This window comes from Streptomyces sp. NPDC040589 (assembly GCF_055594445.1).
This window is the reverse complement of the sequence record NZ_JBVIWP010000001.1, coordinates 472,421-528,729: the sequence shown is the minus strand read 5'-3', so window position 1 is coordinate 528,729 and position 56,309 is coordinate 472,421. Positions and strand designations below refer to the sequence as shown.

General features: G+C 70.8%; 50 protein-coding genes, 1 tRNA gene and 1 pseudogene (2 of these 52 running past the window's edge). 26 read left to right on the top strand and 26 right to left on the bottom strand.

Features of this window, described 5'->3' with window-relative positions; all coding sequences use genetic code 11:
- Nucleotides 1-705, bottom strand: partial view of a DUF4097 family beta strand repeat-containing protein gene (locus ACZ58V_RS02310; protein WP_471287935.1) — the 5' portion only. 267 nt of this gene lie to the left of the window's left edge; the window shows 705 of its 972 coding nt (coding positions 1-705); the start codon lies at nucleotides 703-705; its stop codon lies beyond the left edge, outside the window.
- A 146-nt stretch (nucleotides 706-851) separates the two neighbouring features.
- Here ACZ58V_RS02310 and ACZ58V_RS02305 point away from each other — a divergent pair, with 146 nt between their 5' ends.
- Nucleotides 852-1,691, top strand: coding sequence for a hypothetical protein (locus ACZ58V_RS02305; protein ID WP_471287934.1), 840 nt, complete (start codon nucleotides 852-854; stop codon nucleotides 1,689-1,691).
- A gap of 24 nt (nucleotides 1,692-1,715) precedes the next feature.
- Here ACZ58V_RS02305 and ACZ58V_RS02300 read toward each other — a convergent pair whose 3' ends face one another.
- The 5 genes from ACZ58V_RS02300 to ACZ58V_RS02280 all read right to left on the bottom strand — a co-directional run bounded on the left by ACZ58V_RS02300 (nucleotide 1,716) and on the right by ACZ58V_RS02280 (nucleotide 8,741).
- Nucleotides 1,716-1,895, bottom strand: a complete 180-nt coding sequence (locus ACZ58V_RS02300; protein ID WP_003992906.1) for a DUF6104 family protein — start codon at nucleotides 1,893-1,895, stop codon at nucleotides 1,716-1,718.
- Nucleotides 1,896-1,981: 86 nt separating this feature from the next.
- A complete protein-coding gene (locus tag ACZ58V_RS02295; RefSeq protein ID WP_468188014.1) occupies nucleotides 1,982-5,797 on the bottom strand; it encodes a multifunctional oxoglutarate decarboxylase/oxoglutarate dehydrogenase thiamine pyrophosphate-binding subunit/dihydrolipoyllysine-residue succinyltransferase subunit in 3,816 nt (1,271 codons plus the stop codon).
- Between the two features lie 281 nt (nucleotides 5,798-6,078).
- Nucleotides 6,079-7,191, bottom strand: a complete 1,113-nt coding sequence (locus ACZ58V_RS02290; RefSeq protein WP_468188016.1) for a HAMP domain-containing sensor histidine kinase — start codon at nucleotides 7,189-7,191, stop codon at nucleotides 6,079-6,081.
- Nucleotides 7,188-7,928, bottom strand: a complete 741-nt coding sequence (locus ACZ58V_RS02285) for a response regulator transcription factor (protein ID WP_184590528.1) — start codon at nucleotides 7,926-7,928, stop codon at nucleotides 7,188-7,190. The genes ACZ58V_RS02290 and ACZ58V_RS02285 overlap by 4 nt, the downstream gene beginning before the upstream one ends.
- A 135-nt stretch (nucleotides 7,929-8,063) precedes the next feature.
- On the bottom strand, nucleotides 8,064-8,741 hold the full coding sequence (locus tag ACZ58V_RS02280; RefSeq protein WP_468188018.1) for a spermidine synthase family protein: 678 nt from the start codon (nucleotides 8,739-8,741) through the stop codon (nucleotides 8,064-8,066).
- 172 nt (nucleotides 8,742-8,913) lie between these two features.
- Here ACZ58V_RS02280 and ACZ58V_RS02275 point away from each other — a divergent pair, with 172 nt between their 5' ends.
- The 3 genes from ACZ58V_RS02275 (at nucleotide 8,914) to ACZ58V_RS02265 (ending at nucleotide 13,086) form a co-directional block, all read left to right on the top strand.
- Nucleotides 8,914-9,723, top strand: coding sequence for a rhomboid-like protein (locus tag ACZ58V_RS02275; protein WP_471287929.1), 810 nt, complete (start codon nucleotides 8,914-8,916; stop codon nucleotides 9,721-9,723).
- Nucleotides 9,724-9,992: 269 nt separating this feature from the next.
- A complete protein-coding gene (gene lon / locus ACZ58V_RS02270) occupies nucleotides 9,993-12,416 on the top strand; it encodes an endopeptidase La (protein ID WP_471287928.1) in 2,424 nt (807 codons plus the stop codon).
- 175 nt (nucleotides 12,417-12,591) lie between these two features.
- A complete protein-coding gene (locus ACZ58V_RS02265) occupies nucleotides 12,592-13,086 on the top strand; it encodes a MarR family winged helix-turn-helix transcriptional regulator (protein ID WP_468188026.1) in 495 nt (164 codons plus the stop codon).
- Between the two features lie 26 nt (nucleotides 13,087-13,112).
- Here the strand turns inward: ACZ58V_RS02265 and ACZ58V_RS02260 are convergent, their stop codons facing one another.
- Nucleotides 13,113-13,898: a protein phosphatase 2C domain-containing protein gene (locus ACZ58V_RS02260; protein WP_471287927.1), complete on the bottom strand. Its 786-nt coding sequence runs from the start codon at nucleotides 13,896-13,898 to the stop codon at nucleotides 13,113-13,115.
- Between the two features lie 356 nt (nucleotides 13,899-14,254).
- On the opposite strand from ACZ58V_RS02260, the gene ACZ58V_RS02255 reads away from it, so the two are divergent.
- The 5 genes from ACZ58V_RS02255 to ACZ58V_RS02235 are packed head-to-tail and all read left to right on the top strand — an operon-like array spanning nucleotide 14,255 to nucleotide 20,032.
- The gene (locus ACZ58V_RS02255) at nucleotides 14,255-17,188 is read left to right on the top strand and encodes a sensor histidine kinase (protein WP_471287926.1); all 2,934 of its coding nucleotides are present in this window, start codon (nucleotides 14,255-14,257) and stop codon (nucleotides 17,186-17,188) included.
- A complete protein-coding gene (locus tag ACZ58V_RS02250; RefSeq protein ID WP_468188032.1) occupies nucleotides 17,185-17,709 on the top strand; it encodes a roadblock/LC7 domain-containing protein in 525 nt (174 codons plus the stop codon). The genes ACZ58V_RS02255 and ACZ58V_RS02250 overlap by 4 nt, the downstream gene beginning before the upstream one ends.
- Complete coding sequence (locus tag ACZ58V_RS02245; RefSeq protein WP_003992921.1) at nucleotides 17,706-18,128, top strand: DUF742 domain-containing protein; 423 nt, start codon at nucleotides 17,706-17,708, stop codon at nucleotides 18,126-18,128. The genes ACZ58V_RS02250 and ACZ58V_RS02245 overlap by 4 nt, the downstream gene beginning before the upstream one ends.
- Complete coding sequence (locus ACZ58V_RS02240) at nucleotides 18,109-18,756, top strand: GTP-binding protein (RefSeq protein WP_471287924.1); 648 nt, start codon at nucleotides 18,109-18,111, stop codon at nucleotides 18,754-18,756. Before ACZ58V_RS02245 ends, ACZ58V_RS02240 begins: the two co-directional genes overlap by 20 nt.
- 13 nt (nucleotides 18,757-18,769) lie before the next feature.
- Nucleotides 18,770-20,032 carry a styrene monooxygenase/indole monooxygenase family protein gene (locus tag ACZ58V_RS02235; RefSeq protein WP_471287922.1) on the top strand — a complete coding sequence of 421 codons (1,263 nt, stop codon included), beginning with the start codon at nucleotides 18,770-18,772 and terminating at the stop codon, nucleotides 20,030-20,032.
- On the opposite strand, the gene ACZ58V_RS02230 is transcribed toward ACZ58V_RS02235, so the two are convergent.
- The 5 genes from ACZ58V_RS02230 to ACZ58V_RS02210 form a co-directional block, all read right to left on the bottom strand.
- On the bottom strand, nucleotides 19,996-21,153 hold the full coding sequence (locus tag ACZ58V_RS02230) for a C40 family peptidase (RefSeq protein ID WP_471287919.1): 1,158 nt from the start codon (nucleotides 21,151-21,153) through the stop codon (nucleotides 19,996-19,998). The two genes, ACZ58V_RS02235 and ACZ58V_RS02230, sit on opposite strands and share 37 nt — an antisense overlap.
- Before the next feature lie 107 nt (nucleotides 21,154-21,260).
- Entirely contained in the window at nucleotides 21,261-21,560 is a 300-nt protein-coding gene (locus tag ACZ58V_RS02225) for a hypothetical protein (protein WP_471287917.1), read from the bottom strand.
- 10 nt (nucleotides 21,561-21,570) lie between these two features.
- Nucleotides 21,571-22,224, bottom strand: coding sequence for a TetR/AcrR family transcriptional regulator (locus ACZ58V_RS02220; protein ID WP_471287916.1), 654 nt, complete (start codon nucleotides 22,222-22,224; stop codon nucleotides 21,571-21,573).
- Nucleotides 22,225-22,460: 236 nt separating this feature from the next.
- Entirely contained in the window at nucleotides 22,461-23,447 is a 987-nt protein-coding gene (locus ACZ58V_RS02215) for a DUF8094 domain-containing protein (protein ID WP_471287914.1), read from the bottom strand.
- Between the two features lie 87 nt (nucleotides 23,448-23,534).
- Nucleotides 23,535-24,473, bottom strand: coding sequence for an AurF N-oxygenase family protein (locus tag ACZ58V_RS02210; protein WP_471287913.1), 939 nt, complete (start codon nucleotides 24,471-24,473; stop codon nucleotides 23,535-23,537).
- 122 nt (nucleotides 24,474-24,595) lie between these two features.
- On the opposite strand from ACZ58V_RS02210, the gene ACZ58V_RS02205 reads away from it, so the two are divergent.
- Nucleotides 24,596-25,717, top strand: coding sequence for a ferritin-like domain-containing protein (locus tag ACZ58V_RS02205; RefSeq protein WP_471287912.1), 1,122 nt, complete (start codon nucleotides 24,596-24,598; stop codon nucleotides 25,715-25,717).
- A gap of 25 nt (nucleotides 25,718-25,742) precedes the next feature.
- Here the strand turns inward: ACZ58V_RS02205 and ACZ58V_RS02200 are convergent, their stop codons facing one another.
- The 7 genes from ACZ58V_RS02200 to ACZ58V_RS02170 all read right to left on the bottom strand — a co-directional run bounded on the left by ACZ58V_RS02200 (nucleotide 25,743) and on the right by ACZ58V_RS02170 (nucleotide 32,403).
- Entirely contained in the window at nucleotides 25,743-26,249 is a 507-nt protein-coding gene (locus tag ACZ58V_RS02200; RefSeq protein ID WP_468188048.1) for a DUF3291 domain-containing protein, read from the bottom strand.
- 44 nt (nucleotides 26,250-26,293) lie between these two features.
- Nucleotides 26,294-27,772 carry a penicillin-binding transpeptidase domain-containing protein gene (locus ACZ58V_RS02195; RefSeq protein ID WP_468188050.1) on the bottom strand — a complete coding sequence of 493 codons (1,479 nt, stop codon included), beginning with the start codon at nucleotides 27,770-27,772 and terminating at the stop codon, nucleotides 26,294-26,296.
- The gene (locus tag ACZ58V_RS02190) at nucleotides 27,769-29,133 is read right to left on the bottom strand and encodes an FtsW/RodA/SpoVE family cell cycle protein (protein ID WP_468188052.1); all 1,365 of its coding nucleotides are present in this window, start codon (nucleotides 29,131-29,133) and stop codon (nucleotides 27,769-27,771) included. The genes ACZ58V_RS02195 and ACZ58V_RS02190 overlap by 4 nt, the downstream gene beginning before the upstream one ends.
- 52 nt (nucleotides 29,134-29,185) lie before the next feature.
- Complete coding sequence (locus ACZ58V_RS02185) at nucleotides 29,186-29,587, bottom strand: SH3 domain-containing protein (protein ID WP_468188054.1); 402 nt, start codon at nucleotides 29,585-29,587, stop codon at nucleotides 29,186-29,188.
- A 114-nt stretch (nucleotides 29,588-29,701) separates the two neighbouring features.
- The gene (locus ACZ58V_RS02180) at nucleotides 29,702-30,967 is read right to left on the bottom strand and encodes an ATP-binding protein (RefSeq protein ID WP_468188056.1); all 1,266 of its coding nucleotides are present in this window, start codon (nucleotides 30,965-30,967) and stop codon (nucleotides 29,702-29,704) included.
- On the bottom strand, nucleotides 30,964-31,737 hold the full coding sequence (locus ACZ58V_RS02175) for a hypothetical protein (RefSeq protein WP_468188058.1): 774 nt from the start codon (nucleotides 31,735-31,737) through the stop codon (nucleotides 30,964-30,966). Before ACZ58V_RS02175 ends, ACZ58V_RS02180 begins: the two co-directional genes overlap by 4 nt.
- 162 nt (nucleotides 31,738-31,899) lie before the next feature.
- Nucleotides 31,900-32,403, bottom strand: a complete 504-nt coding sequence (locus tag ACZ58V_RS02170) for a protein-tyrosine phosphatase family protein (RefSeq protein WP_468188060.1) — start codon at nucleotides 32,401-32,403, stop codon at nucleotides 31,900-31,902.
- Between the two features lie 111 nt (nucleotides 32,404-32,514).
- On the opposite strand from ACZ58V_RS02170, the gene ACZ58V_RS02165 reads away from it, so the two are divergent.
- Nucleotides 32,515-33,318 (top strand): nuclease-related domain-containing protein, encoded by an 804-nt coding sequence (locus ACZ58V_RS02165; protein ID WP_468188062.1) that lies wholly within the window; start codon nucleotides 32,515-32,517, stop codon nucleotides 33,316-33,318.
- Nucleotides 33,319-33,897: 579 nt separating this feature from the next.
- Here ACZ58V_RS02165 and ligD read toward each other — a convergent pair.
- Nucleotides 33,898-34,779 carry a non-homologous end-joining DNA ligase gene (ligD, locus tag ACZ58V_RS02160; RefSeq protein ID WP_468188064.1) on the bottom strand — a complete coding sequence of 294 codons (882 nt, stop codon included), beginning with the start codon at nucleotides 34,777-34,779 and terminating at the stop codon, nucleotides 33,898-33,900.
- 63 nt (nucleotides 34,780-34,842) lie between these two features.
- Between ligD and ku the strand changes: the two genes are divergently transcribed.
- Entirely contained in the window at nucleotides 34,843-35,871 is a 1,029-nt protein-coding gene (gene ku, locus ACZ58V_RS02155; RefSeq protein ID WP_471287910.1) for a non-homologous end joining protein Ku, read from the top strand.
- A 25-nt stretch (nucleotides 35,872-35,896) separates the two neighbouring features.
- Here ku and ACZ58V_RS02150 read toward each other — a convergent pair whose 3' ends face one another.
- The 4 genes from ACZ58V_RS02150 to ACZ58V_RS02135 all read right to left on the bottom strand — a co-directional run bounded on the left by ACZ58V_RS02150 (nucleotide 35,897) and on the right by ACZ58V_RS02135 (nucleotide 38,841).
- A complete protein-coding gene (locus tag ACZ58V_RS02150; RefSeq protein ID WP_471288724.1) occupies nucleotides 35,897-36,772 on the bottom strand; it encodes a rhamnogalacturonan lyase family protein in 876 nt (291 codons plus the stop codon).
- A gap of 1 nt (nucleotide 36,773) precedes the next feature.
- Nucleotides 36,774-37,274: an Asp23/Gls24 family envelope stress response protein gene (locus ACZ58V_RS02145; RefSeq protein ID WP_468188068.1), complete on the bottom strand. Its 501-nt coding sequence runs from the start codon at nucleotides 37,272-37,274 to the stop codon at nucleotides 36,774-36,776.
- Between the two features lie 148 nt (nucleotides 37,275-37,422).
- Nucleotides 37,423-37,596: a Cif family virulence factor gene (locus tag ACZ58V_RS02140; protein ID WP_471287909.1), complete on the bottom strand. Its 174-nt coding sequence runs from the start codon at nucleotides 37,594-37,596 to the stop codon at nucleotides 37,423-37,425.
- A 339-nt stretch (nucleotides 37,597-37,935) separates the two neighbouring features.
- Complete coding sequence (locus tag ACZ58V_RS02135; protein WP_468188070.1) at nucleotides 37,936-38,841, bottom strand: NADP-dependent oxidoreductase; 906 nt, start codon at nucleotides 38,839-38,841, stop codon at nucleotides 37,936-37,938.
- A gap of 446 nt (nucleotides 38,842-39,287) precedes the next feature.
- On the opposite strand from ACZ58V_RS02135, the gene ACZ58V_RS02130 reads away from it, so the two are divergent.
- Nucleotides 39,288-39,644, top strand: a complete 357-nt coding sequence (locus ACZ58V_RS02130; RefSeq protein WP_037673837.1) for a MerR family transcriptional regulator — start codon at nucleotides 39,288-39,290, stop codon at nucleotides 39,642-39,644.
- 345 nt (nucleotides 39,645-39,989) lie between these two features.
- On the opposite strand, the pseudogene ACZ58V_RS02125 reads toward ACZ58V_RS02130, so the two are convergent.
- A pseudogene (locus ACZ58V_RS02125) lies at nucleotides 39,990-40,466 on the bottom strand (ATP-binding protein); the annotation flags it as partial.
- A 113-nt stretch (nucleotides 40,467-40,579) separates the two neighbouring features.
- Nucleotides 40,580-40,651: transfer RNA gene (locus ACZ58V_RS02120), tRNA-Arg, on the bottom strand.
- Nucleotides 40,652-40,767: 116 nt separating this feature from the next.
- Between ACZ58V_RS02120 and ACZ58V_RS02115 the strand changes: the two genes are divergently transcribed.
- The 13 genes from ACZ58V_RS02115 to ACZ58V_RS02055 form a co-directional block, all read left to right on the top strand.
- On the top strand, nucleotides 40,768-41,280 hold the full coding sequence (locus ACZ58V_RS02115) for a response regulator (RefSeq protein WP_468188072.1): 513 nt from the start codon (nucleotides 40,768-40,770) through the stop codon (nucleotides 41,278-41,280).
- A 105-nt stretch (nucleotides 41,281-41,385) separates the two neighbouring features.
- The gene (nrtL, locus tag ACZ58V_RS02110; protein WP_471287908.1) at nucleotides 41,386-42,447 is read left to right on the top strand and encodes an ArgS-related anticodon-binding protein NrtL; all 1,062 of its coding nucleotides are present in this window, start codon (nucleotides 41,386-41,388) and stop codon (nucleotides 42,445-42,447) included.
- Between the two features lie 11 nt (nucleotides 42,448-42,458).
- Entirely contained in the window at nucleotides 42,459-43,850 is a 1,392-nt protein-coding gene (gene lysA / locus ACZ58V_RS02105; protein ID WP_468188076.1) for a diaminopimelate decarboxylase, read from the top strand.
- A gap of 142 nt (nucleotides 43,851-43,992) precedes the next feature.
- A complete protein-coding gene (locus tag ACZ58V_RS02100; RefSeq protein ID WP_468188078.1) occupies nucleotides 43,993-45,285 on the top strand; it encodes a homoserine dehydrogenase in 1,293 nt (430 codons plus the stop codon).
- Between the two features lie 6 nt (nucleotides 45,286-45,291).
- Nucleotides 45,292-46,350, top strand: a complete 1,059-nt coding sequence (gene thrC / locus ACZ58V_RS02095; RefSeq protein WP_468188079.1) for a threonine synthase — start codon at nucleotides 45,292-45,294, stop codon at nucleotides 46,348-46,350.
- Nucleotides 46,351-46,690: 340 nt separating this feature from the next.
- Nucleotides 46,691-47,620 carry a homoserine kinase gene (gene thrB / locus ACZ58V_RS02090; protein WP_189723219.1) on the top strand — a complete coding sequence of 310 codons (930 nt, stop codon included), beginning with the start codon at nucleotides 46,691-46,693 and terminating at the stop codon, nucleotides 47,618-47,620.
- A 390-nt stretch (nucleotides 47,621-48,010) separates the two neighbouring features.
- Nucleotides 48,011-50,047, top strand: coding sequence for a transcription termination factor Rho (gene rho, locus ACZ58V_RS02085; protein WP_471287905.1), 2,037 nt, complete (start codon nucleotides 48,011-48,013; stop codon nucleotides 50,045-50,047).
- 130 nt (nucleotides 50,048-50,177) lie between these two features.
- A complete protein-coding gene (locus ACZ58V_RS02080; RefSeq protein ID WP_471288723.1) occupies nucleotides 50,178-51,965 on the top strand; it encodes a trypsin-like serine protease in 1,788 nt (595 codons plus the stop codon).
- A 210-nt stretch (nucleotides 51,966-52,175) separates the two neighbouring features.
- Complete coding sequence (locus ACZ58V_RS02075; protein WP_468188083.1) at nucleotides 52,176-53,312, top strand: LCP family protein; 1,137 nt, start codon at nucleotides 52,176-52,178, stop codon at nucleotides 53,310-53,312.
- A 171-nt stretch (nucleotides 53,313-53,483) separates the two neighbouring features.
- On the top strand, nucleotides 53,484-53,705 hold the full coding sequence (rpmE, locus tag ACZ58V_RS02070) for a 50S ribosomal protein L31 (protein ID WP_003992975.1): 222 nt from the start codon (nucleotides 53,484-53,486) through the stop codon (nucleotides 53,703-53,705).
- 108 nt (nucleotides 53,706-53,813) lie between these two features.
- Nucleotides 53,814-54,890: a peptide chain release factor 1 gene (gene prfA, locus ACZ58V_RS02065; protein WP_468188085.1), complete on the top strand. Its 1,077-nt coding sequence runs from the start codon at nucleotides 53,814-53,816 to the stop codon at nucleotides 54,888-54,890.
- 32 nt (nucleotides 54,891-54,922) lie between these two features.
- Nucleotides 54,923-55,768 (top strand): peptide chain release factor N(5)-glutamine methyltransferase, encoded by an 846-nt coding sequence (gene prmC / locus ACZ58V_RS02060; RefSeq protein WP_311127758.1) that lies wholly within the window; start codon nucleotides 54,923-54,925, stop codon nucleotides 55,766-55,768.
- Between the two features lie 70 nt (nucleotides 55,769-55,838).
- On the top strand, nucleotides 55,839-56,309 hold the 5' portion of the coding sequence (locus ACZ58V_RS02055; protein WP_382832890.1) for an L-threonylcarbamoyladenylate synthase. Its footprint extends 177 nt past the window's final position; 471 of the gene's 648 nt are visible here — the first part of the coding sequence; it begins with the start codon at nucleotides 55,839-55,841; the stop codon falls past the right edge of the window.

Sequence of the window (56,309 nt, the reverse complement as noted above, 5' to 3'; positions counted from 1 at the left end):
CCACTGGCCGTGTACCCGTAGTCCGTCGAAGGCGTTGGAGATGGCGCCGCTCGCCGTGTTGGCCTCGACCTCCGCGTCCGCCGGGTAGGGCAGGCGGATCGCGATCTCGCCCGAGACGCTGGTCAGCCGCACGTCCGTGGGGCCGTCGGGGTCGAGGTCGATGATCATGGAGCCGCTGACCGATTCGGCCCGCACGGAGGGGCCGGAGCCCTCGACCACCGTGAGGTCTCCGGAGACGGAGTTGAACCGGAGGTCGCCGGTCACGTCCTGGGCCTCCAGGCTGCCGGAGACCGTGTCGGCGCGGACCGGGCCGGAGAGCCCCACCAGGGTCGTGTCGCCCGTGACGCCCTTCACCACCGACGGTCCCTGGATCCCGGAGATCACGGCGGCAGCGCCGACCACCCCCACCTCCACCCGGGTGCCGACCGGGACGGCCAGGGAGACCACCGCGCTGCGGCGCCAGCCCTTGCGGTCCAGCCACTTGAGAAAGCCCTTCCAGGGCAGGTCCTCGTAGGCCACCGTGAGGGTGCCGTCCTGCTGGGTCACCACCAGGGGTGGGCCCTCGATCTCGGAGATCTCCAGGCGGGCGGAACCTTCGTCCGTGCCCACCACGTTCACCGTTCCGTTGACGAGTCGCACGTGCAGATCGCTCACGGACTCGTCGAAGGTGAGCTTCTTCGGTTCCGCGACGGACCACTCGGACATGGTGCAGACCTCCCCGACTCAACGCGCCATATCGCGTCTTCTCGTATTCACGATATATCGCGGAAGGGGAAAGTCAAGACACTCGTTGTGGGGTGGCGGGGTGGGTAAAAGTGTTCAAATGGGGTGAGTCGACCTAGCGTGTGACCATGCCGACGGAAGCTGGCCGTACCGGACCCGCAGGTCCCGCCCCTGGGGCGCTGCTGCTGTGCAGGCAGGCGCCCGGGGCCGTCGCCCCCGTCGCCCACCTGCTGCGCGAACCCGTGCAGCTCATTCGAGCGGGCGACGGCTGGAGCGTGCTCGTCCCCGAGGGCGGGCCCTGGCGGGACGGCGGCGAGCCCGTCGACCGGGTGGTCACCGGCTGGGCCACTGCCCTCGCCGTGGGGGCGCCCTGGCCCGTGCTCGCCCTGTGGTGGGACACCGACCACGCGGGGTTCCTGCTCGCGTCCGGCTTTCGCCGCCCGGTCGGCTTCGACTGGCTCGCGAGCGGCGTACCGGTGGGGGAGGACGAGGCGCTGCGCACCTTCGCAGCGCGCGTGGGCCTCGATCCCGTCCTGGACGTGCAGGCCCTCGACCAGCTGGCGAAACCCGACTCCGCGGCCGATGCCCGCACCCGGCTGCGCGGCCTGCTGGCGGTCCTCGCGCGCGTGGGCGTCGCACTGCCTCCCGAACTCGCCCCAGGCGAACCCGCCGACCGCCTCCGGAAAGCCGCCGCGCTCCGGCCGGACAGCCTCCCGGTCGCATGGCCGGGCCGGCGTGAGGCCGTCGGGGAACGCCACAGCGTCGGCCACAGCCGCCTCGGTCCCTGGACGCCCTGGACCGGCGGCCCCAGGGCCCGGGCCCTGGCTCTCGCTCAAGTGGCGGCGGGCGTACCGCTCCTGGCCTGGGGGCTATGGCGGCGCAGCGGGGGCTGGGTCGCGGCCGGAGGGCTGCTGCTGGCCAACGGCACGCTGGGCCTGGCGTACGGCATCACGTATCCACGCGACTGACCGCTCGGGCCCGGCGGCGGACTCCTACTCGTCGTCCTCGTCGTCCAGCCGTGCCAGCCACGTCGCCAGGCGCTCCACCGGCACCTCGAAGTCGGGGTTCAGATCGACGAACGTCCGCAGCTGCTCGGCGAGCCACTCGAAGGTGACCTCCTCCTCGCCGCGCCGCTTCTCCAGTTCCTCGATGCCACGGTCCGTGAAGTACATGCCGTCAAGGATATGTGCGCGCAAACGGCCGGGCCGCACCCCCGTAGCGGGGATGCGGCCCGGTCAGTTACGACGCGCGAGGGCGCTTACGCCTCGAACACCTCACGCACCAACTGCTCCTGCTCGGCCTGGTGCCGCTTCGCGGAACCGACCGCCGGGGACGAGCCGTGCGGGCGCGAGATGCGGCGCAGGCGCTCGCCGTGCGGGACGTCGGCGCCGACCGCCAGGTCCAGGTGGTCGATCAGGTTGAGCGCGATGAACGGCCAGGCACCCTGGTTCGCCGGCTCCTCCTGGGCCCACAGGTACTTCTCGGCGTTCGGGTACTTCTTGATCTCCGCCTGGAGCTCGGCACCCGGCAGCGGGTACAGGCGCTCGATGCGGATGATCGCCGTGTCCGTGACGCCGCGCTTCTGACGCTCGGCCTCCAGGTCGTAGTAGACCTTGCCGGCGCAGAAGACGACCTTCTTGACCGCGGCCGGGTCGACCGACGCGTCGCCGATGACCGGCTGGAACTGGCCCGTCGTGAACTCCTCCGCCTTCGCCGCCGCCGCCTTCAGGCGCAGCATCGACTTCGGCGTGAAGACCACCAGCGGCTTGTGGTGCGGGTTGTGCACCTGCCACCGCAGGAGGTGGAAGTAGTTCGACGGCGACGTCGGCGTGGCGACCGTCATGTTGTTCTGGGCGCACATCTGGAGGAAGCGCTCCGGGCGGGCCGAGGAGTGGTCCGGACCCTGGCCCTCGTAACCGTGCGGCAGGAGCAGGACGACGCCGGAGGTCTGGGCCCACTTCTGCTCGGCCGACGAAATGAACTCGTCCACGACCGTCTGGGCGCCGTTGACGAAGTCGCCGAACTGCGCCTCCCACATCACGAGCGCCTCGGGGCGGGCCAGCGAGTAGCCGTACTCGAAGCCCATCGCCGCGTACTCGGAGAGGAGGGAGTTGTAGACGTTCAGCCGCGCCTGGTCCTCGGAGAGGTACTGCAGCGGCGTGTACTCCTCGCCGGTGCTGCGGTCGATGATGACCGCGTGGCGCTGGCCGAACGTACCGCGCTGCGAGTCCTGGCCCGCGAGGCGGACCGGGACGCCCTCCAGCAGGAGGGAGCCGATCGCGAGGGTCTCGCCCATGCCCCAGTCGATCGTGCCGTCCTCGACCATCGCCGCCCGGCGCTGCAGCTGCGGCAGCAGACGCGGGTGGACGGTGATGTGGTCGGGGATGTTGACCTGGGACTCGGCGATCCGCTTGACGACCTCCGAGGTCACCGCGGTGTTCACGGCGACCGGGAACTCGGCCTGCGGGTCGGTGGGCTCCGCGGCGGCCGGCTGCGCTGTGGCCTCGCGGACCTCCGTGAAGACCTTCTCCAGCTGGCCCTGGTAGTCCTGCAGCGCCTGCTCGGCCTCTTCCAGGGTGATGTCGCCGCGACCGATCAGGGACTCGGTGTACAGCTTGCGCACCGAGCGCTTCTTGTCGATCAGGTCGTACATCAGCGGCTGGGTGAAGGCCGGGTTGTCCGACTCGTTGTGACCGCGGCGGCGGTAGCAGATGAGGTCGATCACCACGTCCTTGTTGAACGCCTGGCGGAATTCGAAGGCCAGGCGGGCAACGCGGACGACGGCCTCGGGGTCGTCGCCGTTCACGTGGAAGATCGGGGCCTCGATCATGCGGGCCACGTCCGTCGCGTACATGGAGGAACGCGAGGACTCGGGAGCCGCCGTGAAGCCGACCTGGTTGTTGATGACGATGTGGACCGTGCCGCCGGTGCGGTAGCCGCGCAGCTGCGACATGTTCAGGGTCTCGGCCACCACGCCCTGGCCCGCGAAGGCCGCGTCGCCGTGGATCGCCACCGGCAGGACCGTGAAGTCCGTGCCGCCCTTGTTGATGATGTCCTGCTTGGCGCGCGAGACGCCCTCCAGGACCGGGTCCACCGCCTCCAGGTGCGAGGGGTTGGCGGTGAGCGAGACCTTGATCTGCTCGCCGTCCAGGCCGGTGAAGGTGCCCTCGGCGCCCAGGTGGTACTTCACGTCGCCGGAGCCGTGCATCGACTTCGGGTCGAGGTTGCCCTCGAACTCGCGGAAGATCTGCGCGTACGACTTGCCGACGATGTTCGCCAGGACGTTCAGCCGGCCGCGGTGGGCCATGCCGACGACGACCTCGTCGAGGCGGGACTCCGCCGCGCTGTCCAGGACCGCGTCCAGCAGCGGGATGACGGACTCGCCGCCCTCCAGGGAGAACCGCTTCTGGCCGACGTACTTCGTCTGCAGGAAGGTCTCGAAGGCCTCGGCGGCGTTCAGCCTGCGCAGGATGCGCAGCTGCTCCTCGCGCTCCGGCTTGGTGTGCGCCCGCTCGATGCGGTCCTGGATCCACCGGCGCTGCTTCGGGTCCTGGATGTGCATGAACTCGACGCCGGTGGTGCGGCAGTACGAGTCGCGCAGCACGCCGAGGATGTCGCGCAGCTTCATCAGGGACTTGCCGGAGAAGCCGCCGACGGCGAACTCACGCTCCAGGTCCCACAGGGTGAGCCCGTGCTCGGTGATGTCCAGGTCGGGGTGCTTGCGCTGCTGGTACTCCAGCGGGTCGGTGTCGGCCATGACGTGGCCGCGGACCCGGTAGGAGTGGATCAGCTCGAAGACGCGGGCGGCCTTCGTGACGTCGTCGTCGTGGGACGCGTCGATGTCCTTGAGCCAGCGGACCGGCTCGTAGGGGATGCGCAGCGCCTCGAAGATCTCGTCGTAGAAGTTGTTCTCGCCGAGCAGGAGGTTCGCGACGATCCGCAGGAACTCGCCGGAGGCGGCGCCCTGGATCACCCGGTGGTCGTAGGTCGACGTGAGCGTCATGACCTTGGAGATGCCGAGCTTGTTCAGGGTGTCCTGGGAGGTGCCCTGGAACTCAGCCGGGTAGTCCATGGAGCCGACGCCCATGATCACCGACTGGCCGGGCATCAGGCGCGGCACGGAGTGGACGGTGCCGAGACCGCCGGGGTTGGTCAGGGAGACCGTCACGCCGGTGAAGTCGTCCATGCCCAGCTTGCCGTCGCGCGCGCGGCGGACGATGTCCTCGTAGGCCTGCCAGAACTCGAAGAAGTTCAGCGTCTCGGCCTTCTTGATGCCCGCGACGACCAGCTGACGGTCGCCGTTGGGCTTGACCAGGTCGATGGCCAGGCCGAAGTTGACGTGGTCGGGCTTGACCAGGGTCGGCTTGCCGTCCTTCTCCGCGAAGGAGTAGTTCATCGACGGCATGGCCTTGATGGCCTGCACCATCGCGTAGCCGATCAGGTGCGTGAAGGAGATCTTCCCGCCCCGGGCGCGCTTCAGGTGGTTGTTGATGACGATGCGGTTGTCGAAGAGCAGCTTCACCGGGACCGCGCGCACGGACGTGGCCGTGGGCACCTCCAGCGAGGCGTTCATGTTCTTCGCGACCGCGGCGGCGGGGCCGCGCAGCACGACCTGCTCGGGACCCGACGGGGCCTCGGCGGCGGGCTCGGCCTTCGGCTTCGCGGCGGCCGGCTTGGCGGCGGCCGGAGCGGCCTTCGCCGGAGCGGCGGCCTGGGCCGGGGCCTGCGCGGCGGGCTTCGCCTGGGCGGGAGCCGGCGCGGCGGCGGGCTTCTCGGCCGCCGGGGCGGGGGCCGCGGCCGGGGCGGGGGCGGCCTGGGCCGCCGGCTGGGCGGTGGTGGTCCCCCCGGCCCCCGCGGCCGCGGTACCCGCCGGAGCCGGGGCGGCGGCCGCCCCTGGCTTGTAGTCGGCGAAGAAGTCCCACCAGGCTCGGTCTACCGAGTTCGGGTCCTGGAGGTACTGCTGATAGATCTCGTCGACGAGCCACTCGTTGGCACCGAACGACGCGGCAGGGTTCTTCCCCGCTTGGTCGGTGTCGGTCGAGATGCTCGAGTTACTGGGGGACTGTGGCGACACGGCGGCAACCGCCCTCTTCCGCTTCACAAGATGATGGACAGCGGGAATCAAGGCTACGCCTCCCCGACCGCGAAGGTCAGGCCGGGCCCGTTCAACGTCACGCAAGTCACACTTCAGAGAGTGTTTCGGGGCTTGAAATGGCGGGAAACAAGCGTGGTTCCGCTTAAGGAGGGAAGGGTGGAGCGGCACCCGGGGCGCCGACGGCGCGGGTCTGTGCCTGATCACACGTGTCCGTCAGCGCGGACGCCCGTGGATCTTGAGGCTCCGCTTCGAACTTTACGTCAACTTGGCAGAGATGTAAGTCCCGGAAGAGTGACAAGAATCCGGCAACCTCGCTCGGATTCGGCCACTCCGATCCGACCGCCGTGCAGATCCACCGCCCAGCGGGCGATCGCCAGGCCGAGCCCCGTGCCGCCGTCGCTGCCCGGGCCCTGCGGCCGCTTGGCGCTGCCGCGGTTGAACCGCTCGAAGACGCGGTGCCACTCGGACTTCGGAATGCCGGGGCCCTCGTCCAGGACCTCCAGCTCCAGCGACTCCGGCAGCGTGCCGCGCCGCGCCTTGACCGTCACCCGGCCGTGCGGCGGGCTGTGCTTGACCGCGTTGTCGATGAGATTGGCCACGACCTGGTGGATGCGCTCCGGGTCGGCGTGCGCGGTCAACTCCGGCGGGGACACATCGAGGTGCAGATGGACGTCCGTACGGGTGTGACTGCCCGAGCCGGTGGCGATGCCCGCGCGCACGGAGGCGACCATGTTGGCCTCCTTCAGCACGCCCGACAGATAGGGCCACACCTCGAAGCGCCGCTGTTTCAGCGGTACGACGCCGTTGTCCAGGCGGGACAGGTCCAGCAGCGTCTCCACCAGCCGGCCGAGGCGCTCGGTCTGCTTCAGGGCCGTGCGCATCGTCTCCGGGTCGGCCTGGGTGACGCCGTCGACGATGTTCTCCAGCACCGCGCGCAGACCCGCGATGGGCGTGCGCAGCTCGTGCGAGACGTTCGCCACCAGCTCCTTGCGCTGGCGGTCCTGGGCCTCCAGCTCGTCGGCCATGGCGTTGATCGTCACCGCCAGGTCGCCCAGCTCGTCACGGCGGTTGTCCCGCACCCGGCGGGTGTAGTCGCCCTGCGAGATGGAGCGGGCCACGGCGGTCATCTCGTCCAGCGGCGCGGTGAGCGAATGGGCCACGAACTGCGTGATGAGAAGTGTGGCGATCATCGAGAAGACCGTGATGAAGCGCAGCTCCGTCTTCGTGTGCACCGCGATCACCGACAGACCAGTGGTGATCAGCACCGAGATGACGACCAGCGCGCCCAGCTTGGTCTTGATCGAGAACGGGCTCACCCCGCCCCAGGGTTCCGGCTCCCCGGGGTTTCTCCGTGCGGCCGGTCCGCCGCTCATGGCGTCGGGGTCTCCAGGGCGTAGCCCACGCCGTGCACCGTACGGATCCGCTCGGCGCCGATCTTCCGGCGCAGCGCCTTGATGTGGCTGTCGACGGTCCGGGTGCCGGAGGCGTCCGCCCAGTCCCAGACCTCGGCGAGCAGCTGCTCGCGCGAGAGCACCGCGCGCGGGGTGTTCGCCAGGCAGACCAGGAGATCGAACTCGGTCGGCGTGAGGTGAACATCCTCACTCCGGACCCGCACGCGTCGCTGAGCGTGATCGATCTCCAGCTCGCCGAGGCGCAGGATGCCGCTGCGCGGCGTCGCGGCGGCCAGCGCGGCCCGCTCCACACGGCGCAGCAGCACGTGCACACGCGCAGCCAGCTCCCGCATCGAGAACGGCTTCGTCATGTAGTCGTCGGCGCCGACGCCCAGCCCGACCAGCATGTCGGTCTCGTCGTCGCGCGCCGTGAGCATCATCACCGGCACCGGCCGTGCGGCCTGCACGCGCCGGCAGACCTCCAGACCGTCGAAGCCGGGCAGCATGATGTCGAGGATCAGCAGGTCGGGCTGCCAGGCCTCGGCCGTGTCGACCGCCGCCGGACCGTCGCCCGCCGTTTGCACGAGGAATCCCTCGGCGCGCAGGCGGGTCGCGATGGCGTCCACGATCGTGGCGTCGTCCTCGACGACGAGAACCCGGCGCTGCGCGCCCGGGGTAGCCGTCGCCGAACCGTTGTGGGAGGTCTGTGTCTGCTCCATCGCCCGCCCCTGGGGTGTGCTTTCCGGAATCAGTGGGGTGATTCCTTCTGACTGGCTATGCCTGCGCATCGTTGCGATTGACGCTTGAATGATCGGCGTCAGGGGAGCAGCGTACGGGGAGTCAGCACACCTTTGCTATCCAGGGCGGATGCCGAGGTGTACGACGTCCGGAACGCCCCGGGCAACCGGGATCTCTTCGGTACGCACCCGCTGGAACCCGGCATTCCGCAAGGTTCCTTCGAATTCCGGCGAGGGCTGGGCGGACCAGACGGCGAGTACGCCACCGGGTCTCAACACCCGTGCGCAGCTTGCCAGTCCGGCGTCCGAGTAGAGATTTCCGTTGCCCTCCGTGACGGTCCAGCCGGGGCCGTTGTCGATGTCGAGGCACAGGGCGTCGAACGTGTTGGATGTCTCATTGACGTACGTCACGAGATCGGATTCGACGATTTTCGCGCGGGGGTCGGCCAAGGCCTCGGCGGAGAACGCGGAGAGCGGGCCGTCGAGGTGCCATTCGACAATCGCGTGCTCGCGTTCCACGACGGAGATCTCTCCCCAGCGGGGGTCCGCCGCCGCGTGGGCGAGGGAGAAGCCGACGCCGAGTCCGCCGATCAGCACGTCCGGGCGGGGCCGGCCGGCCAGGGCGTCCAGGGCCGCGTCGACCAGCCGCCGCTCCGAGCGGCCGTCGGAGGTGTCCATCAGGAAGCAGCCGTTCGCGATGATCTCCAGGCGGTCTCCGTGCCGCCGCAGCACGACCTCGCCGTGCGGGCCCTCGCGACGGTCCAGTACATCGGGCAGGTCGTTCGAGGTGGACATCCGGGCATCCTGGCAGGTGCGGGGTGTCCGGCGCCAAGCATTACGGAGCGGCCGGCGGGGGACGCGGGGCGCGCCTTCCGGGTTGCTGTGAATCGGCTCTCGCGTGGTGCCGGTCACAGACAGGGGGGTAGGAACACGCGAAGGCTGGGACATGACGGAAGGAGCGCCCGTTTTGGAACGCACCGCGCCGCCCGACGAGACGGCCGCGACGGCGTCGGCGGGCGCGCCCGTTTCCGACGGGCCGGGGCTGCTGGACGGGGTCCCGAGGCAGCGGGGCCCGCGAGAGAGCGGGGGTGCGGGCGTACGGGAGTCCGTCGCGGTGGAGGAGCCCCGCCTCCGGACTCCGCGACCCTGGCGGCTGCTGCCCACGCCGACGGGTACGCCGTTCACGTTCGGGTACGCGGTCGTGCTCTGTGTCACCTCGCTGATCTCCGCGTACGCGGACCCCGCACTGGTCCACGCCCTGCTCCAGGCCTCCAGTACCGATGTGGCGCACCTGGTGCGGACGCCGGGGCTGGTGCTGGTCGGCAGCGCGCTGTGGGTCGCGGGCGGGGTGGCCTCGCCGTTCACGATCGGGTTCGTGCTGGTGCTGACCGCGCTGGAACGGCGGATCGGGGGCCTGCGCACGGCCGGTGTCTTCCTGCTCGGACACGTCCTGGCCACGCTGGCGACCGAGGTCCCGGTGGGGCTCGCGGTGCTGGCCGGGCACCTCCCCGACAGTTCGCTGCACCGCCTCGACTACGGCGTCAGCTTCGGCGTCGCGGCCGGCACCGGCGCCCTGGCCGGCCTGCTGCCGCTCTGGCCGCGCGTGCCGCTGCTGGCCGTCTTCGGCGGGATGCTCCTCCAGGACCTCCTCGCCTTCACCGACCCGATGACGAACTGGGGTCACCTGATCGCCCTGGCCATCGGCATCGCGACCTGGCCGGTACTCCGGCGGTGGCGCGCGAAGCGCGCGGCGACCTCCCGGCCCGGCGCCTCGTAGAACCCTCGCCCCGCGGGTGTCGGCGACGGCGGTCGCGCCCGTCCGGCGCGGCGGCCACACCCGTGTCACCCCGTCGCGCGACCAGCCGCGCATCCGGTAGCCGGTAGCCGCCGGGAGCGTCCCCGGCCGCGCCCCGCGACACGACCATTCGTCCCCCCTCCTCCCCCTCCCCGCAGGTGATCGCTCACAGCGAACGGCCATCGGGGAACATCCGGCAGCTCCCGTGCATTGAGTCGGCATAGCTCAACTTGACTGCCAAAGGGGAGATCATGGCTGCTGAGTCCAAGGCGTTCACACCGCTCACCCTGCCCGTGCTGCCGCTCGACGGCGAGGTCGTGCTGCCCGGGATGGTGGTCCCGCTGGATCTGAGTGACTCCGAGGTCCGTGCCGCGGTGGAGGCCGCTCAGGCCGCTGCCAGGTCAACGCCCGGAAAGCCCCAGGTACTCCTGGTGCCGCGGATCGACGGGACCTACGCGAACACCGGTGTCCTGGGCACCGTCGAGCAGGTCGGCCGGCTCGCCGACGGCGACCCGGGCGCGCTGATCCGCGGCCGGGGCCGGGTGCGCATCGGGGCGGGGACCACGGGTCCCGGCGCCGCCCTCTGGGTCGAGGGCACCCGCCTCGACGAGACCGTGCCGGAGCCCCTGCCCGGCCAGGTCACCGAACTGGTCAAGGAATACAAGGCCCTCGCCACCGCATGGCTGCGCAATCGCGGCGCGTGGCAGGTCGTCGACCGGGTCCAGGCCATCGACGACATCTCGGCGCTCGCCGACAACTCCGGCTACTCGCCTTTCCTGACCACCGACCAGAAGATCGAGCTGCTGGAGACCACCGACCCGGTGGCCCGGCTGAAGCTCGCCGCCCAGCAGCTGCGCGACCACCTCGCCGAGCAGGACGTGGCCGAGTCCATCGCCAAGGACGTCCAGGAAGGCGTCGACAAGCAGCAGCGCGAGTTCCTGCTGCGGCGTCAGCTGGAAGCCGTCCGCAAGGAGCTGCGCGAGCTGAACGGCGAGCAGGACGGCGAGGAGTCCGACGACTACCGCGCCCGTGTGGAGGCCGCCGACCTGCCGGAGAACGTCCGCGAGGCCGCGCTCAAGGAGGTCGACAAGCTGGAGCGGTCCTCCGACCAGTCGCCCGAGGGCTCGTGGATCCGCACCTGGCTCGACACGGTCCTGGAGATGCCGTGGAACGAGCGCACCGAGGACGCGTACGACATCCAGGGCGCCCAGGCCGTCCTCGACGCCGAGCACGCGGGTCTTCAGGACGTGAAGGAGCGGATCACCGAGTACCTCGCGGTGCGCAAGCGGCGTACCGACCGGGGTCTCGGCGTGGTCGGCGGGCGGCGCGGCGGTGCCGTGCTCGCGCTCGTGGGACCGCCCGGCGTCGGCAAGACCAGCCTCGGCGAGTCCGTCGCCCACGCGATGGGCCGGAAGTTCGTGCGCGTGGCCCTCGGCGGTGTGCGCGACGAGGCCGAGATCCGCGGTCACCGGCGTACGTACGTCGGCGCGCTGCCCGGCCGTGTCGTCCGTGCCATCAAGGAGGCCGGGTCGATGAACCCGGTCGTGCTGCTCGACGAGATCGACAAGGTGGGCTCGGACTTCCGGGGCGACCCGGCCGCCGCCCTCCTCGAAGTCCTCGACCCGGCGCAGAACCACACCTTCCGGGACCACTACCTGGAGGTCGAGCTGGACCTTTCGGACGTGGTCTTCCTGGCCACCGCCAACGTCCTGGAGGCCATCCCGGAGGCGCTGGCCGACCGGATGGAGATCGTCCGCCTGGACGGCTACACCGAGGACGAGAAGGTCGTCATCGCCCGCGACCATCTGCTGCCGCGCCAGCTGGAGCGGGCCGGGCTCGCCGAGGGCGAGGTGACCGTCGACGAGGGCGCGCTGCGCAAGCTCGCCGGTGAGTACACGCGCGAGGCGGGCGTCCGCAATCTGGAGCGGTCCGTCGCACGGCTGCTGCGCAAGGTCGCCGCCCAGCACGAACTGGGCGAGCGGAAGCTGCCGTACACCGTCACGGACGAGGATCTGCGCGGGCTGATCGGCCGGCCGCACCACGTGCCCGAGTCCGCGCAGGACCCGGCCGAGCGGCGGACCGCGGTCCCGGGCGTGGCGACCGGGCTCGCGGTGACGGGAGCGGGCGGTGACGTGCTGTTCGTGGAGGCGTCGCTCGCCGACCCGGAGACGGGCGCGGCCGGGCTGACCCTGACCGGCCAGCTGGGCGACGTGATGAAGGAGTCCGCGCAGATCGCGCTGAGCTTCCTGCGCTCCCGCGGTGCCGAGCTCGAACTGCCGGTGGGTGATCTGAAGGACCGGGGCGTGCACATCCACTTCCCGGCGGGCGCGGTCCCCAAGGACGGCCCCAGCGCCGGCATCACGATGACCACGGCCCTCGCGTCCCTGTTGTCCGGCCGGCTGGTCCGCACGGACGTGGCGATGACCGGCGAGGTCTCGCTGACCGGGCGGGTCCTGCCGATCGGCGGCGTGAAGCAGAAGCTGCTGGCCGCGCACCGCGCCGGGGTCACCACCGTGATCATCCCCAAGCGCAACGAACCCGACCTGGACGATGTCCCGGCCGAGGTGCTGGACGGGCTCGACGTCCACGCCGTGACCGACGTCCGCCAGGTCCTGGAGCTGGCGCTCGCGCCCGCGACCGCGGGTGCGGCGCCGGAGGTTCCGGTCGCGGCGTGACGGACGTGACCGGATAGGGGAAGGCCCGGGTTCTCGTGAGGGAGGCCCGGGCCTTCACCGTGTGGTGGCCCTGTGTACGAGCGCGCCGTGACCTGCGGAATACTTGCCGAACTGCGGTGATGACGGCAGGTGACGGAGAATCTCAGTACGGGGCGAGATCGAGGCAGGGGCTGACGTGCAGGACAACGGGAACGGCGACGGGCCGGGAGGCGAATCCGCCCTGGCCGCGAGCGGTGTGGATCAGCCCGCCTTCCTCGCGCTGGAGCGCGAGCTGACCGTGCTGCTGCGGCGTGCTCGGGCCAACCAGGGCGAGATGGCCCGCGAGGTCCACCCCGACCTGGAGTCGTCCGCGTACGGGCTCCTCGTCCGGCTCGACGAGTGCGGCAAACAGCGGGCCACCGAGCTCGCCGCCTACATCGGCGTCGGCAAGGCCACCATGTCCCGCCAGCTGCGCGCCCTGGAGGAACTCGGGCTGGTGGCGCGCGAGCCCGACCCCGCCGACGGCCGCGCCTGGCTCGTCGCCCTCACCCAGGAGGGCCAGGACCGCGTCCGCCGGGTGCGGGAGGCCCGCCGCGCCCGTTACGCCGGCCGCCTTGCCGACTGGGACACCCACGAGGTCACGGAACTGGCCCGGCTGCTGCACCAGCTCAACCGGGGCATGGAGAAGTAGCTCCCGGCGCCCAGGCCGGACACGGCCTAAAACTCGACGAACACCACCGTCGCGTCGTCGTGCGTCTTGCTCCGGCCCAGGAACGTCCTGGTGGTGTCCCCCCGTTCCAGCGCCCGTACGCGGTCCACCAGTGCCTGGGGTCCCTCCTTGCGTACGAGCTGGAAGCAGTCCGTCCAGTCGCCCTCCTCGAACCTCTCCACCCAGCGGGTGGCGCCGTCCGTCAGGGCGGTCAGGGCGCGTACCTCGTGGCGCGGCACCGTTCCGGTCACCGCCCGCCGGGCCACCGAGGGGTCGGCGGCCGCGGTGAAGAAGCCGCCCTCCTTGTTGCGGACCGTGGAGTCCACCAGTGCGTCCGTGGCCAGGGCCGAGCGGGGGAGCAGGGAGAGGCGGTCGTCGAGGACGGGCGTCACCGCGCCGTCGGGGGACTCCAGGAGGAGGGCGGAGTCCGAGAGCACCAGGTACTCCACCGTGTCCGGGGTCCAGCGGGCCACGACCACCGTGGCCTGCGGTGTCCGGGGGTGAGAAAGGTCACAGGTTGCGGCGTGCGCCTCGGAGGTACGCGCGATGGCGCGGGACAAGGCGTCGACCAGGGGAGCATCCGGGAGTGAAACGGTCAGTTCGGTCAGAGCTCCGCCGAGGCGTGCGGTGAACCAGGGGACGGAATGCAGGCACCCCGTCCCGCCCTTCGGTGGCGTGACACCGTCCAGGACGACGACCGAACCGCCCTGTCCGGAGGCCGGTAGTCCGACACTGGTGAAGTCCTCGTTGGGGCGGTCGGCGTCTCCCGGCTCCGAGGCGAGTTCAGTGCGCATCCAGCCAGTCTGCACGAGCCCTTCACAAGGGTTGCAAAAGGCTGGCAATAGTTGCGGGGTCGGTGCGGCAGCGCAGGTCAGACGCCTGTTTTGGGAGGGAATGCTTTGTTCCGGGAAGGCGTGGTGGCGAATATTGCCACCGCCCGCCGCCGGCGTCCAACCGGCGTGCCGCGCAAGGCCGCTGCAAGGGCCAGCGGAACTTGCCCCTCAACTCTCGTCCGGGGTTCACTCCTTCGGGTGGCGGGTCAGGTGATGCGCGTGCGCTGCCCACCGGCGCTGGGAGGGTCGGGAAGTGTACCGGGAGTACGCGCCAGTTGACGGAGCGTCACCCGGGCCCATGGGTTCACGAGTCAGGAATGCGAGCACCGGTGCAGAAGACGCGGCCTCGTCGTACAGGCAAGCAGACGGCCCCCGCTCAGGGCACTGAGCCGACGCCCCCCACCGGCAAGGGCCGCCCCACGCACGTACGCAACCGGCTCATCGTCGCCGTGGCCGTGGTCGCCGCGGCCATCGCCGGAGCCGGCACCCCGTCCGTCCTGGCCGCCTCCGGGCAACTGCACGACTCGCAGGAACTGGTGACGCTCGCGGAGCAGACGCAGGACGCCCTCGGGCTCGCGCACTCCCTCGCCGACGAGCGCGACGACGTCACCTCCTACATAGCGGCCGGCCGCCCCAAGGCCAAGGCGCCCTCCGAGCAGCGCAGCGCCCGCGTGGACCGGCAGGTCGAGGAACTGCGGGCCGACACCGACACACCCGCCTCGCTCCGCTCGGACCTCGACGACATCGCCGCCGTCCGCCGGGCGGCGCTCACCGGCAAGAGCAGCGCGCTCGAAGCGCACCAGGCGTACTCCACCTCCATCACCCAACTCCACCGGCTCGCCGAGCAGCTTGCGCAGCAGACGCCGCCCCGCGCGGGCTCCGGCGCCTACGCCCGGGCCGAGCTGGACTCCGCCGTCCAGCAGGCCGCAGCGGCCCGCGGGCTGCTGCTCGCCGCCCTCAGCGTGCCGCGCGGCGAGACGGTCACCGACCCCGTCACCGGCCTGCCGGCCGAGACCTCCTCCGACGCCGACGCCCGGCAGCGCGACGCCCTGAGCGCCGCCGCCCAGCAGGCCCGGCTGCGCTCCGACGCGGCGCTGGCCGACTTCCGCGACACCGCGCCCAAGGCGGCCCGCACCTCGTTCGACTCCACGGTCACCGGCACCGAGGTCAACTCCGCCGAGAAGTACCTCGCCGCCCTCACCGACCAGCCGACGCTGGCGGGCAGCGAGCTCTCCGTCGACACGAAGCGGCTGGACGCGGCCCTCTCGGCCCGGGTCGACCTGATGCGCGGCGTGGAGTCCGCCCTCTACGACCGGAGCACCAAGGACCTCGAGGCGCTGCGCGACGACGACGTCACCGCGCTGGAGATCCGCATCGCCGTCCTCGGCGCCCTCATGCTGCTCGCCGTCGGCGTCGCCACGGGCATGGCCCGCAGCCTCACCCGGCCCCTGGCGGTCCTGCGGCTGGGGTCGAAGCGCCTCGCCGAGGCCGAGGACCCGGGGGCCGAGGAGCCGGTGAAGTTCACCGGCCGCAACGACGAGTTCGCCCAGGTCGTCCGCTCCGTCAACGCCCTGCACGAGCACGCGGCCGCCCTGACCGGGCGGATCGGCACGCTGGAGTCCGACCGCAAGCACCTCGTCGGCCAGCGCCAGAAGATGGCCGACGCACGCGAGGAACTGCGAGGCGAACTCGCCGAGTCCGTCGCCCAGCTGGAGCGGGTGCGCACGGCCATCGGCGGCACGTTCGTCAACCTCGCGCTGCGCACCCTCGGACTGGTCGAGCGGCAACTGGCCGTCATCGAGAACCTGGAGGAGCGCGAGCAGGACCCGGACCGGCTCGCGACCCTCTTCAAGCTCGACCACTTCGCGACGGTCATGCGCCGGCACAGCGAGAACCTCCTGGTCCTCGCCGGCACCGAGCACGTCCAGCACGCCGCCGGGCCCGTGCCGCTCGTGGACATCGTCCGTGCGGCGGTGAGCGAGATCGAGCGGTACGAGCGGGTCCGCATCGCCGCGCTGCCGCCGCACGCGCACATAGCCGGGTTCGCCGCGGACGACCTCTCCCACCTGCTGGCCGAACTCATGGAGAACGCCACCTCGTTCTCCCCGCCCGACCTGCCCGTCGAGGTCTCCGGCTGGCTGCTGGAGAGCGGCGAGGTCATGCTCTCCGTCCAGGACGAGGGCATCGGCATGACCGAGGACCGGCTGGAGCGCCTGAACTCCCGCCTCGCCGAATTCGACCCGGAGGCGCCCTACGACCAGGAGGGTGAGGACGGTCTCGGCCTCGGCCTGTACGTCGTGGCCCGCCTCGCCCACCGTCACGGGGTGCGCGTGCAGTTGCGCGAGCAGAAGCAGGGCGGTGTCGCGGCGGTCGTCGTCCTGCCCCGCACCCTCTTCGCGGCCGCCCCGCACACGGCCGTCCCGGCCTCCGGCCCGCTCTCCGGCACGACCCACACCGTCTCCTTCCCGGGCGCCGACGCCGAGGCCAACTCCAACGTCCTGCACGGCCGCGCCGGCGGTGGGGACCCCTTGGTGGCACTGGCGGAGAACGCCGTACGGCGGGAGGAAGCCGCAGAGCCCGCGGAGCCCAGGCAGGTCGCGCACGCTGCGGAGGCCACGGACGCCGCCGAGCACCCAGAGGCCGCGGAGCCCAGCGAGGTCGCGGAGGTGGCGGAGGCCGCGCGCGCGGCAGAGCACCCGGAGCCGGCGGCGGCGGACGTACCGGCGGCACCGGCGGAAACCCCTGCCGAGACCACGATGGAGCTGCTGCTCCCGGCGCCACAGGCGGAACCGGCCGCGGCACCGCTGGGAGCGACCCAGTCCGCGCCGCAGGCGGACCCGGAGCCGACGCAGCACGAATCCGCGGCCGCCGACGGCGATTTCGCCCCGCAGGGGCCGCCGGCACAGGACCAGGAAACCCGCACGGGGGGTGCGGGTGGGTACGACAGCGCCGACGGCGAAGCCGAGGCCGACGTGGAGCACGAGCGCGTCACCGACAAGGGCCTCCCCAAGCGCACCCCGAAGATCACCGCGCAGACCACCGCCCCGCGCCAGCGCAGCGGCTCCGTGGACGCCGCGGCCCTCCGCCGCCGCCTCGGCGGCTTCCGCCAGGGCGCCCAGGCCGGCTACCGCGAGGTGGAGGCGGAGATCGCCGAGCAGACGGCCTCGCACAAGCGGCCGGCCACCGGCACATCAGGACCAGCTGAATCCGAAGAAGCCACGGGGGGCACAGCCGAGGAGGCAAGCAGTTGACCGCTCCCAGTACCTTCGGACTGATCGGGCTGAGCAGTGAGGCCCGCAACCTGCACTGGCTGCTGACCAACCTCGTCGAGGAGGTGCCCGGCATCCTCTCGGTCGCGGTCGTCTCCTCCGACGGACTGCTCCTGCTCTCCTCCGACGACCACCGCAACCGGCAGGCCAGCGAAGCCCTGCAGGCCCGCGGCATCAAGCGGACCGGCCCGCGCGGCTCCGCCGCCGACCTGGCCACCATCGTCTCCGGCATCGGCAGCCTCACCGTCGGCGCCGCCAAGCTGATGGACTTCGGCGGGGTCAGGCACACGATGGTCGCGATGGACGAGGGCAGCCTGTTCGTGATGTCGATCAGCGACGGCTCGCTGCTCGGCGTCCACGGCTCCGCGGAGTGCGACATGAGCGTGGTGGCGTACCACATGGCCCTGTTCGTCGGCCGCGCCGGCCATGTCCTGACGCCCGAACTCCGCAGCGAGCTCCGTAGTTCCCTGGAGCGGTCCCAGACGACGGGGAGTGCCCGATGAGCAGTACGCCGAAGCACCACCTCCCGGTCCGCGGCGGTGGCCGCAAACCCGCCCGGGTCCGCCCCTACTCGCTCACCGGCGGCCGCACCCGGTTCGGCCACGTCCTCCTGGTGGAGACGTTCGTGGCGAGCACGGCCGCGCTGGAGGCCCCGGAGGAGCGTAAGGAGCTGACGAACGGCTCCCTCTCCACCCGCGTGATGCCGGAGCTCCAGGCCATCGTCGAACTGTGCCGCCGGATGCGTACGGTGGCCGAGATCGCCGCGCTGCTGAAGATGCCGCTCGGCGTGGTCCGCGTGCTCCTCAGCGACCTCGCGGACCAGGGAAAGATTCGTGTGTACGGAACGGGAACCGGCCACGGCACGGGCCGCCCGGACCGAGCTCTGCTGGAAAGGGTGCTGAGTGGACTCCGTCGTCTCTGACGCCGCTCACGGCGTCTCCGTAACATCCCCGTCCGTTCAGCCCGACGCGAGCATGCACGCCTGGGAGACGGACCGCACCCGCGCCCCCATCGCCACGAAGATCGTGGTGGCGGGCGGCTTCGGCGTGGGCAAGACCACCCTGGTCACCGCCGTCTCGGAGATCACGCCCCTGCAGACCGAGGCGCTGATGACCGAGGCGAGCGAGGCCACCGACGATCTCACCGCCACACCGGGCAAGACCACCACCACCGTGGCCATGGACTTCGGGCGCCTCACGCTCGACGACGACCTGGTGCTCTATCTGTTCGGCACGCCGGGCCAGCAGCGGTTCTGGTTCATGTGGGACGACATCGTGCGCGGCGCGATCGGCGCGGTCGTCTTGGCCGACACACGCCGGCTGAAGGACTGCTTCCCGGTGCTGGACTACTTCGAGAGTTCCGGGCTGCCGTACGTGGTCGCGGTGAACCACTTCGACGAGAGCGAGCTGTTCGAGCCGGAGGATGTGCGGGAGGCCCTGACCATCCCGCGACACATACCTGTCATGATCATGGACGCGCGTCGCCGGATCTCCGTGATCGAGACCCTCCTGGCCCTGGTGGGCCACGCGCTCGACGAAACCCCCGAGTAGAGGACAGCCCCGCATGCGGAAGATACTCGTCGTCGGAGCCGGTCAGTCCGGGCTCCAGATCGCTCTCGGCCTCCAGTCGCAGGGGTACGAGGTCACCCTGATGTCCAACCGGACGGCGGACGAGATCCGCACCGGCCGGGTCATGTCGACGCAGTGCATGTTCCACACGGCACTGCAGCACGAGCGCGATCTCCAGCTGAACTTCTGGGAGTCCCAGGCCCCGAAGATCCAGGGACTCGGCGTCTCGGTCGCCGCCCCCGGCTCCTGGGCCGAGGGTCCCGCGGCGCGTGCCATCGACTGGCTGGGCAGGCTCGACGGCTACGCGCAGTCGGTCGACCAGCGCGTGAAGATGGCCGGCTGGATGGAGACGTTCGCGCAGCGCGGCGGGCAGCTCGTCATCCATGGCGCGGCCGTCGGTGACCTCGACTACTTCGCCCGCACGTACGACCTGGTGCTCGTCGCGGCCGGCAAGGGCGAGCTGGTCCAGATGTTCGGCCGGGACGCGGAGCGGTCCCCCTACAGCGAGCCGCAGCGCGCGCTGGCCGTGTCGTACGTCCACGGTCTGGGGCCGCGCCCCGAGCACCCGGACACCGAAGGGGTCCGCTGCAACCTCGTGCCGGGCGTCGGCGAACTGTTCGTCATGCCCACGCTGACCACCTCCGGCCGTGCCGACATCCTGTTCTGGGAGGGCATACCCGGCGGCCCGCTCGACGCCTTCAACGGTGTCAAGGACCCGGCGGAGCACCTCTCCCTGACCCTGGAACTCATGGAGCGGTACGTCCCCTGGGAGTACGCGCGGGCCACCAAGGTCGAGCTGACCGACGCGGGCGGCACGCTGGCCGGCCGTTACGCCCCCACCGTCCGCAACCCCGTCGGCCGCCTCCCCGGCGGAGGTCTCGTGCTGGGTGTGGCGGACGTCGTCGTCGCGAACGACCCGATCACCGGGCAGGGCTCCAACTCGGCGTCCAAGTGCGCCGCCGCGTACCTCTCCTCGATCGTCGAGCACGGCGACAAGCCGTTCGACGAGGAGTGGATGCGGTCCGCCTTCGACCGCTACTGGGACACCGCCCAGCACGTCACCAAGTGGACCAACGCGATGCTCGCGCCGCCGCCGGAGCACATCCTGAACCTGATCGGCGCCGCCGGTGAGCTCCAGCCGGCCGCCGACCGCTTCGCCAACGGCTTCAACGACCCGGCGGACTTCGAGAACTTCTTCTACGACCCGGAGAAGACGCAGGCCTACCTGGCCGAGCTGTCCGGGGCTGGCGCGGCGTAGCCGTTGTAGCCTTTGTCCGACCCGTCCGTAACGCCCCTGGGGAGCTTCGGCGGCGCGTACCGCCGCAGGGGCTTCCCGGTCGGGTCCGGGCGTACGGCGCCCAGGAGCGGGTTGGCCGCGATCGGTGACACCTTCACCTTCGCGCCCGGGCGGGGGGCCTGTACGACCATGCCGTCGCCGAGGTACAGCGCCACATGCGTGGCCTCGGGGAAGTACACGACCAGGTCTCCCGGGCGCAGCTCGGCGAGCGGGATCCGCTTCAGCCGTTTCCACTGCTCCTGGCTGGTCCGGGGGATGGGCGCCCCGGCCTTGGCCCAGGCCTGCGAGGTCAGGCCCGAGCAGTCGTAGGACTTCGGGCCCTCCGCGCCCCACTCGTACGGCTTGCCGAGCTGCCGGACGACGTAGCGCAGGGCTCGGTCGCCCTCCGCTGATGGTCTGCGGACGCTGCTGAGTGCGCCGGACGCCATGAATTTCCTCTGGGCCTTCGTGATCCCGTTCTTCTCGAACGCGGAGAGGGCGGCGAGCTGGTCGCGGCTGAGGGTGGCGAGCAGGTCCTCGACGGCGTGCAGCCGTTTGACGACCTGGTCTCGTTCCTTCTTCCGCCGCTCGGTGAGGGCGAGCTGCGCGTCGAGCGCCTTGCGGGCCTTGCGGGCCAGCTCGTCGGCCTTCCGCTCGTCGCCGGTCAGCCGGTTGATGGTGTCGGCCCGCTCCCGTGCGATCCGGCCGATCACATGGCGCTGGTCGATCGCGTGCTGGGGATCGCGGGCCAGGAGCAGCCGTAGGTACGGAGAGAGGTCGGAGCTGCTCTGGTACTGCTGCCGGGCCAGACGGCCGACCGCGCTGCGGCTGTCGTGCAGGGAGAGCCGGGCGCGGGCCAGGGCGCGGTTCAGGCGGTCGGTCTCGGTGCGCTGCCTCTTCAGCTTCTCCTCGGTGGCGTTGTAGGCCTCGGTGGCCTGTTCGGCCTTGCGGTAGAGAGTCTGAAGGTCCGTCAGGAGGTAGGCGAGGGAGGCGGGGGGTGGTCCGGGGTCGGGTTCCGGGGCTGCGCTGGAAGGGGTGGGAGCGAGGACGGTCGTCGCTGCCAACGCCGCCGTACAGGCCAGACGCAGAAGGGTTCCTGACATGCCATCACCTCCGATGCGGGGGCGGCCCTTCGGCCACCGGACATCGTGAGGATGAGGGGTGTGGGGGTGGTGTGTGCGGTAAGCCTGCGCGGTTCGGCGCAACAGGGTCACCCGTCGGCGTCGTCCCGCTTGCCGGGCGGCGTGGCGTGTGGCTTCGACCAGGGCCATGTGAGCCGCCGGGGCGGAGCGCCCTCGGGGGCGTACTCGTACTTCCAGCGGTTGGTCAGGCCGACCCTGCCCGGTCCGCGGGACACGCGGAGGTAGACGAGCACCGTGGGCGGGCCGCCGGCGGGGTCCGGGACGGGGATGCGGTACGTCTTGGGCGGGTGGCCGGTGATGCCGAGCAGGACGGGCAGGACCCTGCCGTCCATGGGGCCGCCCTCGAAGGGGGTGTCTTCGCTCTTCACCAGATCAGTGTCAGACATCCTCGGCGAGGGCCAGGACCAGGGCGTCGGTCTGCGGGTCACGGCGGGCCGTCACCGACAGCATGGCCACGAACTGCTCGACGAGCCAGTCGCGGAGGTCCTCGGCGGGGGGCTGCTTGTCCTCGTCGAGCCAGATGAGCGAAGAGGCCTCCACGGCGGTGATCCACATGCGGATGGTCATGCGCAGGCGGGGGCCGGGGGCGGTGACCTCCAGGTGGCTGACGATGTGCTCGGCGGCGGCGCGGCGTACGCCGTCGACGATGGCGGTGGTCCGTGAGGTCTCCACGACGCTGCCGCCCTGGAGGAGGGCGCTGAAGCCGGCGTCGTGCTGGTCGACGAAGGCGAGGTAGCGGTCGAGGGCGCGGGACAGGCGGGGGAGGAGGGGGCCCTCGCGGGGTTCGTCGAAGCAGGTCCGGAGCTCGTCGGCGGCGGAGCGGAGGGCGGCCTCGTAGAGCTGCTGCTTGCCGCCGGGGAAGTACCGGTAGACCAGGGGCCGCGACACCCCCGCCGCCTCCGCCACGTCGTCCAGGGAGACGTCCTCCGGGGCGCGGTGCGCGAAGAGCGACAGCGCGGAGGTGAGCAGCTGGCTGCGGCGTTCCTCGACGCTGAGTCGCCGGTAGGCGGGGGTGGGGGCGGATGGTGTCATGACTCGCAGCGTAGTCGGAGGGCCCGGGGGCCTGTGGCGGCCTGCGCGGGTGGAGTGGGGTGCGCGTCGCGCCTGCGCGGTGGTGGTGGGTCGGGGCCGTGCCGGGGGGTGTCCGTCCTCGGAACGGCGCGATGGGGTCGGATACCGACTCGCTGTCCGTCGACGCGCCAACCGCTGCGGGCGGACACCCCCCGACACGTCCCCTTCCGTGCATCGGCGGGTGCGGGTGCGTCCCGCTAGCGCGCGTCCACGTGCTGGAAGTCGACGTTGGTGAGGCGAGCGGCCTTCGGGGTCAGTTCGGCCAGGCCCTGGCCCTCGAAGGTGTCGGTGATCAGGGTGCCCCTGGTGGCGCCCAGGGCGGACTGCTCGTCGTTGGGGACGAGGGCCGCGATGGAGCGGTAGGACTCCTTCAGCAGGGATTCCTGCTTGTGGGCGAGCGGGAGGAGGGCGAGGACGCCGCCGTCGGCTGTCCGCAGGGCGTAGACGCTCGGGTCGGCGGGGGCCTTGGCGAAGAACTTCTCGGTGGCCTTGCCCTCGGCCGCGCCCTCGGTGCTGCTTCGCTGGTAGGTCTTCTCGGCGTTCTCGATGGGCTTCGTGGGGGTCAGGGCCTTGCCCTTCTTCTTGCCGCCGGTTTCGAGGTAGTCCGCGTAGGCGGCGCGTATGTCGGTCGGGGCCAGTCCGCCGATCTTGGTGCCGGGGTCGACGGCCTCGGCGAGCCCGTCCTTGTCGAGGGCCGGCTTGGGGATGTCTTCTGCGGCGGCCCACAGGGACAGCACCATCTTGTAGGTTCCGTCCACCTTGTCGAAGACCAGGAGCACTCTTTCGTCGTTGTTCGCGCTGGACTTGGCCTGGACGGCGAACCAGTCGCCCGAGCCCTTCTTCGGGATCACGTAGGTGCGGTCCGTGTAGGAGAAGGGCTTGGCGTAGTCCTTCTGATCCTTCTTCGGCCAGGTGTCGAAGAGGGTGTAGACGGCCTTGTCCATCGCGTAGACCTGACCGGCCTCGACCGTCGCGAGGAGCGTTTCGTCCTGGGTGGCGTTGGCCTTGTTGTTGACCTTTTCGTAGCGGTCGGCGACCTTCTTGGCGGTCGCCTTGCTGACCACGCCCTGTGGGGCGGGCGCCTTGTCGGTGTCGGCGGACTCGCTGCCGCACGCGGTCAGGGCGAGGGCGGCGGTGGCGCCGACGGCGGCGGTCCGCAGGGCGTGGGGGATGTGGGGGGACATGCGGGAGTGATCTCCTTCGTGGCCACTGACAGTGACGGGGTCACAGAGGACAGTAGCCACCCCGCATGGACATGACCCGGGCGGGGTCTATGCCAGCAGACCCGAGGACTTCCAGAGCCGGCGTCCCACTCCGCGCAGCACCCCGATGTCGTCGAGGAAGTCCGTCAGCCGCTTCGAGCCGTTCTGCATGACCTCCCGGCGATGGCCGCTGGCCTTGACCTGGGCGAGGGCCTCGCGCTTGTCCAGGCCGACGTTCGTGTAGACGTCCGGGTTCACGAACGCCACCGAGAAGACCCGGGCGAACTCGCCGGAGGTGACCCGGGTGAACTCCTGGGACCACTTCGGGGCCGTCACCATCTGGCGGCGGAGTTCCTCGCGGGCGTAGCGCACGTGGCGGGCCTCCTCCACGACGTGGATGCGGGTGACGCCCCGGACCAGGGTCTGGACCCGCTCGTCGGGGAATGTGAGGCGCTGCATCCAGTCGAGGACCTCCTCGCCGAGGAGGGTGGCGGTGAAGGAGCCGGGCGTGGTGGAGACGGTCTTGAACAGGCGGCCCAGGTGCTGGTGGGCGCGGCTGACCGGGTACCAGGGTGTGTCGCCGTGGGAGATCAGGCGGGCGAACATCTTGGAGTGGCGGCACTCGTCCTCGATCTCCGTGAGGGCGTAGCGGACGTGTGCGCTCGTCGCGGCCTTGTCGTAGATGTGGCGGACGAGGAGCTGCATGAGGATGATCTCGAACCAGATGCCCAGGGAGGCGAGGGCCGCCGCCTCGTGCTGGGAGAGCAGGATCCGCTGTTCCTCGCCCATGCGCTTCCAGAGCGGGGTGTCGTAGAGGGACACCAGCTCCGGGGGCCAGAACCACTTGCCCTCCTCGAAGGGCGCGTCCCAGTCCAGTTCCTTGTCCGGGTCGAAGGAGTGCTTGGCGGAGGAGTCGAGGAGCCGCTGGGCCACCTGCTCCCGGTCCTTGAGCAGGCCGAGGGCATCGCGCAGGCCGTCGAGCGCGTCGGCTTCCGTCAGGGTCGTCATGGCTGCCCACCTCGTTGTGCACACGTCACTGTTCCCCTTATGAGACTGCGTGTCAGCAAGGTCGTCAATCCCCTGTGCGTGATTTGTTGACGCGGCGTCTACCACGTAGGAACCTGCGGGGCATGCCGACCTTCGACCTGTACGCCGAGGAACCGGAAGAGTCCGTGTGGCAGGTGCCGGCGAGCGGCGCGGCCCGTTTCAACTGGGAGACCGTCTTTCCAGGCCAGAAGGGCGGCGCCGGCCGTGACCGCCTCCTGGCCCTCTATCAGAAGGGCAAGGACAAGCAGTGGGACGGCCAGAGGCGGATCGACTGGGAGCTGGAGGTGGATCCGTACGATCCGCTCGGAACCCCGGACGAGGCGATGTCCCTCTACGGGACCAAGCACTGGGCGAAGCTGACGGAGAAGGACAAGGGCGAACTGCGCCTGCACTACGCCTCCTGGCAGTTCAGCCAGTTCCTGCACGGCGAGCAGGGCGCGATGATCTGCGCCGCGCGGATCGTCGAGTCCGTCCCTGATCTGGACGCGAAGTTCTACTCCGCGACCCAGACCATGGACGAGGCCCGGCACGCCGAGATCTACGGCCGGTTCCTGCACGAGAAGGTCGGGCTGCTGTACCCGATCAACGACAACCTCCAGTCCCTGCTGGGGGACACGCTGCGCGACTCGCGCTGGGACATGCCGTACCTGGGCATGCAGGTGCTGATCGAGGGCCTGGCGCTGGCCGCCTTCGGCATGATCAGGGACACGACGGACAAGCCGCTCCCGAAGCAGATCCTCGCGTACGTCATGCAGGACGAGGCCCGGCACGTGGCCTTCGGGCGGATGGCGCTCAGGGACTACTACAAGCAGCTCACCGACGCCGAGCTCCGCGAGCGCGAGGAGTTCGTCATCGAGGGCTGCTACCTCATGCGCGACCGGCTGCGGGGCGTGGAGGTGCTGGAGAACTTCGGCATCCCGAAGGCCGAGGCCGAGGCATGCAGCGAGCAGTCCGAGTTCCTCGCCCTGTTCCGCAAGCTCCTCTTCAGCCGCATCGTCCCCTGCGTCAAGGACATCGGCCTGTGGGGCAAGCGCCTCCAGCAGGCCTACGTCGACATGGGCGTCCTGGAAATGGGCGATTCCAGCCTCGACCTGCTGATGTCCCAGGACGAGGAGATCGCCGAGAAGCTCGACGCTGAGCGCTTCGCGGCGGAGGAGGGGGAGCGGGTCGCGGAGGTGGAGGGGGCGATCGAGGCCGGCCGGTGACTCGCCGACTGATCGACCGCCGCCGCTAGACCGAGCAGCCCAGCCCCTCCGGTACCTCGCCCAGCAGCGGTGTCGCGCCCTGGGGCGGGTACGACGTGCGCAGGGTGAAGGCGTACGGGGTCGGGCCGTGGGTGCGGAGGTGGAGGAGGCGGGATTCGGCCTCGGCCACCGTCGGGCGGTGTCCGGCCGGGACCCACCACATCGCCACCATCGCCTCCTGGACCCGCTCGAACCACTCGCGGCGGCGGGCGAGCATCTCGCGGTGCCTGCCCTGGTACATGTACGCCGTGAGCGCGTCCGTGTCCCGCCACACCGACATGTTGATGATCAGCCAGGAGTCACCGAAGACGGGCACGTCCGTCGCGTCGCCCGATTCGTCCTGCAGCCGCCACACGAAACCGTCGGCGGCGTCGGCGTCCGCGTTCACAGGGTCCAGGGCGTCGACGAAGTCCTTCAACTGCGGGGAGTCCAGCGGGGCCTTGAGGCGGGCGATGTTGACCTGGGCGAGTTCGAACGCGGCGGCAGCAGTCATGACCGAACGGTAGGTCGGCCGCCTGTTCTCGCGGTAGAGCCGTCTCAGGAACCGGGCAGCCCGTCCCGGGACTTCAGTACCGCCTCCATCACCGCCCGCGCGATCGGCGCCGCGTCGCCGCCCCCGCTGATGTCCCCGCGGTTCGCGTCCGCGTCCTCCACGACGACCGCGACCGCCACCCGCGGCTGCAGATCGCGATCGCCCTGCGCCCAGGAGACGAACCAGGCGTACGGCGTGCCGGAGTTGCCGATGCCGTGCTGGGCGGTGCCTGTCTTGCCGCCTACCTTGGCACCGCGGATCGCGGCGTTGCGTCCGGTGCCGCTCTTGACCACGCCCCGCATCAGCCCGCGCAGCCGGGCGGCGGTCGCGGGGGACATCGCCTGGCGGATCGCGCGCGAGCCGGCGGTCGCGAGAGTGCTGCCGCCCGGCCGGGTCGTGCGCTCCACCAGGTAGGGCTCCCGCACCTGTCCGCCGTTCGCCACGGCCGCCGCCACCATCGCCATCTGCAGCGGGGTGGCGCGGGTGTTGTACTGGCCGATCGACGACAGCGCGAGCTGTGCCTTGTCGAGCGAGGTGTCGAAGGTGGACCGTGCCACCGCGAAGGGGATTCTCAGTTCCGTGTCGTTGAAGCCGAAGGCCCGGGCCGCGGCCGTCATGCCCGGCACGCCCACCTCCACGCCCAGCTGGGCGAAGACCGTGTTGCAGGAGAAGACGAACGCCTCGCGCACGGAGGCGTCCGCGCAGCCCTTCGCGTAGTTCGACAGCCGCGTCCTCGTCCTGGGCAGCCGGTACGGGTCGGGGGAGTCGGTCGGCTCGTCGAGGTCCATGACCAGGCCGGCGTCCAGCGCGGCGGCCAAGGTGACGATCTTGAAGGTCGAACCCGGCGGATACGTCTGCCGTACCGCACGGTTGAGCATCGGCCGGTCCCGGTCGGCGTTCAGCCGCATCCAGGCCCGGGCCGCCGCCGCTCCGTTCCCGGACAGCGGCTGGGGGTCGTAGGACGGGGCGGACACCAGGGCCAGGATCCGGCCGGTCGACGGCTCCAGGGCCGCCACCGCGCCCTTGCGTCCGGCGAGTCCCTCGTACGCCGCCCGTTGTGCCGCCGGGGCGAGCGTCGTCACGACGTCCCCGCCGGCGTTGCGCGCACGCGTGAAGTCGTTCCACAGCGGGAACGGCGCGAGCATCGGGTGCGAGCCGGACAGGACACCGTCCTCGGTGTGCTCCAGGAGCGTCGTGCCGTACAGCTGCGAGGCGAAGCCGGTGACCGGCGCGTACAGCGGTCCGTCGGCGTAGGTCCGCTCGTAGCGCAGGTGCTCGCGGGTGTCCTGCGAGCCGGTGACGGGCCGGCCGCCGACCAGGATGTTCCCGCGCGGCTGCTCGTAACGGGCGATCTCCGGGCGGCGGTTGGCGGGGTGGCCGTCGTACGCCGGGGCCTGGACGACCTGGACACGGGCGGCGTTCAGCAGCAGGGCCACCAGCAGCAGGGCGCAGAAGAGGCCGGCGTGCCGGATGTGACGCGTCATGAGGTCTCCTGCCCGTCGTGCTGACGCCGGGCCGAGTCGCTCACCCGGACCAGCAGCGCCACGATCGCCCAGTTGGTGACCACCGACGAGCCGCCCTGCGCCAGGAACGGCATCGCCATGCCGGTCAGCGGGATCAGGCCGGTCACCCCGCCCGCGATCACGAACACCTGGAGCGCCACGAGCGAGGCGAGGCCCACCGCGAGCAGCCGCCCGAAGGGCTCGCGCAGCGCCAGGCCCGCCCGGTAGCCGCGCTCCACCAGCAGGCCGTAGAGGACGAAGATGGCCGACAGCCCCGCCAGGCCCAGTTCCTCGCCCGCCGTGGCCAGGATGAAGTCCGATTTCACGGCGAAGCCGATGAGGACCGAGTGGCCGAGTCCCAGGCCCGTGCCGAGGAAGCCGCCCTCCGCGAAGGCGAACAGGGACTGGGCGAGCTGGTTGGGGCCCTCGCCCGCCTCGACCGAGGCGAACGGATGCAGCCAGGTCTCGATCCTGCTGTGCACATGCGGCTCCAGACGCCCGACGGCGACCGCGCCCAGCGTGGCCAGCAGCAGTCCCACGGTGATCCAGCCGGTGCGGCCCGTGGCGACGTAGAGGAGGACGACGAACAGGCCGAAGAAGAGCAGCGACGTCCCGAGGTCCCGCTCCAGGATCAGCACGCCGACGCTCACCAGCCAGACCGCGACGATCGGGCCGAGCACCCGGCCGGTGGGGAACTGGAACTTCCAGATGCGGCGGCCGGTGTACGCGAGGGCGTTGCGGTTCGCGGCCAGGTACGCGGCGAAGAACACCGCCAGCAGCACCTTCGCGAACTCGCCCGGCTGGATCGAGAACCCGGCGACACGGATCCAGATGCGGGCCCCGTTCACCGCCGGGAACAGGATCGGCAGGGTGAGCAGGACGAGCACGGCGACGACACAGACGTAGGTGTAGCGCTGGAGCACCCGGTGGTCGCGCAGGAGCAGGACGACCAGGATGAACAGCGTCACGCCCAGCGTCGACCAGACCAGTTGGGCCGGTGCCGCCCGGTCGCCCGGGGTCTCCAGGTCGAGCCGGTAGATGAGCACCAGGCCGAGCCCGTTGAGCAGCACGCCGATGGGCAGGAGGAGGGGGTCGGCGTGGGAGGCCCGCAGTCGCACCGCGAGATGTGCCAGCAGCGCGAGCACGCCGAGCCCGGCGCCGTAGCCGGCGGCACCGGGCGGGAGGGTGCCGTGCTGGGCGAGGCCCACGTCGCAGTAGCCGTACACGGACAGCAGTACGGCCAGGACGATGAGGGCGAGCTCGATGCCACGGCGCCGGGGGAGGGGGCGGACGGCGGGTGCGGGCGGGTCCGCCGTCGCCACGGTGATTCCGGCCTTGCTCATGTCCGGAACTTACCTAAACGTTCAGTCTTGTGTGTGTTTGAGTGACCGAGTGTCAGCACCAGCGTGGCGCGGGGCCGATGTTGTCGATGAAGCGGGCCGCGCCCCAGGCCCAGGTGCCGTCAGGGAGCAGGTACCAGAGCGGGTTGCCCTGTACGTTCTGGCCGGAGGTCTTGCAGAAGATCTTGACGATGTCGCCCCGGTGGGCGAACCGGATGATCCGTGAGCCGCGGTTCGGGGCGCTGCGCAGCGCGAGCGTGTTCGCCGTGACGATGCCCCGGTAGAAGCGCCGGTCGTCGTCGGGGCGGTGGTATCCGTCGCCGCCCATCGTGCCGGCGCCCACCGTGGTGTCACCCGTCGTGTCCCACTCGTCGTCCGCGACGGCGGGCGTCACGGCGGCAGCGGCGGCGAGGAACGCGGCGGCGGTGGCTATGGAGAGGCGGGAGCGCAGAGACATGGGGAGTACCTCCATGTGGGGGCGAAAAGGCTGAAGCTGACTAATCGCCACATTAGGAGCGCGCTCCCGGCCCCGCCCGTCGCAGTGGGCCATAGGAGGAGGCGCCCCGGCCTCTCACTCCACCGCCAGTACCAAGGTCGCCACCGCCCCGCCGTCCGGCGCGTTCGCGAACCCCAGCCGCGCGCCCAGCACCTCGGCCTGCCCCAGCGCGATCGTCAGCCCCAGCCCGTGCCCCCTGGACCCGCCCTCCGTACGGAACCGCTGCGGACCGTGCGCCACCAGGTACTCCGGAAAACCGTCCCCGTGATCGCGAACCGTCACCACCGGCCCGTCCACGGTCAGTACGACCGGGCCCCGACCGTGCCTGTGCGCGTTCGCCACGAGATTCCCGAGCACCCGCTCCAGCCGCCGCCGGTCCGTCTCCACGGACACATCCCGTACGACCCTGACCTCCGTGCCGCTGCCCGCGGTCCGCACCGCCCGCTCGGCCAACGGCCCCAGCCGCTCCGTGTCCAGCTCCAGCCGCTCCCGCCCGGTGTCCAGCCGGGAGATCTCCAGCAGGTCCTCGGTGAGGGTGCGCAGTGCCGCGACCCGGTCCCGCACCAGCTCCGTCGGGCGGCCCGGCGGCAGCAGTTCGGCCGCCGCGTGCAGCCCGGTCAGCGGCGTGCGCAGCTCATGGGCCACGTCTGCCGTGAACCGCTGCTCGGCCAGCAGCTTGCCCTGCAACGACGACGCCATGGAGTCCAGCGCGGCGGCGACCGCGGCCACCTCGTCCTGCGGACGCGCCGGAGCCTTGGCGGGCGGGTCCGTTCGCGGGGCCGTACGGGGGTCGTTCACGCGCGCGTCCAGGTCGCCCGCGCTGATCCGCCGGGCCACCCGCGCCGTGGTGTGCAGCCGCCGCGTCACCCGCGTCACCGCGAACGCGCCGACCAGCAGCGTCGCCCCGATCGCCAGGCCCGACGACCACAGGATCGCCCGGTCCAGGCCCGCGATGGTGCGCGCCTGCTGCGAGTGGTCGACCGCCACGGCCAGGGCCCGCTCGCCGTCGGCCGGCCCCGCCGCCCACATCGTGGGGCGCCCCTCGCGGTCGGCCACCATCGTGCCCCGGTCGCCGCCCACCGCGAGCTCCCGCAGCTCCCGGGGCAGCTCCGGGGGATCCATCGCCGCGCCCCGCCGGAGCGGGTCCCCGGCCTCGTACCGCTCCGTCGCCTGCTCCAGTCGCTGCAACGCCTGGTCGCGGGCCTGGCCGACGGTCTGGTCGGTCACCTGCACATGCACCAGGACGCCGAGCAGGGCGGCGAGAGCGCAGCACATCACCGTGATGAAGGCGGCGGCCTTCACCGCGAGCGTCCCCGACCACGGGGGGAGCACGGTTCTCATCCGGTGCTCGCCGAGGGGGAGGCGGACGGGTGGCGGGAGTGCTTCCGCGGGCCGGTGCGCAGCATCTCGTCATGGGTGAGGAGCATCGCCCGCTGGTCCCGGTCCCAGGTCCACTGGAGGCGGTACTCGTAGCCCGCCACCTCGGAGGGCGAGCGGATGACCAGGGAACGCCCGGCCAGTTCCACGCCGCTCAGCGCGTCCTCCCACGACATCACCCGCACGAGCCGGTGCTTCTCGACGGTGTAGACGCGCACCGCGGTCGTCTTGCCGGGCAGCAGCCGGAAGCCCAAGGTCAGGTCGTCGCGCCCGTCGCCGGTCAGGTCCCGGTAGTACGGCTTGAGGACCGGGCACTTTCCGTGCCCGGGGCCCTTGCCGCAACCGGTCATACGGCCGGCCGTGTCGCGGTAGGGCGCCTTGCCGCCGTCGTAGTCGCCCGGGCTCGCGGCGATCTCGGCCCGGACGACCCCGACCGGGTCCACGCCGCGGATGTCGTCGCCGGCGGGGACCTTGACGCCCTTGACCACCTCGGTGTTCACCTCACCGATCTCGAAGGCCGGGCTGGACGCGGGTGTCTGCTCCGGCCAGAGCCGGGCCGGACCGACCGCCGTCGGCGTCGCCCCGGCGCCCTCGAGCCCTCCGGTGTCCCCGCAGCCCGCGACGGTCGCCAGCAGGAGGGCGACGACGACTGCACGGCGGGCGGCTTGACCGGGGCGGCTTCCGGCTTGACCGGGGCGGCTTCCGAGAAGGCGTCCGGGACGGCTGAGGGGCACTGCACTCCTGCGGTTCGAGGGTGATCACGCGGCTCGGGCACGACCCGTCGGCCCGGTACACCCTATTCGCGGGGAAGTCCCATTTGCGCGCGAGGGAGCCCGTTTGCCGCCGCACCGGCCGGGTGCTGTGCTGGTTCTGTGCCGTGCCCGTTCCCCGCAGTGCTACTCCGTGAGTTCCTCCAGCAGCCGGGCCGTGGTCAGCCCGGCCCGCAGGTACTCGACGAACAGTTCGTTGTGCAGCGCCCAGGGCGAGCGGCGGTCCCGGATCAGCCGGATCGCCGTCTCGGCGGATTCGCCCCGGCGCATCAGCGCGTGCGCGACGACGAGGCCGGAGCGGTTGTACCCGTGGTAACAGCGAACGAGGATCCTGCGGCCCTCGTCCAGCGCCTCGCACGCCGCCTCGGCCAACCGGATCACCCCGGCGAGCTGTGTCCCGTCGAGCGGCCCGTCGGGAATGGGCCAGACGTGATGCCGGACGCCCGGATCGGGGCCGTGCCCGGGCAGCCGCAGCAGCGTCTGCACGAGGTCGAACTCGTCCCGTACGACGGCGAACTCCGGATGGCCCAGGGTGCCCGTGTACTCGTGGCCGCCCATCCACAATCCGGGGACCACCTCGCTCCACGGGCTCTCCGGAGCCGGCACATCGGGTTTCCTGCGGGTACGCAACAAAGCCTCCCCACCAACACCGCCCGGGGGCCTGCCCAACTCCTCTCAAAGGTAACCGGGTTCTTGCCCCCGCAGCACCCCGCCTGTTCCCATGGTCGGGGGTGATGGTGCATGGACGGACTGCGCGTCATACCGACCCGGCGCCACGGCCAGGAACGGCTGTACGTCTGCCTCCCGGACGGCAGGAACATCGCCTGGTACGACCGTGAGGCGGCCCGGGTCAACCTGCTCGGCGCCGACCGCGAGGACGACGTGCTCCGGGCCCTCGGGCCCTTCATCACCGGCCCGGTGACGGTCGGGCCGCCCCCGGTGCCGACCCCCGCCGAACTCGCCCGTCTGGCGCTCCACCCCGACGACGACCTGGCCCCCAACCGCCCCGGCGAGGCCCTCGTCGTCGCCCTCGACCGCGACCCCGGCCCGGCCCACCGGCTCCGCCCCGACCCACGCCGCCGGGCCCTGACGGCCGAGCAGACGGTCGGGGAGGCCCTGGACGCCCTGGACGGTGCGGGCTGGCACGCCCTGCACTCCGTCCCGCTCCCCGGCGGCAGCCGCGTCCACCACCTGCTGATCGGCCCCGGCGGCCTGTACGCCGTGCACACCCTCCACGCCCGCAAGCACCGCGTGACGGTCGCCGACCCCATGGTCACCCTGGGCCGCCGCGAGCCGTACCCCCTGCTCCGCCGCATCCGCGCCGACGCCGACCGCGCCTCCCACGCCCTGACGGCGGAGGTTCGCCCCGTACTCGCCCTGCTGGGCCCCACGACCGTGTCGCTCCCGACGGCACCCCGCGACCTCCTCGTCCTGACGGACACGGACGTCCAGAGCCTGGCCGCCCAGGGCGCCGTCCTGAAACCGGCGGACGTGGAGGCCCTGCACGCGATGGCCCGGGACCGGAACACGTGGGTGAGGGTGTGAGAGGGCTGGGGGCCGCGGGGGCGCGGGTGCGCTGACCGGACGCGACTGCGCCCCGAGCCGACACTCGGCCCGGGGCGTCCCGGAGACCCGCCTGAGCGGGTCTCCGTACCGCCAGGGACATCGGCCCCGGCCGCCCGACCGGGCGACAATCCGCTCCCGCAGGTGAGGGCGTCGCGGGTCGTGAGGGTGCGGGTGTCCTGGCCGGGGTGATCGCGCGTCGAGACGGCTCGTGTTGCCCGGGTCGCCGTCGACGGTGTCCGCCTTGGCCGCCGGGCTGGGGGACAAGCTGCTTTCGCAGGTGAGGGCGTCGGGGGTCGTGAGGGTGCGGGTGTCCTGGCCGGGGGCGATCGCGCCCCGGTCCGGGACCAGGCCCGGGGCGGCCGGAGAGCCGCCCCGGGCGGGCCGGTCGAGCGCCTGTGACGTCCGCCCTGGCCGGGCGCGGCCGCGCACCGAGACCACCGTGTTGCCCGGGTCGGTCGGCGTACCGCCGGCAACGTCCGCCCCGGCCGCCCGACCGGGCGACAAGCCGCTCCCGCACGCCCAGCACCGGGCATCCCGGCCGATCGGCCGACCGTACGACTACGGCAGCGCCCCGGCCCGCCCAGGATCCAGTAGCGGCCCCAGCAGATCGCCGTGGTCCTGGACCCGCGACGCAAGATCCCGCGCCTCGAAGTCCAGCCGGCCAGGCGCCTCGCACTGCTCGACCTCCTCCCAGGTCACCGGGGCCGAGACGGTCGGCTCGGGGCGGGCCCGGAGGGTGTAGGGGGTCGCCGTGGTCTTGCGCGCGGCGTTCTGGCTCCAGTCGACGAACACCTTCCCGGAGCGCAGACTCCGGGTCATCCGGTGGAGGGCCAGGCGGGGCATGGCCCTCTCCGCCTCGACCGCCAGTTCCTTGGCGTACTCGGACACCTGCTCGGAGGAGGCCCCGCGCACGGCGGCGAGCAGATGCAGGCCCTTCGAGCCGGAGGTCTTGGCGTAGGCCTCGATGCCGTCGTCCGCGAGCCGTGCCCGCAGCCACAGCGCGACCTCGCAGCACTGCACGATGCTCGCGGGCGCCCCCGGATCGAGGTCGAAGACGATCCGGTCGGCCTCGTCCGGTGTGTCGACGAGCCACTGGTGGGTGTGGAACTCGGTCACGAGGTTGGCCGCCCACATCAGGCTCGGCAGGTCCTGCACCACGACCATCCGCGAAGGCCCCTCCACCCGCGGCACCTCGGCGGTGGTGACCCACTCGGGCGTACCCGGCGGCACGTTCTTCGTGAAGAAGACCTGCCCGTCCGGCCCGTCCGGATACCGCAGGAAGGACACCGCACGATCGCGCAGATGGGGCAGCAGGACCTCGGCGACGGTCGCGTAGTAGTGCAGCACCTCGCCCTTGGTGAAGCCGGTGGCGGGATACAGCACCTTCTCCAGATTGCTGAGCGCGAGCCGTCGCCCCTCCACCACTGTGATAGGCGCCATACGATAAGAATCCCACGCGAACCAGGACGAACACTCCCGAGAGTGACCGGAAGGGTGCTGCACGTGAGATCCATCTGGAACGGCGCCATCTCGTTCGGGCTGGTCAGCATCCCGATCAAGCTGGTGAACGCCACCGAGAGCCACTCGATCGCCTTCCGCCAGATCCACACGGAAGACGGCGGCCGCATCCGCTACCGCAAGTTCTGCGAGCTGGAGGACCGCGAGGTCACTCAGGGGGAGATCGGCAAGGGCTACGAGGACGCGGACGGCACGATCATTCCGATCACCGAGGAGGACCTCTCCAGCCTGCCCATCCCCACGGCCAAGACGATCGAGATCGTCGCCTTCGTCCCGGGCGACCGGATCGATCCGCTCCAGATGGACGCCGCGTACTACCTCCAGGCGAGCGGCGCCCCGGCGGCGAAGCCGTACACCCTCCTCCGCGAGGCCCTGAAGCGCAGCAACAAGGTGGCGATCGCCAAGTTCGCCCTGCGCGGCCGGGAACGCCTGGGCATGCTCCGGGTGGTCGGCGAGGCCATCGCGATGCACGGTCTGCTGTGGCCGGACGAGGTCCGCGCCCCCGAGGGCGTCGCCCCCGACACGAACGTCACCGTCCGCGACCAGGAACTGGACCTGGCGGACGCCCTGATGGACACCCTGGGCGAGGTCGACCTGGAGGATCTGCGCGACGAGTACCGCGAGGCCGTGGAGGAGGTCATCGCCGCGAAGGCCGCCGGCGAGACCCCCCGCCAGGCCCCGGAACCGGCGACGGGCGGCAAGGTCCTGGACCTGATGGCGGCCCTGGAGAGCAGCGTCCGCGCGGCCCGCGAATCCCGCGGCGAGGAGGCCGACGACCACGCCGAGGTCAAACCGCTCCCGCCACGCAAGCCGGCCCGCGCGGCCCCCAAGCAGACCGGCGGCAAGAAGTCGACGTCGACGGCGAAGAAGACGGCGGCCAAGAAGACGACAGCGGCCAAGAAGTCCACGGCGAAGTCGGGGCAATCGGGCCAGGGCACGAAGAAGACGGCGGCGAAGAGCACCGCGAAGAAGACGACGGCGAAGAAGTCGACGTCACGCAAGCGCACGGCCTGACCCGCCTCAGGGCGCGTACGCGATGTCAGGCCGCGGCGGCGTCGCCATGCCCGCCCCGAGGAAGTGGTCGACGTGGTGGGACTGCATGTACCCCTTGAACGTCATGGCGTTCCGGTAGGCCGGATGGTGCCAGGGTGTACAGCCGGTGGCTCGTCGGCTGGTCCGTGGTGAAGACGATCAGCTCGTCGTAGGCCGCGTTGGTGTACCCGGCCTCCTCGCGCCAGTCGCCGAGGATGTCGCCGACGAGCGTGGGACCGCCCTGGGCGGCCTTGACCGCGCCGTGGTTCCAGGTGCTGACCAGCCGGGGCAGGCTGCCGCTCGGCGCAGGGCGGGCCGGATCCCATTTCTCGATCTTGCCGCCGTTGAGCAGTTCCATGGTGAGGTCCCCGTCCCACCACATCCCCAGCCGCGGCCAGGGGCGCAGCGAGGTGTCCGGCTCGGTGAGCCGGTTCGTGGACGCGTTGTACAGGCCGGAGAAGGACCAGACCTCCATGCCGGCGAAACGCGGGTCGACACCGCCCGCCATGCCGCGCCCCACGTCGCCGCGGCCGCCGCCGTGCCGCCAGATCACGTCGCCGTTCGCGGCGTCGTAGTAGTACTCCAGCAGCCCGCTCGGGTTGTCCTGCTGCACGCCGTAGCCCTCCAGACCCGGACGGCCCGGGTCCAGGTCGGCGAGGTGGAAGCGGTCGCCGTGGATGATGCCCCGGGGCCCCATGGAGTATCGCAGCGAGCCGTTCCCGTTGAGGACGAACCCGATCTCGGCGACCCCGTCCGTCCCGTCGCCGTCGCCGTCGCCGTCGACGTCGACGGCACGGGTGTTGTGCCCGTCGGGCGCGTCCTGGCCGCCGCGCTGCCACGTCCACTGGCGGTCCAGTGAGCCGCCGTCGAACCTCCAGGCGATCTCAGGTCACGCGCCGCTGCTCCTCCCGCCCGGACTCGTCCTCCTCCTCGTCCGGCAGATGTACGTCGTCGACGGCGATGTTGACCTCGACGACCTCCAGGCCGGTCATCCGCTCCACCGCGTTGACGACGTTGGTCCTGACATCCGACGCGGTGTCGGTGATGGCGGCGCCGTACTCGACGACGAGGTCGAGATCAACGGCGGCCTGGCGCTCGCCGACTTCCACCTTCACTCCCTGGGTGACCCCGCCGCCCCCGCCGGGTACGTGCTGGCGCACGGCCCCGAAGGCCCTGGTCATCCCTCCACCGAGGTTGTGAACCTCCGGAATCTCCCGGGCGGCCATGCCCGCGATCTTCGCCACGACCGGGTCCGCGATCGCGGTGCTTCCACGGGTGTCAGGGGAAGTGCTGCTCCCTCTGCCGCCCTGTGGTGCCGTGGCCCCGTCCTGCTTTCCCGTCCTGGTGCCGGGAGCGGTGGTTCTGCGCTGTGTGGTCTCCGTCATGACCGTCACCTCGATGACTCGGTGCGGGGGGTATGAGCAGCGTCGTTCCCTTCCACGGTAGAACAATGGCGGGTATGGGGCGAAAGTGACTTAAATGTCCCTACGGTCCCTCGCCGCCGTAGAGGGTCGAGGCGTCGGCCTTCGGTGATCATTCAGGGGCGTGTGCATGGGTGCCGAAGGGGTTGTCGATGACGTACCGCCAACGGCCGTCCGAACCCCGCCGGGCGACGTCGGTGGCAGTGCCCTCGACGTGCACAGCCTGTCCCTCCCGGTCGGTCCCGTCGATGACCCAGTTGGCTTCGTAGGTGACGGTTGACGCCACTTGTAGGTCAGTTCTGACTCCACCCGGTGCCTGGGAGACCCGATTCTGTAGGTGGGAAATGACTCCACCTGGCGGGCCCCGCTGCGACCGATTGAGAACCCGTATGTGAACCCCACTCACGGGCTGCTGAAGCTCGATGAGGCCAGTGTCCCGTGGGCGACGGCTCATGTGCCACGTGCGGTGCCCGAGTGGGGGCGGCCTGCTTGACGAGGCGACCTGGAGATCGGCCCGCTTCGGACCGCCCGCTCGCCGGTACCGATCGAGGGCACGCTCGCTACGCAGGCCCGCACGTTGCGAGTCACCTACCTCGTGGGCCTGTTCAGATACAGATCGGCCTGCTCAGATGCAGATCACGATCTTTCCTCGGGTGCGTCCGCGCTCGGCGTGCGCGTGGGCGTCGGCGATCCGCTCCAGGGGGTAGGCCTGTTCGATACGGGGTGTGTAGCGGCCTTGCCCGCCCAGTTCCGCCGCCGCGGACAGGAGAGTGGAATCGTTCTCCGCGTTGACCACATGCGCGCCCAGGCGCTGCCCGCCCGCGTGGTCGGCGACCGTCGCGACGCGCTTCGGGTCGCCCGCGATCGCGACGAGGTCGTCCAGGGAGCCGGAGGCCGCGGTGTCGAGCACGATGTCGACGCCGTGCGGAGCGAGGGTGGTGAGGCGCTGTGCGAGGCCGGGGCCGTAGGTGGTGGGAACGGCGCCGAGGGAGGTGAGGAACTCGTGGTTGCGTTCACTGGCTGTCCCGATCACAGTGGCACCTTGCGCTACCGCGATCTCGACCGCCGCGCTGCCCACGCCTCCGGCGGCGCCCTCGACGAGAAGGGTGCGCCCCGCGAGGGAGCCGAGCGCGTTCAGTCCACCCATCGCGGTCACGGACGCGAGACCGGCACCAGCGGCCTGCTCGTCGTTCCACGTGGCGGGGGTGTGCGCCCAGGCCGAGAGGATGAGCAGCTCCGCGGTCGCGCCGGTGACGCCGCCCAGCCCGAAGACCCGGTCGCCGATGCTCACCCCCTGCACCCCGTCGCCGATCTCGTCGACCACACCGGCGCCGTCGCGCCCGGGAATGTCGGGCAGATCCAGGGGAATCAGCTGGTGCAGGGCGCCGGAGCGCAGCTTCCAGTCGATGGGATTGACGCTGGCCGCCGCGACGCGGACACGGATCTCACCGGGTCCGGGGTGGGGGTCGGGGGCCTGCTCGATCACCAGGCTCTCCGCTCCGCCGTATTCGTGGAACCGGGCTGCGCGCATAATGGTCTGCCTTACTTTGACGGGCCGGAATGACATGTTCATCCGGCGCTCGTCACTCTAGAACCTGACGTTGACGTGAGGTGCAAGCCGCAACTGCCGCCCGGCCGGAGGAGGGCAGGCGCGGATGGGGGAGGTTGCCGAGCGGGCGGGGGTGAGCGTGGGGGCCTGCGCCACTACGAGGGATCACGCCGCCCGTCACGGTCGACACCCGTGTGCCCTCGGGCGGGCTCGGCGATCCCGGCACGACGCGAGGGCTGCCGTGCGTACGTGAACCGCGTGAACGCCCCTCGGGTCCGCCACCGCCCCTCGGGTCCGCCACCGGGTCATGATCAATCTCGGCGCAGGCAGCGGTTCGATCGGCCCCCAGGGCTGCCCCCGGAGCCGGTATTGCTAGCCTAAACCTGACGTCAACGTGAGGTACGAGCGGGAAGGGAGTGACCTGCGTCATGCGCATCGGACAGCTCGCCAGGCGGTCAGGGGTCAGCGTGCGGGCCCTGCGCTACTACGAGGAACAGCGGCTCCTGGAATCGACGCGGACGCCCGGTGGGCAGCGTGACTATCCCGACGAAGCCCTGGAGCGGGTCCAACTCATCCAGGACCTCTTCGCGGCCGGCCTCTCCAGCCGTACCGTCGTCGAACTCCTGCCGTGCGTGAGCACCGGCGTCGCGACCCCCGCCATGCTCGACCAGCTCATCATCGAACGCGACCGCATCGCCGCACGCATCCAGGACCTGACCCGGGCCAAGACCAAACTCGGCCGCGTGATCGAGAATGTGACCGCGGCGAACGTGGCGCAGGACTGATCAACCCGTCGCGAGGGGTGGGGCCCCGACCTATCCGGCATCTGCCGGGCGACATCGCGCGTGAACAGGTCTCCCCACCCGGTCGGGTCCGTGAGCGCCACCGCCACCCCTCCCCTGTACCCGCCATGGACGATCAACGCCTCCACGGTTTCGGCCGAGCGAATCCCACTCGTACATGCCTGACTTGCCTTACATCGCTTCAACCCGTTGACCTGTAGAGACACTTGACAGCACTAGATGGAAGGAGAAGCGATTCGACGCCTGACCGCTCGGTACTGCCCGGCAAGTAGAGGACTGGAGAAGGGCGTCGCCGTGCCCCGGCCCCGTAGGACGGCGCCGTCTTCTTCAGCCCGCGGCGACCGCGGCGGCCTTCTGTTCGGCGCGGGCGCGGGTGGCGGCCAGACGGTAGGAGTCGGTGCCGGTCTCGATGATGTTGCCGCCGAACGTCAACCGGTCCACGATCGCCGCGCAGAGCCTTGGATCAGTGAACGTCTTGGTCCACCCTCCGAAGGATTCATTGGAAGCCATCGCCACAGAATTCTTTTCCTCACGCTCCGTCAATACCTGGAACAGCAGCTCCGCCCCACGACGATCAAGCTCCATATACCCCAATTCATCAATACAGAGAAGGTCGACGCGGCCGTAGCGGGCGATGGTCTTGGCCAGCAGCTTCTCGTCGGCCCCCTCCACCAGCTCGTTGACGAGCTTGGTGGCCAGCACGTATTTCACCCGGTACTCGTGCATCGCCGCCTCGGTGCCCAGCGCGATGAGCAGGTGCGACTTGCCGGTTCCGCTGTCGCCGATCAGGCACAGCGGCCCCAGATCCCGTCCATAGCTCACCCAGCCGCTTCCGGCGGCACAAGCCTGCACATACGCGAAGACCCCGCACTCAGCGTCTCCGCTGATGACGGGGTCTTTAGGCACCTCATACAGGGTGCCCCCGGCAGGATTCGAACCTGCGCACACGGCTCCGGAGGCCGTTGCTCTATCCCCTGAGCTACGGGGGCGTATCGGTCGCGATTGCTCGCGGCGACGGGTAGAACACTACCAGCTCCCTCAGGGTGGTCATCAACGGGTTTCCGCTGTCGAGGGCGGGTGTGCGGGTCGCCCGTGCGGGGTGGAAGTGGGGAAAACCCGGACGCGGTGGCCGGGGCCGACCTACTCTCGAGTTGTGCCAGGCGCGTCGGGTCGGGTGCTTGTTGTGGACGACAACAAGGTCATCCGGCAGTTGATCAGGGTCAACCTCGAGCTGGAGGGGCTGGAGGTCGTGACCGCGGCCGATGGTGCCGAGTGCCTCGATGTCGTTCATCAAGTGCGGCCCGATGTCGTGACCCTCGACGTCGTCATGCCCCGGCTGGACGGGATCAGGACCGCCGCTCGGCTGCGGACCGATCCGCTGACCCGCGACCTCCCCCTCGCCATCATCAGTGCCTGCACCCAGCACGAGGTCGAGGCCGGCCTGGATGTCGGTGTCGACGCCTTCCTCGCCAAGCCCTTCGAGCCCGCCGAACTGGTCGGGATGGTGCGGCAGTTGATGGAGCGGGCGCGGCGGCGGGAACGGCAGGGCGGTGGTGGCCCCGACGCCGGGGGCGATGCCGCCCAGGCGCAGACGTTCGATCAGCCGGCCGTGCCGTAGGTGACGGGCAGTCGCTCGGCCTCCTGAGGGAAGCCGCGTCCACATCCCGGACCCTCCCTAAACCGGGTCGCATACCCACCCCCCTCCTCCCATACGCTGGTGCCCGTGACCCCCGTCGAGCTCTCCCGCACCGTGCTGCACGCCGTGCGTCGCGCTGTCGACGAGGGTGAGCTCAGCGTGACCGTGCCGGAGCGGGCCGTGGTCACGCCCCCGGGCCCCGGGGGCTGCGGCGACTACGCCACCAACATCGCCCTCCAGTTGTCCCGTGCGGCGGAGCAGCCGCCCCGGCGCGTGGCCGAGATACTGCGAGTGCGTCTCCTCGACGACCAGCGCATCACCGACGTCGTCGTCACCGGGGCCGGGTTCCTCAACCTCAGCCTGGAAAGCGCGGCGTCCGCCGCGCTCGTCGACGAGATCCTTCGGCGCGGGCGGCGGTACGGCCATGCCGCGGGGGTCGGCGGAAATTTCGTCGAACTCCGGTGCCCGGCAGAGGTCCGCGCCGCCGTGGTCGCGGATGCCACGGCCCGACTGCTGCGCAGCCGGGGCGACTCCGTCCGCATCACATACGACGGCCGGCCCGCGCCGGAGTGGGAATCCGTCCTGGGCGTGGACACCCAGGGCGTGGACACCCAGGGTGTGGACACCGACGGCGCGGACGTCACCATCCGCCCCGTCCCCGTCCCCGTCCCCGCCTCCGCCGACCCCCTCCCCCTCGGCCGGGACGCCGCCCGCTGGGCCCTGCTGTACCCCGCCGCGCACGACCGGCCCAGGATCAACGGCGATCATCTGGTCCAGCGGGAGACCAACCCCCTCTTCCGCATCCGGTACGCCCACGCCCGCACCCGGGCCCTGCTGCGCAACGCCGACGACCTCGGCTTCCGGCCCGAGCCCGGCCCCGTCAACGGTGCGCAAGCCCTGGTCGCCCTACTCGGCGACCACCCCCGCATCCTCGCGGCCGCCGCCACCGACCACACCCCCGACCGTCTGGCCAGGCACCTCGTCACCGTCGCCGACGCCACGCTGCCGTCGCTCTCCGCCGTGCTGCCCCTCGGCGAGGAGAAACCCTCGGCCGCCCACCGCGCCCGGCTCGCGCTCGCCGAAGCCGCCGGGACGGTGCTGGCCGGCGGCCTGTCCCTGCTCGGCATCGAAGCACCCGATCACCTCTGAAAGAAACGAATATGAGCCGTTCCGCACACCCCGCCGGGCCCCGTCACGCCGATGTCTACCCCGAGGGCCACTACTCCGCCCCGCCCGCCGACCTCAACGCCCTGGACCCCAAGGTGTGGGCCGAGACCGTCACGCGGGACGAGGACGGTGTCGTCACCGTCGGCGGTATCGCCGTCACGGAGCTCGCCGAGGAGTTCGGCACCCCCGCCTACGTCCTCGACGAGGCCGACTTCCGGGCACGCGCGCGTGCGTGGCGCACCGCCTTCGGGACCGACGCCGACGTCTTCTACGCGGGCAAGGCGTTCCTCTCCCGTGCCGTCGTGCGCTGGCTGCACGAGGAAGGGCTGAACGTCGACGTCTGCTCCGGCGGCGAGCTGGCCACCGCCCTCTCCGCCGGCATGCCCGCCGACCGCATCGCCTTCCACGGCAACAACAAGTCCGTCGACGAGATCACCAGGTCCGTCGAAGCCGGCGTGGGCCACATCGTGCTCGACTCCTTCCAGGAGATCGCCCGCGTCGCCCACATCGCGCAGAGCCTCGGGAAGCGGCAGAAGGTCCTGATCCGGATCACCGTCGGCGTCGAGGCCCACACCCACGAGTTCATCGCCACGGCCCACGAGGACCAGAAGTTCGGCATCCCGCTGGCCGGCGGGCACGCCGCCGAGGCCGTACGCCGTGCCCTGCAGCTCGACGGGCTCGAGCTCGTCGGCATCCACAGCCACATCGGCTCGCAGATCTTCGACATGTCCGGGTTCGAGGTCGCCGCCCACCGCGTCGTCTCGCTGCTCAAGGACGTCCGCGACGAGCACGGTGTCGAGCTGCCGGAGATCGACCTCGGCGGCGGGCTCGGTATCGCGTACACCAGCGACGACGACCCGCGCGAGCCGCACGAGATCGCCAAGGCGCTCACCGAGATCGTCACCAGGGAGTGCGAGGCCGCCAAGCTGCGCACGCCGCGCATCTCCGTCGAGCCGGGGCGCGCCATCGTCGGCCCGACCGCCTTCACGCTCTACGAGGTCGGCACCATCAAGCCCCTGGACGGGCTGCGGACGTACGTCTCCGTCGACGGCGGCATGTCGGACAACATCCGCACCGCGCTGTACGACGCCGAGTACAGCGTCGCGCTCGTCTCCCGCACCTCCGACGCCGAGCCGATGCTCGCCCGCGTCGTCGGCAAGCACTGTGAGAGCGGGGACATCGTGGTCAAGGACGCGTTCCTGCCGGCCGACCTGGCACCGGGTGACCTCATCGCCGTACCGGCGACGGGCGCCTACTGCCGGTCCATGGCCAGCAACTACAACCACGTGCTGCGGCCGCCGGTCGTCACCGTGCACGACGGCGAGGCCCGGGTGATCGTCCGCCGCGAGACCGAGGAGGACCTGCTGCGTCTCGACGTCGGCTGAGCCACGCCAGGGGTGGAAGATCTCCTGTCTTCCACCCCCGTACAAATGAAATAGATATCTCACGATCCGGACGAAGGGCAGAAAGTCCCGTCCGGTGAGTGAGACTGGTGCAACCGTAGACGGTATGAGGAAACGAGGTCGGATGATGCGTACGCGTCCGCTGAAGGTGGCGCTGCTGGGCTGTGGAGTGGTCGGCTCAGAGGTGGCGCGCATCATGACGACGCACGCCGACGACCTCACAGCCCGGATCGGCGCCCCCGTGGAACTCGCGGGCGTGGCCGTACGGCGGCCCGACCGGGTCAGGGAGGGCATCGACCAGGACCTCGTCACCACCGACGCCACCGCCCTCGTCAAGCGCGGCGACATTGATGTCGTGGTGGAGGTGATCGGCGGGATCGAGCCCGCCCGGACCCTCATCACCACCGCCTTCGAGCACGGCGCCTCCGTCGTCTCCGCCAACAAGGCGCTGCTCGCCCAGGACGGGGCCGCCCTGCACGCCGTCGCCGAGCAGCACGACAAGGACCTCTACTACGAGGCCGCCGTCGCCGGTGCCATCCCGCTGATCCGGCCGCTGCGCGAGTCCCTCGCCGGCGACAAGATCAACCGGGTGATGGGCATCGTCAACGGCACGACCAACTTCATCCTCGACAAGATGGACTCGACGGGGGCCGGCTACCAGGAGGCCCTCGACGAGGCCACCGCCCTGGGATACGCGGAGGCCGACCCGACCGCCGACGTCGAGGGCTTCGACGCCGCCGCCAAGGCCGCCATCCTCGCCGGTATCGCCTTCCACACGCGCGTGCGTCTCGACGACGTCTACCGCGAGGGCATGACCGAGGTCACCGCCGCCGACTTCGCCTCCGCACGGGAGATGGGCTGCACCATCAAGCTGCTCGCCATCTGCGAGCGGGCCGCGGACGGTGCGTCCGTCACCGCGCGCGTGCACCCCGCCATGATCCCGCTGAGCCACCCGCTGGCCTCCGTCCGCGGCGCCTACAACGCCGTGTTCGTCGAGTCCGACGCCGCCGGGCAGCTCATGTTCTACGGGCCCGGAGCGGGCGGTTCCCCGACCGCCTCCGCCGTGCTCGGTGATCTCGTCGCCGTGTGCCGCAACCGCCTCAGCGGCGCGACCGGACCGGGCGAGTCCGCCTACGCCGCCCTGCGGGTGTCGCCGATGGGCGAGGTGGTCACGCGCTACCACATCAGCCTCGACGTGGCCGACAAACCGGGTGTTCTCGCCCAGGTCGCGACCGTGTTCGCCGAGCACGGAGTCTCGATCGATACGGTTCGCCAGTCGGGGAAGGACGGCGAGGCCTCCCTCGTCGTCGTCACGCACCGTGCGTCCGACGCCGCCCTCACCGGGACCGTCGAGGCGTTGCGCAAGCTCGACACCGTGCGTGGTGTCGCCAGCATCATGCGGGTTGAAGGAGAGTAACCAGCAATGACCCACCAGTGGCGCGGAATCATCGAGGAGTACCGGGACCGGCTGCCGGTATCCGACACCACGCCGGTCGTGACGCTCCGCGAGGGCGGCACGCCGCTCGTGCCCGCGCAGGTGCTCTCCGAGCGCACGGGCTGCGAGGTCCACCTGAAGGTGGAGGGCGCGAACCCCACCGGGTCCTTCAAGGACCGCGGCATGACCATGGCCATCACCCGGGCCAAGGAGGAGGGGGCCAAGGCCGTCATCTGCGCCTCCACCGGCAATACGTCGGCCTCCGCCGCCGCGTACGCCGTGCGGGCCGGGATGGTCTGCGCCGTGCTCGTGCCGCAGGGCAAGATCGCGCTCGGCAAGATGGGCCAGGCCCTCGTGCACGGAGCGAAGATCCTCCAGGTCGACGGCAACTTCGACGACTGCCTCACCCTCGCGCGCGCTCTGAGCGACAACTACCCCGTCGCGCTGGTCAATTCGGTCAACCCGGTACGTATCGAGGGTCAGAAGACCGCCGCCTTCGAGATTGTGGACATGCTGGGCGACGCGCCCGACATCCACGTCCTGCCGGTGGGCAACGCGGGCAACATCACGGCCTATTGGAAGGGCTACAAGGAGTACGCCGCCGACGGCGTCTCCGCCCGGACCCCCCGGATGTGGGGCTTCCAGGCTTCCGGCAGCGCCCCGATCGTGCGCGGCGAGATCGTCAAGGACCCCTCGACCGTCGCCACCGCCATCCGCATCGGCAACCCGGCGTCGTGGAACCACGCGATCGCCGCGCGGGACGAGTCCGGCGGCTTCATCGACGAGGTGACGGACCGTGAGATCCTGCGCGCCTACCGGCTGTTGGCCTCGCAGGAGGGCGTCTTCGTCGAGCCCGCGTCCGCCGCGTCCGTCGCCGGTCTGCTGAAGGCCGCCGAGCAGGGCAAGGTCGACCCGGGGCAGCGGATCGTGTGCACCGTCACCGGCAACGGTCTGAAGGACCCCGACTGGGCCGTCGCCGGCGCCCCGCAGCCGGTCACCGTCCCCGTCGACTCGGCAGCCGCGGCGGAGCGCCTCGGACTCGTCTGACGTGCGCGGACGTGCCGAGCGCCGGTGGAGCGCTCGGCACGGTCCGGCGTAAGACGGCGCTTGCCCGGGGAGGTTCCCCGCAGGGGGTGCACAGGGCTCATACGACACGCATCGTGCGCCTCCTGTGCGCCCTATGTCGCCACAGAACCTTCTTTCGATAGGCTGTACTGAACCCGCCCGCCGCATATGCCTCCGCATAGAGCACGGTGCCGCGCCGTCTTTGCGGCCGGGACAGCGGCCGGCCATCCCGGTCGGCAGCGGCCCCCAGGGTTCTCGTACGCATCGAATGTCCATCGAACGTCATTCGACAATCACGCAGCTCAAGGAGAGTCATCGAGCGATGGCCGGTCCAGCGTTCCGCGCCGCCGCCGTCCGGGTGCGCGTCCCCGCCACCAGCGCCAACCTCGGCCCGGGCTTCGACGCCCTCGGCCTCGCGCTGGGCTTGTACGACGACGTCGTCGTCCGGGTGGCCGACTCCGGGCTGCACATCGACATCGCGGGTGAGGGCAGCGAGACGCTCCCGCGCGACGAGAAGCACCTCCTCGTCCGTTCCCTGCGCACGGCCTTCGACCTGCTCGGCGGACAGCCGCGCGGCCTGGAGATCGTCTGCGCCAACCGCATTCCGCACGGCCGGGGCCTGGGCTCCTCCTCGGCCGCCATCTGCGCCGGGATCGTCGCCGCCCGCGCCGTGACCATAGGCGCCGACGCCAAGCTCGACGACACCGCGCTGCTCGAGCTCGCCACCGAGATCGAGGGCCACCCCGACAATGTCGCGGCGTGTCTGCTGGGCGGCTTCACCCTTTCCTGGATGGAGGGCGGCGCGGCCCGCGCGATCAGGATGGAGCCCGCCGATTCCATCGTTCCGGTGGTTTTCGTGCCCGGAAAACCAGTTCTGACGGAGACGGCGCGCGGCCTGCTCCCGCGCTCCGTTCCGCACGTCGATGCCGCGGTCAACGCGGGCCGGGCCGCCCTGCTCGTCGAGGCCCTGACGCGGCGCCCCGAGCTGCTGCTGCCCGCCACCGAGGACCGCCTGCACCAGGAGTACCGCGCCCCTGCCATGCCCGAGAGCGCGGCGCTGGTGGAGCGGCTGCGGGCCGAGGGCGTCCCCGCGGTCATCTCCGGCGCCGGACCGACGGTCATGGCGCTGACCGACGCGGGCACCGCCGACAAGGTCGAGGCCCTGGCGGGCGCGGACTGGGCCGCGAACCGGCTGAGTCTCGATCAGCAGGGCGCGAGTGTTCTTCCGCTCGCGGCCCCCGGTGACTTCTAAAAGCACACGGTTGCCGGATTTCGAGAGGGGGAATGTTTGTTGGATCCGGTAGTGTTAACCTCAAGTCTGCACCCGACCCCACCATGGCGAGGTGCCTCGTGTCCCCGTCCGGGACAGACATTCTTCCGGGAGCCCCCCAAGCCGCACTGTGTTTCGTACGCCGTACGCGGACACTGAGCGGGGCGCAGGGCACGCTCCGGAACCGGTGCGACCACGCCGCGTGACACTGACACTGGGTGCCACGGCTCAAGGAAGCGCCATCACCAGATTCCTCCGCCGCTTAGGCGGACCACCGCCCCGGCACGGTTCACACCACACGGACCGAAGTCGGACAGCACAACCGGTCGCCGAGCCAGACAGGCCGACGTCCGCTCCAGGGAAGGACCCTTCGTGAGCGACACCACCGATCTGATGGGCGCACGTGTCGAGGAGACCGCTGCCGCGCCCGCCACGGACGCCTCCGCGCCTGCCAGCGGTGCCGGCTCCCGGCGGCGCCGCGGTACCGGCCTCGACGGCATGGTGCTGGCCGAGCTGCAGCAGGTCGCATCAGGCCTCGGCATCAAGGGCACCGCGCGTATGCGCAAGAGCCAGCTGATCGAGGTCATCAAGGAGGCGCAGGCGTCCGGCGGCGCCGCTCCGGCCGCGAAGGCCGACGCCCCCGCCGAGACCAAGCCGAAGCGCCGCGCCACCTCCCGGACCCGTACGGGGGACAACGCCGAGAAGGCGGAGAAGAAGGCCGACGCGAAGCAGGCCTCCGAGGCCCCCGCCGAGAAGGCCGACAAGGCCGTGGCGCAGCAGCAGATCGAGATCCCCGGTCAGCCCGCCAGTGACGACGCGCCCTCGGAGCGCCGTCGTCGCCGCGCCACCGCCGACGCCGGAGCCCCGGCCTCCGCTCCCGAGACGGTCGCCGCCGAGGCGAAGAACGACGCCAAGGCCGAGGCCCCGGCGCAGCAGTCGCAGCAGCAGTCCCAGAACGACGCCAAGTCCGACGCCGGTGACGGCGGCGAGGGCCGCCGCCGCGACCGCCGTGACCGCGGCCGGGACCGCGACCGCGACCGTGACCGTGACCGCGGCGGCCGGGGCAACAAGGGCGACGACCAGCAGGGCGGCCAGCGCGGCCAGCAGCAGGGCCAGCAGCAGGGCGGCGGCGGTCGTCAGGACCGTGGCCAGCAGCAGCAGGACGACGACGATTTCGAGGGCGGCCGTCGTGGCCGTCGCGGGCGCTACCGCGACCGTCGTGGCCGTCGCGGCCGCGACGACGTGCAGGAGCCGCAGATCACCGAGGACGACGTCCTGATCCCCGTCGCGGGCATCCTGGACATCCTCGACAACTACGCCTTCATCCGCACGTCCGGCTACCTGCCCGGCCCGAACGACGTGTACGTCTCCCTCGCCCAGGTCCGCAAGAACGGCCTGCGCAAGGGTGACCACATCACCGGTGCCGTGCGTCAGCCGAAGGAGGGCGAGCGCCGCGAGAAGTTCAACGCGCTGGTCCGCCTGGACTCCGTCAACGGCATGGCGCCCGAATCCGGGCGCGGGCGGCCGGAGTTCAACAAGCTGACGCCGCTGTACCCGCAGGACCGGCTCCGTCTGGAGACGGACCCGGGCGTGCTGACCACCCGCATCATCGACCTCGTGTCGCCGATCGGTAAGGGCCAGCGTGGTCTGATCGTGGCCCCGCCGAAGACCGGCAAGACCATGATCATGCAGGCGATCGCCAACGCGATCACGCACAACAACCCCGAGTGCCACCTGATGGTCGTCCTGGTCGACGAGCGTCCGGAAGAGGTCACCGACATGCAGCGGTCGGTCAAGGGCGAGGTCATCTCCTCGACCTTCGACCGCCCGGCCGAGGACCACACGACCGTCGCCGAGCTCGCCATCGAGCGCGCCAAGCGGCTGGTCGAGCTCGGGCACGACGTGGTCGTCCTGCTGGACTCCATCACGCGTCTGGGCCGCGCCTACAACCTCGCCGCCCCGGCCTCCGGCCGCATCCTGTCCGGTGGTGTCGACTCGACGGCGCTGTACCCGCCGAAGCGCTTCTTCGGTGCCGCGCGGAACATCGAGGACGGTGGCTCGCTCACCATCCTGGCCACCGCGCTCGTCGACACCGGGTCCCGCATGGACGAGGTGATCTTCGAGGAGTTCAAGGGCACCGGCAACGCCGAGCTCAAGCTCGACCGGAAGCTCGCCGACAAGCGCATCTTCCCGGCGGTGGACGTGGACGCGTCCGGTACCCGTAAGGAAGAGATCCTGCTCGGCAGCGACGAGCTCGCCATCACTTGGAAGCTGCGCCGTGTGCTGCACGCCCTCGACCAGCAGCAGGCGATCGAGCTGCTCCTGGACAAGATGAAGCAGACGAAGTCGAACGCCGAGTTCCTGATGCAGATCCAGAAGACGACGCCGATGCCGGGCAACGGCGACTGAGGCAAGGACTGCGCAAAGGGCCGCCCCCGTCCGGAAACGGACGGGGGCGGCCCTTTGTGGTGTTCGTGTGCAGGTAGGATCACGCTCTTCGAACATGTGATCCCGAGGGGGGACATACGTGGGTACATCCATGCCTGGGGGCGGGCGGCACAGACGCCGGATACGCATCGCACTACCCGTCGCATCGGCCGGTATCGCCGCCGCCGTGGCAGCCGCGCTGCTGACGACATCCGCCGACGCGGCCACCCCGCTGCCGCAGCCGACGGTCAAGCCCGCCACCAGCTCGCCGTCGTCCGCCGAGCTGGAGAAGCGCGTCGCGGGCGCCCTGGCCGGCGACGACACCGCGGGCAGGGCGAGCAAGGCGTCGCTGAGCGCGAGCACGAACGAGGGCCGCATCGACCCGAAGGTCATCGGCGGCAGCCAGACCACCATCACCTCGGCCCCGTGGATGGCGCAGCTCCACTACTACGACGACCGGGGCACCTCGAGCACGAGCGACGACATCGGCTTCTTCTGCGGCGGCGCCGTCGTCGCCCCGACGAAGATCCTCACCGCCGCGCACTGCGTCAAGGGCTACAACTGGAACGCCAACGGCGCCGTCGTCACCGGCACCTCCCAGCTGCCCTCGGCCGACGGCACCGACCTGCACGGCGGCACCGTCACGGGCGTCTGGCGGCAGTGGAACCACTCGTCGTACAACGCGACGACCATCGACAACGACATCGCGGTGCTCACCCTGCCGGTCCCGGTCAAGGCCAAGCCGATCCGCATGACGACATCCGGTGACACCACGTCGTACAAGGCCGGCACCAGCGCCAAGGTCTACGGCTGGGGCCGCACCAGCTCCACCAGCGACGCCATCTCCGAGACGCTGAAGACGGCCACGCTGCCCGTCCAGTCCGACACCACCTGTGCCGGCGCCTACGGCAGTGACTTCGTCAAGGGCCACATGGTCTGCGCGGGCAAGCCCGCGACCGGCAGCGACACCGGCACCACCTCCGCCTGCAACGGCGACTCCGGCGGCCCGCTGGTCGTCGACAACCGGATCGTCGGTGTCGTGTCCTGGGGCGTGACCGACTGCGTGGCGAAGGGCGCCTACAGCGTCTTCAGCAAGGTCAGCACGTACGTCGGCACCGCCTATCCGCGCGTCGACGACACCAACATCAGCGGCGACCACAAGGCCGACCTGTGGGTGCGCAACGCCTCCACCAAGACCGGCTACTCCAAGGACTCCAAGGGCACGTCGTTCGCCGCCCGCGAGTCCTGGGGCAACTGGAACGGCTTCAACGTCGTCCTGCAGACCGACCTCGACCGCGACGGATACCAGGACCTGGTCTACCGGCGCAGCAGCGACGGCGACCTCTTTTGGACCCACTACGTGGTCTCCAGCGGCACCTGGTCGACCAAGCAGATCGCCGACAACTGGAAGACCCGCACCCGCGTCATCACCCCTGGTGACGTCACCGGCGACTACCTGCCCGACCTGCTCTCGGTCGACTCCGCGGGCGTCATGTGGATCTACCCGGGCAAGGGCAACGGCACCTTCGCCGCCCGCGTGAAGGTCGGCTCCGGCTGGAACCAGTACAACTCCGTGCGCGGCAAGGGCGACTTCACCGGCGACGGCAAGACGGACCTGATCGCCCGCAGCAAGTCGGGCAGCCACATCTACCTCTACAAGGGCACCGGCAAGTCCGGCTCCGGCGCCTTCTCGGCCCGGGTCAAGGTGCGCTCCTGGGGCGGCTACAACGCCTTCGACGCGACCGGCGACATCACCGGCGACGGCAAGGCCGACTTCCTGGCCCGCACCCCCGGCGGCACGCTCTACCTGTACCCGGGCACCGGCAAGGCGACCAGCGAGATCTTTGCCACAAGGAAGTCCGTAGGTACCGATTTCAAGCAGTACGACATCTTCGGCTGAAACCGCAGGTGAACGGGATATACCCCGCTGTGACGAACACGCACTGTGCCCACCGCCGTACGCGGTGGGCACAGTCCGTTGTGCAACCCTTTCCCGAGTTTCCCCGTCTGACCAGGCGGAGCGACGATGGTGCCAGGGGGGAGTCCCCCGACCGAGTACGCCTGGCACCGACCGCAGGGGGTAAGCGACCGAAGACGAGCCGAGGAGCACATGTCTGCCGAGAGCACGCCGGGTCCGGGTATACCGGGCGAGACCGGCACACCCGGACCGCGCCACCGCACCAAGGGCCGACGCCGTAAGCCCCGCAAGCGTCACAAGGGCATGATGATCATGGCCTGGACCGCGGCGGGCATCGTCGTCCTGGGCGGGACCGGGGCGGGGTACGTGTACTTCAAGCTCAACGGCAACCTCAAGAGCGTCGACATCGACCAGGCCCTCGGCACCGACCGGCCCAAGAAGGCCGACAACGGTTCCGAGAACATCCTGGTCCTCGGCTCCGACACCCGCGCCGGCGGCAACAAGAAGCTCGGCGGCGGCACCGACGACGGCAGCGCCCGCTCCGACACGGCGATGATCGTGCACGTCAACAAGGGCCACAAGAAGGCCAGCGTGGTCTCCATCCCGCGTGACACCCTCATCGACCGGCCCTCCTGCACGGACACCAAGGGCAAGCAGTACCCCGCCGCGAACGGCGTCATGTTCAACTCCGCGTACTCCACGGGCGGGGCCGCCTGCGCCGTGAAGACCGTCGAGTCGATCACCGACCTGCGCATGGACCACTACCTGGAGGTCGACTTCGCCGGCTTCCAGACGCTCATCGACGACCTCGGCGGCGTCGAGGTCACCACGAGCAAGGCCATCGACGACCCCGACAGCCACCTGAAGCTGAAGGCCGGTACCCACAGACTCGACGGTGAGCAGGCCCTCGGCCTGGTCCGCACCCGGCACGGCGTGGGCGACGGCTCCGACCTGGGCCGCATCCAGCTCCAGCAGGCCTTCATCAAGGCCCTGCTCAACCAGGTCAAGGACGTCGGCGTCTTCTCCAACCCGAAGAAGCTCTACGACCTCGCGGAAACCGCGACCAAGACGGTGACCGCCGACTCCGACCTCGGCTCGGTCGACAAGCTCGTCTCCTTCGCGAACGGCCTCAAGGGCATCACCCCGTCGAACATGAACATGGTCACGATGCCGGTCGCCTACGACCCCGCCGACCCCAACCGCGTCCTCCTCCAGGAGAAGAAGGCCGACCAGATCTGGAAGGCCCTGGAGAACGACAAGCCGATCCCGAAGAGCGCGACGAAGGGCTCGGCAACCGGTGAAGCGAACGGCGTGGTGTCGTCCTCTTAGGGGCGCGGGGAACCGCGCGAGCAACCCAATCCCGCCCGCAGGGAACAAACAACGGCAACCCCCGGTTTTGGGGGATGGCCCCAGTCCTGGCAGACTGGTACGTCGGCTCCGGTTCACGCTCCCGCATCCCGCGTCAGCGACCCGGCGCCCTCCCGAAACCTAGGAGACACCTTGAAGCGCGACATCCACCCCGAGTACGTCGAGACGCAGGTCAGCTGCACCTGCGGCGCGTCGTTCACGACTCGCAGCACCATCGAGTCCGGCACCATCCGTGCCGACGTCTGCTCCGAGTGCCACCCGTTCTACACGGGCAAGCAGAAGATCCTCGACACCGGTGGCCGTGTGGCCCGCTTCGAGGCCCGCTTCGGCAAGGCCGCCGGCTCCAAGAAGTAGCGAGCCTCCATTCGCCGGTCCGCGGACGCGCCCCCTCACCGGGCGCTCCGGGACCGGCGTTTTTGGTCGCCCGCCCCTTCACCCCCCGTCCGTACACAGGAGCCCAAGATGTTCGAGGCCGTCGAGGAACTCGTCGCCGAGCACGCCGACCTGGAGAAGAAGCTCGCCGACCCGTCGGTGCACTCCGACCAGGCCAACGCGCGCAAGCTGAACAAGCGTTACGCCGAGCTCACCCCGATCGTCGCCACGTACCGCTCCTGGACGCAGACGGGCGACGACATCGAGACCGCGCGCGAACTGGCCGCCGACGACCCCGACTTCGTGGCCGAGGTCAAGGACCTGGAGCGGCAGCGCGAGGAGCTCACGGAGAAGCTGCGCCTTCTCCTCGTCCCGCGCGACCCCAGTGACGACAAGGACGTCATCCTCGAGATCAAGGCCGGCGCGGGTGGCGACGAGTCGGCGCTGTTCGCCGGCGACCTGCTGCGCATGTACCTGCGCTACGCCGAGCGGGTCGGCTGGAAGACCGAGATCATCGACGCCACCGAGTCCGAGCTGGGCGGCTACAAGGACGTCCAGGTCGCCGTGAAGACCAAGGGCGGCCAGGGCGCCACCGAGCCCGGCCAGGGCGTCTGGGCGCGGATGAAGTACGAGGGCGGTGTGCACCGCGTGCAGCGGGTGCCGGCGACGGAGTCCCAGGGCCGTATCCACACCTCCGCGGCCGGTGTGCTGGTCACGCCGGAGGCCGAGGAGGTCGACGTGGAGATCAACCCCAACGACCTCCGGATCGACGTCTACCGCTCCTCCGGGCCGGGCGGACAGTCCGTCAACACCACCGACTCCGCCGTGCGCATCACGCACCTTCCCACCGGAGTCGTCGCCTCCTGCCAGAACGAGAAGAGCCAGCTGCAGAACAAGGAGCAGGCACTGCGTATCCTGCGCTCGAGGCTGCTCGCAGCGGCGCAGGAGGAGGCGGAGAGGGAGGCCGCCGACGCCCGCCGCAGCCAGGTCCGCACCGTCGACCGCTCCGAGAAGATCCGCACGTACAACTTCCCGGAGAACCGCATCTCGGACCACCGCGTCGGCTTCAAGGCGTACAACCTGGACCAGGTCCTGGACGGCGACCTCGCCGCGGTGATCCAGGCGTGTGTCGACGCGGACTCGGCGGCCAAGCTGGCCGCCGCGTAAGACACGTAGGAGACGAGTACCGGAGGACTTGCGTGAACCTGCTGCTCGCGGAGGTGGCCCAGGCCACCCAGCGGCTCGCCGACGCCGGCGTGCCCTCGCCGCGCACCGACGCGGAGGAACTCGCCGCGTTCGTGCACGGCGTCAAGCGCGGCGAGCTGCACTCCGTCAAGGACTCCGACTTCGACGCCCGTTACTGGGAGGTCATCGCCCGCCGCGAGGCCCGCGAGCCGCTCCAGCACATCACCGGGCGGGCCTACTTCCGGTACCTGGAACTCCAGGTCGGCCCCGGGGTGTTCGTGCCGCGCCCCGAGACCGAGTCCGTGGTCGGCTGGGCCATAGACGCCGTACGGGCCATGGACGTCGTCGAGCCGTGCATCGTCGACCTGTGTACCGGCTCGGGCGCCATCGCGCTCGCCCTCGCCCAGGAGGTGCCGCGCTCGCGCGTGTACGCCGTGGAGCTGTCCGAGGACGCCCTCAGGTGGACCCGCAAGAACGTGGAGGGGTCCAGGGTCGAGCTGCGCCAGGGAGACGCCCTGACGGCCTTCCCCGACCTGGACGGCCAGGTCGACCTGGTCATCACCAACCCGCCGTACATCCCGCTCACCGAGTGGGAGTACGTCGCCCCGGAGGCGCGGGACTACGACCCCGACCTGGCCCTCTTCTCCGGCGAGGACGGCCTCGACCTGATCCGTGGCCTGGAACGCACCGCGCACCGGCTGCTGCGCCCCGGCGGCGTCGTGGTCGTGGAGCACGCCGACACCCAGGGCGGCCAGGTGCCGTGGATCTTCACCGAGGAGCGGGGCTGGGCCGACGCGGCCGACCATCCGGACCTCAACAAGCGCCCGCGTTTCGCCACGGCCCGCAAGGCGCTGCCGTGAGCACTCCGATCACCCCGCAGTCTTCGCAGTCTTCATCCCAGCAGCACGTGTACGAGGAGGCCAGCTAAAGATGGCACGGCGATACGACACCAACGACGCGACCGACCGCGTGACCGGTCTGCGTGAGGCAGCGTCCGCCGTCCGCCGTGGCGAGCTGGTGGTGCTGCCGACGGACACGGTGTACGGCATCGGCGCCGACGCGTTCTCCTCGGAGGCCGTCGCCGACCTGCTGGACGCGAAGGGCCGGGGCCGCAACATGCCCACCCCTGTCCTCATCGGCTCGCCGAACACCCTGCACGGGCTCGTCACGGACTTCTCCGAGCTGGCCTGGGAGCTGGTCGACGCCTTCTGGCCGGGCGCGCTGACCGTCGTCGCCAAGCACCAGCCGTCCCTGCAGTGGGACCTCGGGGACACCCGTGGCACCGTCGCCGTGCGCATGCCGCTGCACCCGGTCGCCATCGAGCTGCTGACCGAGGTCGGCCCGATGGCCGTGTCGTCCGCCAACCTCACCGGCCACCCGGCGCCGGAGGACTGCGACGCC

What these genes read in the sequence shown, in the direction of transcription:
- thrB (WP_189723219.1), top strand. Translation starts at nt 46,691, where the DNA reads ATGGCCGGTCCAGCGTTCCGCGCCGCCGCCGTCCGGGTGCGCGTCCCC.
- ACZ58V_RS02180 (WP_468188056.1), bottom strand. Translation starts at nt 30,967, where the DNA reads ATGAGAACCGTGCTCCCCCCGTGGTCGGGGACGCTCGCGGTGAAGGCC.
- ACZ58V_RS02245 (WP_003992921.1), top strand. Translation starts at nt 17,706, where the DNA reads ATGAGCAGTACGCCGAAGCACCACCTCCCGGTCCGCGGCGGTGGCCGC.
- ACZ58V_RS02220 (WP_471287916.1), bottom strand. Translation starts at nt 22,224, where the DNA reads ATGACACCATCCGCCCCCACCCCCGCCTACCGGCGACTCAGCGTCGAG.
- ACZ58V_RS02285 (WP_184590528.1), bottom strand. Translation starts at nt 7,928, where the DNA reads ATGGAGCAGACACAGACCTCCCACAACGGTTCGGCGACGGCTACCCCG.
- ACZ58V_RS02080 (WP_471288723.1), top strand. Translation starts at nt 50,178, where the DNA reads ATGCCTGGGGGCGGGCGGCACAGACGCCGGATACGCATCGCACTACCC.
- ACZ58V_RS02195 (WP_468188050.1), bottom strand. Translation starts at nt 27,772, where the DNA reads ATGACGCGTCACATCCGGCACGCCGGCCTCTTCTGCGCCCTGCTGCTG.
- ACZ58V_RS02215 (WP_471287914.1), bottom strand. Translation starts at nt 23,447, where the DNA reads ATGTCCCCCCACATCCCCCACGCCCTGCGGACCGCCGCCGTCGGCGCC.
- ACZ58V_RS02300 (WP_003992906.1), bottom strand. Translation starts at nt 1,895, where the DNA reads ATGTACTTCACGGACCGTGGCATCGAGGAACTGGAGAAGCGGCGCGGC.
- ACZ58V_RS02200 (WP_468188048.1), bottom strand. Translation starts at nt 26,249, where the DNA reads ATGACTGCTGCCGCCGCGTTCGAACTCGCCCAGGTCAACATCGCCCGC.
- prfA (WP_468188085.1), top strand. Translation starts at nt 53,814, where the DNA reads ATGTTCGAGGCCGTCGAGGAACTCGTCGCCGAGCACGCCGACCTGGAG.
- ACZ58V_RS02130 (WP_037673837.1), top strand. Translation starts at nt 39,288, where the DNA reads ATGCGCATCGGACAGCTCGCCAGGCGGTCAGGGGTCAGCGTGCGGGCC.
- ACZ58V_RS02190 (WP_468188052.1), bottom strand. Translation starts at nt 29,133, where the DNA reads ATGAGCAAGGCCGGAATCACCGTGGCGACGGCGGACCCGCCCGCACCC.
- lysA (WP_468188076.1), top strand. Translation starts at nt 42,459, where the DNA reads ATGAGCCGTTCCGCACACCCCGCCGGGCCCCGTCACGCCGATGTCTAC.
- ACZ58V_RS02100 (WP_468188078.1), top strand. Translation starts at nt 43,993, where the DNA reads ATGATGCGTACGCGTCCGCTGAAGGTGGCGCTGCTGGGCTGTGGAGTG.
- ACZ58V_RS02290 (WP_468188016.1), bottom strand. Translation starts at nt 7,191, where the DNA reads ATGAGCGGCGGACCGGCCGCACGGAGAAACCCCGGGGAGCCGGAACCC.
- ACZ58V_RS02305 (WP_471287934.1), top strand. Translation starts at nt 852, where the DNA reads ATGCCGACGGAAGCTGGCCGTACCGGACCCGCAGGTCCCGCCCCTGGG.
- ligD (WP_468188064.1), bottom strand. Translation starts at nt 34,779, where the DNA reads ATGGCGCCTATCACAGTGGTGGAGGGGCGACGGCTCGCGCTCAGCAAT.
- ACZ58V_RS02185 (WP_468188054.1), bottom strand. Translation starts at nt 29,587, where the DNA reads ATGTCTCTGCGCTCCCGCCTCTCCATAGCCACCGCCGCCGCGTTCCTC.
- ACZ58V_RS02205 (WP_471287912.1), top strand. Translation starts at nt 24,596, where the DNA reads ATGCCGACCTTCGACCTGTACGCCGAGGAACCGGAAGAGTCCGTGTGG.
- ACZ58V_RS02075 (WP_468188083.1), top strand. Translation starts at nt 52,176, where the DNA reads ATGTCTGCCGAGAGCACGCCGGGTCCGGGTATACCGGGCGAGACCGGC.
- ACZ58V_RS02145 (WP_468188068.1), bottom strand. Translation starts at nt 37,274, where the DNA reads ATGACGGAGACCACACAGCGCAGAACCACCGCTCCCGGCACCAGGACG.
- thrC (WP_468188079.1), top strand. Translation starts at nt 45,292, where the DNA reads ATGACCCACCAGTGGCGCGGAATCATCGAGGAGTACCGGGACCGGCTG.
- ACZ58V_RS02260 (WP_471287927.1), bottom strand. Translation starts at nt 13,898, where the DNA reads ATGCGCACTGAACTCGCCTCGGAGCCGGGAGACGCCGACCGCCCCAAC.
- lon (WP_471287928.1), top strand. Translation starts at nt 9,993, where the DNA reads ATGGCTGCTGAGTCCAAGGCGTTCACACCGCTCACCCTGCCCGTGCTG.
- ACZ58V_RS02210 (WP_471287913.1), bottom strand. Translation starts at nt 24,473, where the DNA reads ATGACGACCCTGACGGAAGCCGACGCGCTCGACGGCCTGCGCGATGCC.
- ACZ58V_RS02230 (WP_471287919.1), bottom strand. Translation starts at nt 21,153, where the DNA reads ATGTCAGGAACCCTTCTGCGTCTGGCCTGTACGGCGGCGTTGGCAGCG.
- ACZ58V_RS02255 (WP_471287926.1), top strand. Translation starts at nt 14,255, where the DNA reads ATGCGAGCACCGGTGCAGAAGACGCGGCCTCGTCGTACAGGCAAGCAG.
- ACZ58V_RS02235 (WP_471287922.1), top strand. Translation starts at nt 18,770, where the DNA reads ATGCGGAAGATACTCGTCGTCGGAGCCGGTCAGTCCGGGCTCCAGATC.
- ACZ58V_RS02165 (WP_468188062.1), top strand. Translation starts at nt 32,515, where the DNA reads ATGGACGGACTGCGCGTCATACCGACCCGGCGCCACGGCCAGGAACGG.
- ACZ58V_RS02135 (WP_468188070.1), bottom strand. Translation starts at nt 38,841, where the DNA reads ATGCGCGCAGCCCGGTTCCACGAATACGGCGGAGCGGAGAGCCTGGTG.
- ACZ58V_RS02280 (WP_468188018.1), bottom strand. Translation starts at nt 8,741, where the DNA reads ATGTCCACCTCGAACGACCTGCCCGATGTACTGGACCGTCGCGAGGGC.